The sequence below is a fragment of the Hymenobacter negativus genome (assembly GCF_016056375.1).
Lineage (GTDB): Bacteria > Bacteroidota > Bacteroidia > Cytophagales > Hymenobacteraceae > Hymenobacter > Hymenobacter negativus_A.
Window position 1 is genome coordinate 1 of the sequence record NZ_JAEDAE010000009.1, and the last position, 57,671, is coordinate 57,671.

Annotated in this window: 42 protein-coding genes, 1 tRNA gene and 1 other RNA gene (1 of these 44 running past the window's edge); 24 read left to right on the forward strand and 20 right to left on the reverse strand. The window is 62.2% G+C overall.

The features are described from left to right. The first annotated feature begins 166 nt into the window (after positions 1 to 166). Together I7X13_RS17035 and rnpB are read left to right on the forward strand one after the other, a co-directional pair. Positions 167 to 2,029 (forward strand): M1 family metallopeptidase, encoded by a 1,863-nt coding sequence (locus I7X13_RS17035; RefSeq protein ID WP_198076396.1) that lies wholly within the window; start codon positions 167 to 169, stop codon positions 2,027 to 2,029. A gap of 381 nt (positions 2,030 to 2,410) precedes the next feature. Further along, an RNA gene (gene rnpB, locus I7X13_RS17040) (RNase P RNA component class A) lies at positions 2,411 to 2,823 on the forward strand. A gap of 176 nt (positions 2,824 to 2,999) precedes the next feature. Here the strand turns inward: rnpB and I7X13_RS17045 are convergent. After that, complete coding sequence (locus I7X13_RS17045) at positions 3,000 to 3,437, reverse strand: c-type cytochrome (protein WP_317191584.1); 438 nt, start codon at positions 3,435 to 3,437, stop codon at positions 3,000 to 3,002. Positions 3,438 to 3,445: 8 nt separating this feature from the next. Continuing rightward, a complete protein-coding gene (locus I7X13_RS17050; RefSeq protein WP_198076398.1) occupies positions 3,446 to 4,729 on the reverse strand; it encodes a PQQ-dependent sugar dehydrogenase in 1,284 nt (427 codons plus the stop codon). A 226-nt stretch (positions 4,730 to 4,955) separates the two neighbouring features. Here I7X13_RS17050 and I7X13_RS17055 point away from each other — a divergent pair, with 226 nt between their 5' ends. Next, a complete protein-coding gene (locus tag I7X13_RS17055) occupies positions 4,956 to 6,119 on the forward strand; it encodes a sigma-54-dependent transcriptional regulator (RefSeq protein WP_198068812.1) in 1,164 nt (387 codons plus the stop codon). Between the two features lie 568 nt (positions 6,120 to 6,687). Here I7X13_RS17055 and I7X13_RS17060 read toward each other — a convergent pair. After that, positions 6,688 to 7,686 carry an acyl transferase gene (locus I7X13_RS17060; RefSeq protein ID WP_198076399.1) on the reverse strand — a complete coding sequence of 333 codons (999 nt, stop codon included), beginning with the start codon at positions 7,684 to 7,686 and terminating at the stop codon, positions 6,688 to 6,690. Positions 7,687 to 7,804: 118 nt separating this feature from the next. Here I7X13_RS17060 and I7X13_RS17065 point away from each other — a divergent pair, with 118 nt between their 5' ends. Then, entirely contained in the window at positions 7,805 to 8,392 is a 588-nt protein-coding gene (locus tag I7X13_RS17065) for a hypothetical protein (protein ID WP_198068814.1), read from the forward strand. Positions 8,393 to 8,427: 35 nt separating this feature from the next. Here the strand turns inward: I7X13_RS17065 and I7X13_RS17070 are convergent, their stop codons facing one another. Continuing rightward, complete coding sequence (locus I7X13_RS17070) at positions 8,428 to 10,848, reverse strand: alpha-ketoacid dehydrogenase subunit alpha/beta (RefSeq protein ID WP_198076525.1); 2,421 nt, start codon at positions 10,846 to 10,848, stop codon at positions 8,428 to 8,430. A 244-nt stretch (positions 10,849 to 11,092) separates the two neighbouring features. Here I7X13_RS17070 and I7X13_RS17075 point away from each other — a divergent pair, with 244 nt between their 5' ends. The 8 genes from I7X13_RS17075 (at position 11,093) to I7X13_RS17110 (ending at position 20,854) form a co-directional block, all read left to right on the forward strand. Then, on the forward strand, positions 11,093 to 11,863 hold the full coding sequence (locus tag I7X13_RS17075) for a DUF1573 domain-containing protein (protein ID WP_198068816.1): 771 nt from the start codon (positions 11,093 to 11,095) through the stop codon (positions 11,861 to 11,863). Positions 11,864 to 12,084: 221 nt separating this feature from the next. Then, complete coding sequence (locus I7X13_RS17080; RefSeq protein ID WP_198076400.1) at positions 12,085 to 13,074, forward strand: sulfatase-like hydrolase/transferase; 990 nt, start codon at positions 12,085 to 12,087, stop codon at positions 13,072 to 13,074. A gap of 113 nt (positions 13,075 to 13,187) precedes the next feature. Next, entirely contained in the window at positions 13,188 to 14,279 is a 1,092-nt protein-coding gene (locus tag I7X13_RS17085) for a hypothetical protein (protein WP_213019099.1), read from the forward strand. Between the two features lie 89 nt (positions 14,280 to 14,368). Then, positions 14,369 to 14,890, forward strand: a complete 522-nt coding sequence (locus I7X13_RS17090) for a VOC family protein (RefSeq protein ID WP_198076402.1) — start codon at positions 14,369 to 14,371, stop codon at positions 14,888 to 14,890. 99 nt (positions 14,891 to 14,989) lie between these two features. Then, the gene (gene ald / locus I7X13_RS17095; protein WP_198076403.1) at positions 14,990 to 16,117 is read left to right on the forward strand and encodes an alanine dehydrogenase; all 1,128 of its coding nucleotides are present in this window, start codon (positions 14,990 to 14,992) and stop codon (positions 16,115 to 16,117) included. Between the two features lie 244 nt (positions 16,118 to 16,361). Further along, positions 16,362 to 18,272 carry an LTA synthase family protein gene (locus I7X13_RS17100; RefSeq protein WP_198076404.1) on the forward strand — a complete coding sequence of 637 codons (1,911 nt, stop codon included), beginning with the start codon at positions 16,362 to 16,364 and terminating at the stop codon, positions 18,270 to 18,272. Positions 18,273 to 18,390: 118 nt separating this feature from the next. After that, entirely contained in the window at positions 18,391 to 18,693 is a 303-nt protein-coding gene (locus I7X13_RS17105; protein WP_198068822.1) for a hypothetical protein, read from the forward strand. Between the two features lie 253 nt (positions 18,694 to 18,946). Next, entirely contained in the window at positions 18,947 to 20,854 is a 1,908-nt protein-coding gene (locus tag I7X13_RS17110) for a T9SS type B sorting domain-containing protein (protein ID WP_198076405.1), read from the forward strand. Between the two features lie 70 nt (positions 20,855 to 20,924). Here I7X13_RS17110 and I7X13_RS17115 read toward each other — a convergent pair whose 3' ends face one another. After that, a complete protein-coding gene (locus tag I7X13_RS17115; protein WP_198069035.1) occupies positions 20,925 to 21,386 on the reverse strand; it encodes a type I restriction enzyme HsdR N-terminal domain-containing protein in 462 nt (153 codons plus the stop codon). Positions 21,387 to 21,506: 120 nt separating this feature from the next. On the opposite strand from I7X13_RS17115, the gene I7X13_RS17120 reads away from it, so the two are divergent. Further along, on the forward strand, positions 21,507 to 22,277 hold the full coding sequence (locus tag I7X13_RS17120; RefSeq protein WP_198076406.1) for an AMP nucleosidase: 771 nt from the start codon (positions 21,507 to 21,509) through the stop codon (positions 22,275 to 22,277). 215 nt (positions 22,278 to 22,492) lie between these two features. Beyond that, entirely contained in the window at positions 22,493 to 24,160 is a 1,668-nt protein-coding gene (locus I7X13_RS17125; RefSeq protein WP_198076407.1) for an amidohydrolase, read from the forward strand. A 237-nt stretch (positions 24,161 to 24,397) separates the two neighbouring features. Here I7X13_RS17125 and I7X13_RS17130 read toward each other — a convergent pair whose 3' ends face one another. Next, entirely contained in the window at positions 24,398 to 24,907 is a 510-nt protein-coding gene (locus I7X13_RS17130; protein WP_198068826.1) for a DinB family protein, read from the reverse strand. 97 nt (positions 24,908 to 25,004) lie between these two features. Beyond that, a complete protein-coding gene (locus I7X13_RS17135; RefSeq protein WP_198068827.1) occupies positions 25,005 to 26,450 on the reverse strand; it encodes an MFS transporter in 1,446 nt (481 codons plus the stop codon). 227 nt (positions 26,451 to 26,677) lie between these two features. Here I7X13_RS17135 and I7X13_RS21785 point away from each other — a divergent pair, with 227 nt between their 5' ends. After that, positions 26,678 to 27,490 carry a DUF5602 domain-containing protein gene (locus I7X13_RS21785; RefSeq protein ID WP_198076408.1) on the forward strand — a complete coding sequence of 271 codons (813 nt, stop codon included), beginning with the start codon at positions 26,678 to 26,680 and terminating at the stop codon, positions 27,488 to 27,490. Positions 27,491 to 27,778: 288 nt separating this feature from the next. After that, positions 27,779 to 31,318 carry a DUF7948 domain-containing protein gene (locus tag I7X13_RS17145; RefSeq protein WP_198076409.1) on the forward strand — a complete coding sequence of 1,180 codons (3,540 nt, stop codon included), beginning with the start codon at positions 27,779 to 27,781 and terminating at the stop codon, positions 31,316 to 31,318. 64 nt (positions 31,319 to 31,382) lie between these two features. Here the strand turns inward: I7X13_RS17145 and I7X13_RS17150 are convergent. Further along, positions 31,383 to 31,470: transfer RNA gene (locus tag I7X13_RS17150), tRNA-Ser, on the reverse strand. Between the two features lie 127 nt (positions 31,471 to 31,597). Continuing rightward, positions 31,598 to 32,683, reverse strand: coding sequence for an asparaginase (locus I7X13_RS17155; protein ID WP_198068830.1), 1,086 nt, complete (start codon positions 32,681 to 32,683; stop codon positions 31,598 to 31,600). Between the two features lie 131 nt (positions 32,684 to 32,814). Between I7X13_RS17155 and I7X13_RS17160 the strand changes: the two genes are divergently transcribed. Then, positions 32,815 to 34,320, forward strand: coding sequence for a malate:quinone oxidoreductase (locus tag I7X13_RS17160; protein ID WP_198068831.1), 1,506 nt, complete (start codon positions 32,815 to 32,817; stop codon positions 34,318 to 34,320). A 77-nt stretch (positions 34,321 to 34,397) separates the two neighbouring features. Here I7X13_RS17160 and I7X13_RS17165 read toward each other — a convergent pair whose 3' ends face one another. After that, on the reverse strand, positions 34,398 to 35,138 hold the full coding sequence (locus I7X13_RS17165; protein WP_198076410.1) for an SDR family oxidoreductase: 741 nt from the start codon (positions 35,136 to 35,138) through the stop codon (positions 34,398 to 34,400). Between the two features lie 134 nt (positions 35,139 to 35,272). Between I7X13_RS17165 and I7X13_RS17170 the strand changes: the two genes are divergently transcribed. Then, positions 35,273 to 35,815, forward strand: coding sequence for a GNAT family N-acetyltransferase (locus I7X13_RS17170; protein WP_198068833.1), 543 nt, complete (start codon positions 35,273 to 35,275; stop codon positions 35,813 to 35,815). 99 nt (positions 35,816 to 35,914) lie between these two features. Here the strand turns inward: I7X13_RS17170 and I7X13_RS17175 are convergent, their stop codons facing one another. Beyond that, on the reverse strand, positions 35,915 to 36,784 hold the full coding sequence (locus I7X13_RS17175; protein WP_198076411.1) for an SDR family oxidoreductase: 870 nt from the start codon (positions 36,782 to 36,784) through the stop codon (positions 35,915 to 35,917). A gap of 133 nt (positions 36,785 to 36,917) precedes the next feature. On the opposite strand from I7X13_RS17175, the gene pncA reads away from it, so the two are divergent. After that, entirely contained in the window at positions 36,918 to 37,544 is a 627-nt protein-coding gene (gene pncA, locus I7X13_RS17180) for a bifunctional nicotinamidase/pyrazinamidase (protein ID WP_198076412.1), read from the forward strand. Positions 37,545 to 37,557: 13 nt separating this feature from the next. Here the strand turns inward: pncA and I7X13_RS17185 are convergent, their stop codons facing one another. From I7X13_RS17185 to I7X13_RS17195, 3 genes are all read right to left on the reverse strand, one after another. Then, positions 37,558 to 40,449 carry an endo-beta-N-acetylglucosaminidase gene (locus I7X13_RS17185; protein WP_198076413.1) on the reverse strand — a complete coding sequence of 964 codons (2,892 nt, stop codon included), beginning with the start codon at positions 40,447 to 40,449 and terminating at the stop codon, positions 37,558 to 37,560. A gap of 205 nt (positions 40,450 to 40,654) precedes the next feature. Continuing rightward, the gene (locus tag I7X13_RS17190; protein WP_213019100.1) at positions 40,655 to 41,488 is read right to left on the reverse strand and encodes a phosphatase PAP2 family protein; all 834 of its coding nucleotides are present in this window, start codon (positions 41,486 to 41,488) and stop codon (positions 40,655 to 40,657) included. Between the two features lie 116 nt (positions 41,489 to 41,604). Next, positions 41,605 to 42,804, reverse strand: coding sequence for a DUF1624 domain-containing protein (locus I7X13_RS17195; protein WP_198076415.1), 1,200 nt, complete (start codon positions 42,802 to 42,804; stop codon positions 41,605 to 41,607). Positions 42,805 to 42,930: 126 nt separating this feature from the next. On the opposite strand from I7X13_RS17195, the gene I7X13_RS17200 reads away from it, so the two are divergent. The 3 genes from I7X13_RS17200 to I7X13_RS17210 all read left to right on the forward strand — a co-directional run bounded on the left by I7X13_RS17200 (position 42,931) and on the right by I7X13_RS17210 (position 46,267). Continuing rightward, positions 42,931 to 44,214: a zinc dependent phospholipase C family protein gene (locus I7X13_RS17200; protein WP_198076416.1), complete on the forward strand. Its 1,284-nt coding sequence runs from the start codon at positions 42,931 to 42,933 to the stop codon at positions 44,212 to 44,214. 19 nt (positions 44,215 to 44,233) lie between these two features. After that, positions 44,234 to 45,076: an ion transporter gene (locus tag I7X13_RS17205; protein WP_198076417.1), complete on the forward strand. Its 843-nt coding sequence runs from the start codon at positions 44,234 to 44,236 to the stop codon at positions 45,074 to 45,076. Positions 45,077 to 45,181: 105 nt separating this feature from the next. After that, a complete protein-coding gene (locus I7X13_RS17210) occupies positions 45,182 to 46,267 on the forward strand; it encodes a mechanosensitive ion channel family protein (RefSeq protein ID WP_198076418.1) in 1,086 nt (361 codons plus the stop codon). Between the two features lie 181 nt (positions 46,268 to 46,448). On the opposite strand, the gene I7X13_RS17215 is transcribed toward I7X13_RS17210, so the two are convergent. Together I7X13_RS17215 and I7X13_RS17220 are read right to left on the reverse strand one after the other, a co-directional pair. Further along, positions 46,449 to 48,731, reverse strand: a complete 2,283-nt coding sequence (locus tag I7X13_RS17215; RefSeq protein WP_198076419.1) for a GH92 family glycosyl hydrolase — start codon at positions 48,729 to 48,731, stop codon at positions 46,449 to 46,451. A 189-nt stretch (positions 48,732 to 48,920) separates the two neighbouring features. Continuing rightward, entirely contained in the window at positions 48,921 to 51,563 is a 2,643-nt protein-coding gene (locus I7X13_RS17220; RefSeq protein ID WP_198076420.1) for an MGH1-like glycoside hydrolase domain-containing protein, read from the reverse strand. Positions 51,564 to 51,736: 173 nt separating this feature from the next. Here I7X13_RS17220 and I7X13_RS17225 point away from each other — a divergent pair, with 173 nt between their 5' ends. Continuing rightward, entirely contained in the window at positions 51,737 to 52,732 is a 996-nt protein-coding gene (locus tag I7X13_RS17225) for a glycoside hydrolase family 43 protein (protein WP_198076421.1), read from the forward strand. Between the two features lie 171 nt (positions 52,733 to 52,903). Here the strand turns inward: I7X13_RS17225 and I7X13_RS17230 are convergent, their stop codons facing one another. Genes I7X13_RS17230 through hutU form a run of 3 tightly spaced genes read right to left on the reverse strand, consistent with a single transcriptional unit; the run spans position 52,904 to position 55,694 of the window. Beyond that, the gene (locus I7X13_RS17230) at positions 52,904 to 53,824 is read right to left on the reverse strand and encodes an NADPH-dependent F420 reductase (protein ID WP_317191585.1); all 921 of its coding nucleotides are present in this window, start codon (positions 53,822 to 53,824) and stop codon (positions 52,904 to 52,906) included. After that, entirely contained in the window at positions 53,743 to 53,922 is a 180-nt protein-coding gene (locus tag I7X13_RS17235; protein ID WP_198068845.1) for a hypothetical protein, read from the reverse strand. The genes I7X13_RS17230 and I7X13_RS17235 overlap by 82 nt, the downstream gene beginning before the upstream one ends. Next, on the reverse strand, positions 53,919 to 55,694 hold the full coding sequence (hutU, locus tag I7X13_RS17240; protein ID WP_198076423.1) for a urocanate hydratase: 1,776 nt from the start codon (positions 55,692 to 55,694) through the stop codon (positions 53,919 to 53,921). The genes I7X13_RS17235 and hutU overlap by 4 nt, the downstream gene beginning before the upstream one ends. Before the next feature lie 127 nt (positions 55,695 to 55,821). Here hutU and I7X13_RS17245 point away from each other — a divergent pair, with 127 nt between their 5' ends. Next, complete coding sequence (locus tag I7X13_RS17245) at positions 55,822 to 56,094, forward strand: hypothetical protein (RefSeq protein WP_198076424.1); 273 nt, start codon at positions 55,822 to 55,824, stop codon at positions 56,092 to 56,094. A 13-nt stretch (positions 56,095 to 56,107) separates the two neighbouring features. On the opposite strand, the gene I7X13_RS17250 is transcribed toward I7X13_RS17245, so the two are convergent. Then, positions 56,108 to 57,671: the 3' portion of a sensor histidine kinase gene (locus I7X13_RS17250; protein ID WP_233454831.1), read on the reverse strand. Its footprint extends 362 nt past the window's final position; 1,564 of the gene's 1,926 nt are visible here — the last part of the coding sequence; its start codon lies off the right edge, out of view — the gene reads right to left on this strand; it ends in the stop codon at positions 56,108 to 56,110.

The following is a 57,671-nucleotide window of genomic DNA, read 5'->3' on the forward strand; positions in this document are numbered from 1 at the left end:
CCCACCGGCCTGGTGCGCGTGGTGAATGGGCATTAGCCGCGCGATGTAGGGGCGGGGCTTGCCCCTGCCCCTACATCGCGCGACTTGCCCGCGGGTCTTTCACCCCGCCCAACGTTCTTTTGTGCTTTGGCGGCACTGTGGCTGCTTCCTCTGCTTCTCCCCTTCCATGCGTTTCCTCCCCTTCGCCCTCCTGCTGCTGGCCGGCCCGGCCCTGGCCCAGCGCCCGCTGCCCCTGCCGCGCAACCTGCAAGCCCCCTACACCAAAGGCACCCGCGCCGAGAGCGGCCAGCCCGGCCCCCGCTACTGGCAAAACACCGCCGACTACGACCTGGCCGTGAATTTCAACCCGGGCACCCGCCTCGTGTCCGGCACGGTCGACATCAAGTACATCAACAACAGCCCCGATTCGCTCCGGCAAATCTGGTTCAAGCTCTACCCCAACCTCTACCAGAAGGGCGCGCCCCGCAGCCGCGCCATCGCCCCGGAGGACGTGAGCGACGGCGTCAAAATTTTTAACCTCACCATCAACGGCGAGAATTTTGACGTGAGCAAGCTCACCCCCGACGCCACCAATATGCCCGTGACCTTGCGCCGCGCCCTCAAGGCCCACCAGGTAGCCACGGTGCGCGCCACCTATGCCTACACCCTGAACAAAGGCTCGCACCAGCGCACCGGCGAGATTGAGCCGGGGGCCGATTTCGTGGCCTACTTCTTCCCGCGCATCGCCGTGTACGACGACCTCGACGGATGGAACCGCGTGCCCTACACCGGCGACCAGGAGTTCTACAACGACTTCTGCAACTTCAAAGCCGCCATCACGGTGCCCAAAAACTTCGTGGTCTGGGCCACCGGCGACCTCACCAACCCCGCCGAAGTGCTGGCCCCCAAATACGCCCAGCGCCTGCGCGACGCCGAGCAGCAAGACGCCGTGGTGAGCATCATCGGCGAGGACGACGCCAAGCGGCACGACATCACCGCCCAGGCCGACCAGAACACCTGGCGTTTCGAGGCGAAGAACGTGACCGACTTCGTATTCGCCACCGCTGACCATTACGTGTGGCAGAGCACCAGCCTGGTGGTGGACCCCGCCACCAAGCGCCGCACCCGCGTCGATGCCGCCTACAACCCCAAGCACGAGGACTACAAGGAAGTCATCAACTTTAGCCGCAAAACGGTGGAGGCTATGAGCTACACCTTCCCCCGCTGGCCCTTCCCCTACGCCCACGAAACCGTGTTCGACGGCCTCGACCAGATGGAGTACCCGATGATGGTGAACGACAACCCCACCGCCACCCGTGAGGACGCCATCACCCTCACCGACCACGAAATCTTCCACACGATGTTCCCCTTCTACATGGGCATCAACGAAACCAAGTACGGCTGGATGGACGAGGGCTGGGCCACCATCGGCGAGTGGCTGATTTCGGGCATCATCGACCCCAAGCTCGACGACGACTACGGCGTGGCCCGCTACGCCCAAAACGCCGCCACCGAGAACGACCTGCCCATCACCACGCTCAGCACCCAGCAGACGGGCATGCCCTTCTTCCTCAACTCCTACCCCAAGCCCGGTATGGGCTACCTCTACGTGAAAGATATGCTCGGCGACAAGCTCTTCACGCAGGCGCTGCACACCTACATCACCACCTGGAACGGCAAGCACCCCCAGCCCTACGACTTCTTCAACAGCATGAACGCCGGCGCGGGCCGCAACCTCAACTGGTTCTGGCAGCGCTGGTTCTTCGATGACGGCTACCCGGACCTGGCCATCAACAAGGTTACCAAAAGCACCGCTGGCTACGACGTTCTCGTGCAAGCCAAAGGCAGCAAGCCCGTCCCCGTCGACCTAACCGTCACCTTCGCCGACAACACCACCCAGAAAATCCACCGCAGCATCGCCGTCTGGGAAACCGGGGCCAACTCCGTCACCGTGCCCGTCCCCACCAAGCAAGCCGTGAAGCGCATGACGCTGGGCAGCACGTTGGTGCCCGACAGCTACCCGAAGGATAATGTGTGGGAAGGGAAGTAATGGCACCTCTAGACAAACTAGCGCCTCCTCTGCGGCGCATCCTTGAAATGGAATTGGCAGCTGGTAATGAGATTGTGGAAGTAGTAGCTGACCCGGGCTGGCCTTCTGATTGTGAGTTATTCATTGGACTGAAACGAAAGTTTAGTAGAATGCACGAGAAGCCTTCAGATGTCACTTTTAATCAGATTGATGATTACCACTATTGGTTTGCCGACTACAATTACAATGGGAGCCAGCAACTTCTAACTTGCCAATTTGCCCCGCCTATTTCAGGCTTTGAGCTATTCCTAACGAGGCTTGGGAAAATTTTTGCGCGGTAGAGATGCTTCGACTTCGCTCAGCATGACGTTCTGCTTCGTTCGTGCCCTACCTTTGCCTGCAGTGATGGGTCGCCTCACCGCGGCGCTTTCGGGCGACGAGGAAAGTCCGGGCAACGCAGAGCACCTTGCTTCCTAACGGGAAGGACTGGCGCGCATAACGCAACCCAGGACAGCGAGTGCCACAGAAAATTACCGCCTACGTGCCAGCCTCCAAGCCGGTGCCGGTAAGGGTGAAAAGGTGCGGTAAGAGCGCACCAGCGGGCGGGCAACCGTCCCGGCTGGGTAAACCTCAGGGGTTGAAAGACCAAATAAGCTGGTACGCCGGCGCGGCCTTCGGGCGGCACCGGCACCGGGCGGCTCGTCCGGCGCCAGCGGGTAGGTTGATGGAGCCTTTCCGCGAGGACTGGCCTAGATAAATGGTGAGGCAGGGGCTTCGGCCCCGGACAAAACCCGGCTTACAGACCCATTACCAATCATCAAAAAGGCCACTCCCGCACGGGAGTGGCCTTTTTTGTTGTAGCGAAATGTCGCTCTCCGGGCCGACCGCCCTAGGCGGTCCGACCGGTTGTTATGTGAACGAAATCGATGAACGAATCCGTTGGTTCTTCCACCAGTCAGACCGCCTAGAGCGGCCGGACCAACAGGAGACGTTACTTCTTAGCAGCCCGCACGGCTTTCACTTCGGCCGGGGTCACGGCGGTGGCCTTATTGCCGAAGCTATTGCGCACGTAGGTGAGCACGTCGGCCAGCTGCTGGTCGGTGAGGTAGGCCTGCGAGGGCATCACGCCGTGGTAGTCCTCGCCGTTGATTTCCTCTCCCTTGAGACCGTTGAGAAGCACAGTTATCAGGCGGGTTTTGTCGCCCAGCACGTAATCGGTTTTGGCCAGGGGCGGGTTCATGCCCTCCACGCCAAGGCCGTCGGCCTGGTGGCAGGTGAGGCAGTATTGGGTGTAAATGGCCTTGCCCTTGAGCACCCCGGCTGCGGCGGCGGGCTTTTTGGCTGAAGGTTTAGGAGCCGGCTTTTTCTGGGCGAAGGCCGGGGCGCTGGTCAGGGCCAGCACAGCCAGCAGAGCAAAATACCTCTTCACAAGCATGCTTATTTCTTGGTGTACATGATGCGGTAAATCGTCCCGGCTTTGTCGTCGCTCACGTAGAGCGAGCCATCCGGGCCCTGGGCCAGGCCGCAGGGTTTGTGGTCGGCGCGGCCACTGGCCACCTTTTCAGGAGAGCCGGCAAAGTTGTCGGCAAACACTTCCCAAGGGCCACTGGGCTTGCCGTTTTTGAAGGGCTGAAACACTACGTAATAGCCTTTCTGGGGCTCCGGGGCGCGGTTCCAGGAGCCGTGGAAGGCGATGAACGCACCGTTGCGGTACTTCTCGGGGAACATGGTGCCGGTGTAGAACAGCAGGCCGTCGGGAGCAGTGTGGGCGGGGTAGGCGGCGGCGGGCTCCAGGTACTTGGGGTCGGCCAGCTTCTTGCCGTCGCCACCGTACTCGGGGGCCAGAATTTTCTGGTGCGTCAGCCCGTTGTAGTACAGGAAGGGCCAACCGGCATTGGCCCCCTTCGTGATTTCGTAAAGGCACTCCGCCGGCAGCTCAGCCGACTGCTTGGTGGTGTACATATCGGGAAAGATGTCGTGGAGCTGGTCGCGGCCGTGCTGCATCACGAAGAGCTGATTGTTCTGCGTGTTCCAATCCAGGCCCACCACGTTGCGAAGGCCGGTGGCGTAGCGCGTGCCCGAGCCGTAAGTCTGTCCCGCCTTGTCGGCCCGGAACTGCCAGATGCCGCCCGCCGAATCCAGAATCGGGCAGTTCTGCCGGCCCATCGAGCCTTTTTCCCTATCCTTCACCTGGCAGGAATTCGAATACGCCCCAATGTTCACGTAGAGGTTGCCCGCGTTGTCAAGCACAATGGATTTGCTCTCGTGTTCGCCCCGGTTCAGTAGGCCCGACACGATTTTCTCAGGCTGCGTGGGGTTGGTCACCTCCCCTATCGCATCCAGCTTATAGCGGTACACGTCCTCATCCGAAGAGGCGTACAAATACCCGCCCTTGGCGTAAATGCCCGTGCCTCCGTAGCTGCCGAAGCCGCCTGCCACGGTGGCTTTGCCAGTGGCATTGGGCTTCAGTTCGAGGATGCCTTTGCCGTCTTTGGGCCGGTTCAATTTCACGTAGATGTTGCCCTGGGGCGTCACGGCCAGGTGCCGGGCGCGGCCGCCGGTTTCGGCCACTACCAGCGCGCCAAATCCGGCGGGCAGCTTCAGGCCGGCGTTGTTGGGGTCGGCGGTCACGGCATCGGGCCGGCTGGTGAGGGAGTAGAGGCCGAGGCTGCTGGCCAAAGCCGTCGTGAGCAGCAGCGGGCGGGTGAGGGTGTTTTTCATGCGAAGAGTATGGGTTTGGAAGAACGTGTAGAGACGCATATTTGCGTCTCGTCGTTTAATGGTCAGTGCCTAGAATGTCCAGGATTACCGACAACAAACGAACTGTGCGGACGACGAGACGCAAATATGCGTCTCTACCTCGCTCACTATCCGTCCTTAAACTCCTAGCGCCGCTTTTCGTTACCTTCGCGCCGCTCTCTTTGCATCCATTTCCGTTTCCTTATCCATGCCCCGCATCCTCATCATCGACGACGAAAAAGCCATCCGCAACACGCTGAAGGAGATTCTGGAATTTGAAAACTACAAAGTTGACCAGGCCGAAGACGGCCCCGCCGGCCTCGACCTGCTCATCCAGCAGAAATACGACGTGGTGCTCTGCGACATCCGCATGCCCAAAATGGACGGCCTCGAAGTCCTGACCCGCGCCCAGGCCATGGGCACCGACGCCGCCTTCATCATGGTATCGGCCCACGGCAGCATCGACACCGCCGTGGAAGCCACCAAAAAAGGCGCCTACGACTTCCTGCCCAAGCCGCCTGACCTCAACCGCCTCCTCGTCACCGTCCGCAACGCCCTCGACCGCACCAAGCTCGTCACCGAAACCAAGACGCTCAAAAAGAAGCTCTCCGTCACCAAAGGCTCTGAGATGGTGGGCTCCTCGGCCGCCCTCGGTGCCGTGCGCAAGGCCATTGAAAAGGTAGCTCCCACCGATGCCCGCGTGCTCATCACCGGCCCCAACGGCGCCGGCAAGGAGATGGTGGCCCGCCAGCTACACGAGCTCAGCAACCGCGCCAGCGGCCCGATGGTGGAAGTAAACTGCGCCGCCATTCCCTCCGAGCTGATTGAAAGCGAGCTGTTCGGCCACGAAAAAGGCTCCTTCACCTCGGCCGTGAAGCAGCGCATCGGCAAGTTTGAGCAGGCCGATGGCGGCACGCTCTTCCTCGACGAAATTGGCGACATGAGCCTCTCGGCCCAGGCCAAAGTGCTGCGCGCTTTACAAGAGAATAAAATTACCCGCGTAGGCGGCGAAAAGGAAATCTCGGTTAACGTGCGTGTCCTCGCCGCCACCAACAAAGACCTGCTCCAGGAAATCGCCGACAAAAACTTCCGCGAAGACCTTTACCACCGCCTCTCGGTCATCCTCATCCAGGTCCCCGCCCTCAACGACCGTCGCGAAGACATCCCGGAGCTAATTCAGAAGTTCCTCAACGACATCGCCGCCGACTACGGCAACAAGCCCAAGAAAATTGACGCCGCCGCGCTGGAATATTTGAAGGGCCTCGACTGGCGCGGCAATATCCGCGAGCTACGTAACGTGGTGGAGCGCCTTGTAATTATGAGCGACGACACGATTTCGGAAGGCGACGCGAAGGCGTTTGCAGGTAAATAAACGCTGATAATAAACCGTATTGATTGGCCGTGTTGCATTAGAGCAGCGCGGCCAATTTCTTTTCTAACCTGCTAATCATCCATTGATTCGTGGCTTATTTATCTACTAAGTCTATTCTCTCCCTTCGTTATCAATGGATTGCTTTTGCAATAGTCATTGCGTTAGGTATAGCTTTCGACAATTACCTAAAGTGGGATATCTTTCATAATTCACACGCCTTTGCCATTCATAAAGGCCGCACTATTTACGGTATATTTCAATTCATTATTTTTGGATTTTTCGCATTAACAACTTTCGGACGTAAACAGATTCTATGGATAATTACTATTGCAATAATCACCACCAAATTAATTCTCTTTTTAACCTTTCTGGTTCGGGACTACCATTACTTCTACCAAGCTTATAATTTATTTTACTATCAAATATTTAGTATTGCAGGTTATCACTACGACCTGTGGAAAGTCCGATGGATTGGAAGGTTGTTATTTGACAATAACCCTATCAGCTACGCATTTATTATTAGTCTGTATGTCTACTGGATTAACTGCTGCCGAAAGATATTAGGCCTCTACACCATCTGATTGCACCCGCGCACGTCCGAATTATCCATCCGGCCCAGCACTTCAAACGAGCCGTCCGGGTGCATGCGGGCTAAGTCCTTCGTTTCGATAAAAGCACAGGAATCAATGTTGGCTAAATCAATCACATTGATGGCCCCATCCTTTCTATCACCAATCGAAAACGGGTCCGAAGGGTCGCGTAGCAGCACGCGCAGCGGCGCGGGGCAGTGGAAGCGGCCGTCGCCCAGCGAATAGGCTTGGCTCAACAATTCCGTCATGCCGTACTCGGAATGAATACCGGCCGGGCCAAACGCCCGCTGCAATTCGGCGTGCAGTTCTTCGCGAATCATTTCGCGGCGGCGGCCCTTCATGCCCCCGGTCTCGAGCACCGTGAGGTCCTGCAGCTCCGGCGCGGGGCCGGCTTCCAGGACGAAATCCAGCAGCGCATAGCTCACACCGATGAGCATGACGCGGCGGCCGGGTACTTGCTTCGCATCGGCCAGCGCGGCGCGCAGGGCGGCGTGGTCGTGCAGGAAAAAGGCCGGCTGCGCCTGGCCCGATTGCTGGGCGAAATAATCCACCATCGCCACCAGCGAGGAATTGCCCTGCTCCAGATACGACGGCAGCAGCGCCAAAAACGTCCAGCCCGTGAGCGGGCCATAGTATTGCTCGAAAATGCGGGCCGCGTTTTCGCGGTACAGCGCGGGCTCGCGCACGAGGTGGCGGCTGCGCTGCTGCAGCGTGGTGCCGCTGCTCAGGAATACTTCCTGCGGTGCCCATTCCGTAGGCTCTGTGCGGACTTCGTGGGTTTTAAAAAACTCGATGGGCAGGAATGGAATATCGGTCAGCCGGGCCACAGCAGCGGGGTTGCGCCCTAGCTGCGCGAGGTAGGCCGCATAGGGCGGGCAGTGGGCCGCCTGGTGCCGGAACAGCGCCAGCGCGGCCGCCTCGAATGTAGCGGCCGAAACCTTGGGCAACCGGGCCAAAAAATCAGAACGAAAACTCATGAGCAAACAAGGACATTAGCCGTTACCACCGAACCAACCATCTTGGCTATTCGTTGGGAAGAACGTACTTTGGGGCCGCTTCGGCCGTTGTGCTTCTGACTTCTCACTTCCTGTATTTATGAACCTGTTTCGTACCCTGCGCGGAGTTACTCTTCTTGGCTTGGCCGGGACGAGCCTTAGCGGCTGCCTCAGCGCCCCCAGCTATTCGAATACGCCCGAAATCGAGTTTAGAGACGTTAAGGTAACACGTATTGCGGCCGCCAATGGCAACGTGGGCCGCGACACGCTGGAATTCGTGCTCGGCTTCCGCGACGGCGACGGCGACCTGGGCCTTGGGCCGGAAGACCTCGCCGTGGCACCCTTCAACACCAAAATCGGCGGCCATAACAACAGGGGCTACAGCTATAACTACTTCATACAGCCCTACAAAAGGAACCCCGTTACCAAGGCTTTTGATTTTTTTGTAACGCCAGCCCAGCCCCCGTTTCCCGCCGGCGTACAGGGCGAATACGACAGCCAATACCCCCGCCTAAACGGCGCCGACGGCCGTGCCGCGCCCCTGAAAGGCGAGCTGCGCTACAAGCTGCCCATTTCCCTCGACGGCACGGTATTCAATCCCGGTGATGTATTCCGGTTTGAAATCAGCATCCTGGACCGCGGCCTGCACGAGAGCAACCAAATCACCACCAGCGAGGTGACGCTTTAGGCCGACCCGGCGGGCCGGCCTATTACGCTAACACCTTAGTAGATAGCCGGAAACTGCTCCGGCGCGTCCTCGCTCATCATCTCGTAGATGGTGTCGAACACGTCCTCGGCGTTAGGCTTGCTGAAGTAGTCGCCGTCGGAGCTGTAGGCCGGGCGGTGGGCCTGTGCGGCCAGGCAGCGCGGCTGCGCGTCGAGGAAGCGGTAGGCCTGCTGCTCGTCCAGCACCTGCTGCATCATGAAGGCCGTTCCGCCGCCGGGCACGTCCTCGTCGGTGAACAGCACGCGATTGGTTTTCTGCACGCTGTCGGCGATGAGGTGGTCGGTATCGAAAGGCAGCAGGGTTTGCACGTCGATAACTTCCACGGAGATGCCCACGTCGGCCAGTTGCTTAGCAGCATCCATCACAATGCGGCACATCGAGCCGTAGGTAACGACTGTCACGTCGGTGCCTTTTTGCAGCACCTCGGGGCGACCCAGCGGAAGGGTGAATTCGCCCACGTTGCTGGGCGTTTTCTCTTTCAGGCGGTAGCCGTTCAGGCACTCAATTACGATGGCGGGCTCGTCGCTGCGCAGCAGCGTGTTGTAGAAGCCGGCGGCCTGCACCATGTTGCGCGGCACGCACAAATGAATGCCCCGGATGCTGCCCAGAATCATCTGCATGGGCGAGCCCGAGTGCCACACGCCTTCCAGCCGGTGCCCGCGGGTCCGCACGATGAGCGGGGCCTTCTGCCCGCCCTTGGTGCGGTACTGCAGGCAAGCTAGGTCGTCGCTCAGAATCTGGATGGCATACAGCAGGTAATCAAGATATTGAATTTCGGTGATGGGCCGCAGGCCACGCAAGGCCGCGCCAATGCCCTGCCCCACAATGGTGCACTCGCGGATGCCGGTATCGGTCACGCGCAGCTCGCCAAACTTGTCCTGCAAACCGGCAAAGGCCTGGTTCACATCGCCAATCTTGCCCACGTCCTCGCCGATGGCGAAGATTTTGGGGTCGCGCTGGAAGTTGGCATCAAAGCAGGCCTGCAGCACCTCGCGGCCGTCCACTACGGCCGCATCAGCGGCGTAGGTAGCGGCCACTTCTTCGATATTGCCCACGGCCAACTCACTCTGGCTGAACAGGCTGGAGTTGTAGCGGTCGGCATTCTCGGCCAGCAGCTGCTCCAAGTGGCGCTGCACTGAGCGGCGGCCGAAGCTGCGCTTTTCGTTGCGCACCTGGCGCAGGGCGCGGCGCAGCGTCCGCACGATATCGGCCCGGATGGGCGTGGGGTTCGATTTCAGTTGCTCCACCAGCTCGTGCATGGAGTTTTCGGTGCCGGTATCGGCCACCAGCTTATCGAGCAGAGCTACGGCCTCGTCGCGCTCGGCTTTGATGGGGTCGAAGAAGGCGGCCCAGGCAGCCGTGCGGGCCGTTTTGATAACGGCAGCGGCGGTTTTTTCGATTTCGTCGAGCTCCAGCTCGGTGGCGTGGCCCTCGGCCAGCAGCCACTCGCGCAGCTTGTGTAGGCAGTCGTGGTCCTCCTCCCAAGTCAGGCGGTCCTTGCTCTTATATCGCTCGTGCGAGCCGCTGGTGCTGTGGCCCTGCGGCTGCGTAAGCTCCGTGACGTGGATGAGAACGGGCACGTGCTGCTCGCGGCACACGGCGGCGGCGCGCTGGTAGGTGTCCACCAGGCCGGCATAGTCCCAACCGCGCACTACGTAAATTTCAAAGCCCGACTGGCCTTCGCCGTCGCGCTGCAAGCCCATCATGATGTCGCTGATGCTCTGCTTGGTTGTCTGGTATTCAGCTGGAACGGAGATGCCGTAATGGTCGTCCCACACGCTCACCAGCATGGGTACTTGCAACACCCCGGCCGCGTTCAGCGCCTCAAAAAACATACCCTCCGATGTACTGGCGTTGCCGATGGTACCGAAAGCCACCTCGTTGCCGTTCACAGAAAGCGTGTCGAACTGGTGCAGCTCGGGGTTTTGGCGGAACAGCTTAGAGGCGTAGGCCAGGCCCAGCAGGCGCGGCATCTGGCCGGCGGTGGGCGAAATATCGGCCGAGGAATTTTTGGTTTGGGCGAGGTTGGTCAGGTTGCCGTCCTCGTCGAGCATGCGGGTGGCAAAGTGGCCGTTCATGGCGCGGCCGGCGGTGGCGGGCTCGGCTTCCACGTCGGGGTTGGCGTAGAGTTGGGCGAAGTATTGCTCCCAGGTCAACTGGCCGATGGCCGCCATAAACGTCTGGTCGCGGTAGTAGCCGGCGCGGAAATCGCCGTTCTGGAAGGCACGGGCCATGGCCAGCTGCGGCACTTCCTTGCCATCGCCGAAGATGCCAAACTTGGCCTTGCCCATGAATACTTCTTTGCGGCCGGCCAGCGAGGCGTGGCGGCTTTCCCAGGCCAGGCGGTAATCGGTGAGAAAGTCGGCCTTGGTGAGGGGCGCGGCTAGCGCGGGCACGGCGGTTTCGGCTGCGGACATATAATAAGGGTCAGGATACGTGGGAATTTTGGAGCGGAAGAGGCGGGCGGCCGGGGCCGTGGTGCAAAAATACGGAATCGGGGCCGGGTGGGTGGCGTGGCAGGGTTTGGCCGTATATTTGGGGTGCAATGGTAATACGTATTCCGTGCTGATTGTCAGCCCGGCACTGTTTCCACCGGCTTTCTTTTTCTCATTCAAAACCGCCCGCCCCGGCTTTTGATTACCGGCTCAGGGTTTAGAAATCATGAAGAAACTTCTTACTATTTGCCTGCTGGCATTGGCCGGCGCGGCCCACGCCCAGGGCGTGATGCAGTTTTCGACCGACAACCACGACTTCGGCAACGTGCCCGAAGGCACGATGGCTACCTACGAGTTCAAGTTCAAAAACACCGGCAATCAGCCCGTTGTTATTGCTAACGTGCAGGCCAGCTGCGGCTGCACTACCCCGGACTGGACCAAAACCCCGGTGCTGCCCGGCAAGATGGGCGTTATCAAAGCCATGTATAGCAGCGCTGGCCGCCCCGGCGTGTTCAACAAAACGGTGACCGTGACCAGCAACGCTACCGAGGCCAGCAAGGTCCTCAGCATCAAAGGCACGGTGCTCACCAAAGACCAGATTAAGCCCACCCTGACGCCGGCCCAGCTGGCCGCCTCGCCCCACCTCGTGCTGGACCGCAGCGCCCACGATTTCGGCAAGATGGAGGCCGGACAGCAGCCCATTGCCCGCTTCACGGTGAAGAATACCGGCAAAACTGAGTTGGTGCTTGGGGCGCTTTCGTCGGGGTGCTACTGCGTGGGCTACAAGAACAACCCCGCCCCCATCGCGCCCGGCCAGAGCGAAGTAGTGGAGCTTCTCTACAGCCAGCGCCAGCTCGGGCAGGTGAGCGACGCCGTGACCATCAGCTCCAACGACGTGAGCGGCGACGCCAAAATCACGCTCAAGGCCAACATCGTGCGCGACCTCAGTGGCAACAGCATGGTGAAGGAAAGCGGCACGGCCGTTCCGTTTAAATAATTACGGGTTTCTGCCCAGCCTATAAACGGGCTCCGGCGACTGGCCAGCACTGCATTGTGCTGGCCGGCTGCCGGAGCCCGTTGCTGTTTCAGGGCCAACTGGTCAAAATGCTGCAGCGTTGATAGTTGAGAGCATTTTGTGTTTCTACCTAATCTGGGATGAATGAATTATATTTAAATATATTATAATGTATATTTATATGTTTTATAAAACGAAGCACCATGCCTTTCTTTGCACCAGTTGGGCGGCAAAGCCGCTTCCTCACCGCCACCGGCTGGCTGCGGTATGTGCTGGGCGGGCTGCTATTGCTGCTCTTTGCGGTGGGCGGGGCACCGGTCCCGAGTAAGAAGGGTCTGCGCACCAAAAACGTCATTATTGTGGTTATTGATGGCCCCCGGTACTCCGAGACGTGGGGCAATATTCCGGGCAACATTCCCAACATGTCGACCACGCTCAAGGCCAAGGGCGTGTTCTTTCCCACGTTTTATAACAACGGGTACACCTACACCAACTCCGGGCACACGGCCCTGACTACGGGCATCAACCAGCCCATTGACAATTACGATAAGGAGTTTCCGCAGCAGCCTTCCATCTTCCAGCTGTGGCGCAAAGCCACCGGCAAGCCCGCCACCGCCGCCTGGCTGATTACCAGCAAAGACAAGCTCTACATTCTGGCCAACACCCTTAACCCCGAGTGGAAGGACCAGTATCCGCCTTCCGTCGACTGCGGCATCAGCGGCCCGGGCACCGGCTACCGGGCCGATTCGCTGACGCTGATAGCCGTCAAGCGCATTCTGACGCAGTACCAGCCCAACCTGGTGCTCATCAACTTTATGGAGCCCGATGGCTACGCCCACGCCGGCAACTGGCCCAATTATATCCGGGGAATTAACCGCGACGACCGGTATGTGCAGCAGCTCTACGATTTCCTGCAGAAAAGCAAAGCCTACCGCAACAACACGGCCCTGTTCGTGACCAACGACCACGGCCGCCACCTCGACACCGTGCCCCCGGGCTGGACGGAGCACGGCGATGGGTGCGAGGGCTGCCGCCACATCAGCCTGCTGGCTCTGGGGCCGGATTTCAGAAAAGGCCGCACCGTGAAGGATACCTGTACGCTGGTCGACGTGCCGTCTACCGTGGCCTACATGCTGGGCATTCCCTTCGCCCAGGGCCAGGGCAAGTCAATTGATGCGCTGTTTAAGCGCTGATACTCATATGAATTCAACCTGCTTTTCCAGGCTGAGCCGTCATTAGCCCGGGCTGCTTGCTTCGCCGGGCCGGTTGTCTTTAATGGGCCGCGTTGCGCGGGCCCGCTGCCGTGATGATTTCGCTGCTGTTGGTTCTGGTGTGCTACGGCCTACTGCTTGGGCAGCCGGTGCTGGCACCGGCTGGTTGGCCGGCGCCGGCGCAAGCAAAGGCCTATGCCCCCGATAACTCCTTCTTCGCCAGCGCGGAAATCGTCGAGCTCACGCTTTCACTGCCGCTCGAGCAGGTTCTGAAAGACCGCGGCGCTAGTCCGGGCCTTCATCCGGCCAGTATCTCCTATCGCACCGCCAATGGCAGCACGCAAACGCTGGCCGTGCAGGTGCAGGTGCGCGGCAACCGGCGCAAAGACCCCGCCGTGTGCGGCTTCCCGCCGCTGCTGGTCAGGTTTCCGCCGCCCAATGGGCATAGCTCCCTCTTCGGGGCGGTAGCCGAACTGAAGCTGACCACTCACTGCCTGTCCGACGACTACACCCTGCGGGAATACCTGGTATATAAGCTCTATAACGCACTGACGGACTTTAGCTACCGGGCCCGACTTTGCCGCATTACCTACCGCGACAGCAACGGACGGGAGGATACTTCGGTCCACTACGGCTTCTTTCTGGAGAATACCGAGGCGCTGGCGCGGCGCAACCAAGCCACGGTGGTCCCCAAACCCTTATTCATCGGCATGGAAAACCTGGACCAGCCGGCCACGGCCACGATGGTCCTGTTCCAGTTCATGGTTGGCAACACGGACTGGTCGGTGCCCTACCGGCACAACATCCGCCTGCTGTCCCGCAGCCTGGCCACTCCGCCCGTGCCAGTAGCCTTCGATTTCGACTACAGCGGGCTGGTGAGCGCCCCCTACGCCGTGCCGCCTGAGCAGCTCGGCATCGCCTCGGTGCGGCAGCGCGTGTTTCGGGGCTACGATTTTCCGCCGGAAATATTGGCTGCCGTCCGGGGCCTTTTCAATACCCGCCGCGCCGCGCTCTACAACGTGTACCTGGCCTGCCCATATCTCAGCCACGAGGAGCAGGAATTTGCTACCCGATACCTAAACGGGTTTTATAAAATTCTCAACGATTCCAAGGACTTCGAGCGCCAGATAGTGCGGGTGGGGCGGCAAAACGAAAAAAGATACACCCATATCCGGGGCTTCGACTGACTGAAAGCTCTGCCAATTTGGCGGGGCTTTTTTTGGAGCGATTTTAGATCGATGTTGGTACATTAATTCGATCAATTCATAGCTTCCCTATGGCAGACTCAACCAGCAGTGCCGCTCCCGCAGCCAGCGCCCCCTACGTAGTTCCGGCACAGACGCGTATCGGCCACATCCATTTGCAGGTCACCGACATCGACAAGGCCCTGGGCTTTTACCGCGACATTCTGGGCTTCCAGGTGGTGCAGCGGTTTGGCAATCAGGTGGCGTTTATTTCGGCCGGCGGCTATCACCACCACATTGGGCTCAACACCTGGAACAGCCTGGGCGGGCCGCCCGCCCGCAAGCAGGGTGCGGGGCTCTACCACACGGCCATTCTTTATGCCACGCGGGCTGAGCTAGCCGGCGCGCTGAAGCAATTGGTTAAGGCCAACTACCCCATCACCGGCTCGGCCGACCACGGCGTATCGGAAGCCATTTACCTCGACGACCCCGACGGCAATGGCGTGGAACTGTACTGGGACCGGCCCCGCGAGCAGTGGCCCATGACGACCAACGGCGAAGTGCAGATGTACACCCGCGCCCTGGACCTGAACGCGCTGCTGGCGGAGGCGTGAGTTGAACCAAATTTTGGCGCGTCGGGTACTAGGCCCGCGCCCTATCTTTGCGGCTCGAAAGCTCACTTCTCCCCCACCCCATCACTTCCCCCTTCGCTCATGATTATTGGCGTTCCCAAGGAGATTAAAAACAATGAAAACCGCGTGGGCCTCACGCCCGCCGGCGTAGCCGAGCTGCGCAAACACGGCCACAACGTGCTGGTGCAACACACCGCCGGCGAAGGCTCGGGCTTCTCGGACGAGGAGTACCAGACGGCCGGCGCGACCATCCTGCCCACCATTGCCGACGTGTACGGGCAGGCCGAGATGATTATCAAAGTGAAGGAGCCGATTGCTGAGGAGTATCCGCTCATCAAGGAGAACCAGCTGCTCTTCACGTATTTCCACTTCGCCAGCGGCGAGGAGCTGACCCACGCCATGATTGAGCGCAAGGCCATCTGCCTGGCTTACGAGACCGTGGAGCTCAGCAACCGCGCCCTGCCCCTACTCATTCCGATGAGCGAAGTGGCCGGCCGCATGGCTCCGCAGGAAGGCGCCAAGTACCTGGAAAAACCTCTGAAAGGCCGTGGCATCCTGCTCGGCGGTGTGCCCGGCGTGAAGCCCGCCAACGTGCTGGTGCTGGGCGGCGGCATTGTGGGCACGCAGGCTGCGAAAGTAGCCGCCGGCCTCGGTGCGCAAGTGACCATCATGGACATCAGCCTGAACCGTCTGCGTGAGCTCGACGACATCATGCCCAAGAACGTCATCACGCAGTATTCCAACGAGTACAACATCCGCGAAGCCATCAAGACGGCCGACCTGATTGTGGGCGCGGTGCTGATTCCCGGCGCTAAGGCTCCGCACCTCATCACCCGCGACATGCTGAAGACCATGCGTCCCGGCACCGTGGTAGTGGACGTGGCCGTGGACCAGGGCGGCTGCATCGAAACCTGCCACCCCACCACCCACGAAAACCCGACCTTCATCATCGACGACGTGGTGCACTACTGCGTGGCCAACATGCCCGGCGCGGTGCCCTACACCAGCACCCTGGCCCTGACCAACGCCACCCTGCCCTACGCCGTGAAACTCGCCAACCAGGGCTGGCAGGAAGCCTGCCGCCGCGACGAGGCCCTGCGCCTTGGCTTGAACGTGGTGCACGGCGAAGTGGTGTACAAAGGCGTAGCCGAAGCCTGGGGCCTGCCCCTGGTGAACGTGGAAACCGTGCTGGAACTAGCCGCCGTATAGATTATAATTAGTCTTAGCTGTCATTGCGAGTGGAGCGCAGCGCAACGCGGCAATCCGTCCTCTCAAAGCACTAAGCCCTAAGATGTGAAAAGCCCCGACGCCTGCAACGGCGTCGGGGCTTTTCACATCTGTTTTGAATTGACACAATTTATCGGGGCCTTGTCACAATAGCTGACTTGTCGCTTCGAGAGGACGGATTGCCGCGTTGCGCTGCGCTCCACTCGCAATGACATACGCTGAATAAATGATTCCCTCTCCCGCCATTCGCCTGCTGCTGCGCCGCTTTGCGCTGCTGATGGCCGTTTATACGCTGCTTCGCCTGGGTTTTTACTGCCTCAATCTGGTCACGTTTCGGGGCATTGCGCCGGGGGCAGTGGTGCAAGCATTTATGCACGGGTTGCGGTTTGATGTGGCCGCGCTGCTCTGGATGAACCTGCCACTGGTGCTACTGTCGCTACTCGTGCCGGTGGATGCGCGGCGAGGGCAGCAGTGGCTGCGCGGATTGTTTGTGCTGCTCAATGTGCCAGGCTTTCTGCTCAATATTATTGATTGGGAGTATTTTAAATTCATTGGGCGGCGGCTGAGCAACGAGTGGAGCACCATTGGCCACGACATTGCCCAGCAGGCCGGCCAGATTGGCTTGCACTACTGGTACCTAGCCATTCCGCTGGCCGGGCTGGTGTATGTGCTGTGGCGGCTGTGCCCCATGCCCACGCCGGCCGAGCTGGCTGCGCCGGCCGGCCGCTGGCGCTGGGCGCAGCGCACCGTAGAATTTATGCTGGTGGTGGGACTGGTGGTGCTGGGCTTGCGCGGCGGCTGGCAGCTCAAGCCCCTGCGCACCGGCATTGCCTTCGAGCAGCAGCCTGCCGTGCTCGGGCACCTGGCCCTGAACAGCACGTTCACGGTGCTGAAATCTTTTGATGAAGTGCAGATTGACCGGGTAGGATATTTCCCTACGGCCACGGCGTTGCGGCCGGCCCTGAACGCCGCCCCGCTGCCCGCCCGGCCCGCCGCATCTACCGTCCCCGACAACGTGGTGGTGCTGCTGATGGAAAGCTTCGGCTCGGAATACAACGGCGTGGAAAACGGTGGGCGGGGCAGCTTCACGCCGTTTTTTGATTCCTTAGCCGTGGCCCCCGGGGCGCGGCTGATGCGCGAGAACTACGCCAACGGCCGCCGCTCCATCGAGGCGTTACCGGCTGTGCTTGCGGGCCTGCCTTCGCTGATGGATGAGCCGTTTATCACCTCCAGCTTCCAGACAGCGGAGCTGCACGGGCTGGGCGAAATCCTGGGCCGCCACGGCTATAGCACGGCCATGTACCACGCCGGCTCCAACGGCACCATGGGCTTCGATATGTTCAGCGGCATTGCCGGGATGCAGCACTATTATGGCCTGAACGAGTACCCCGGCGCCGCCGCCAGCCCCGATTACGACGGCCACTGGGGCATTTTCGATGAGCCCTACCTGCAATACTTCAACCGCCAACTCACGGCCACCAAGCAGCCCTTCCTGGCCGCGCTGTTCACGCTCAGCTCGCACGAGCCGTTCTCGCTGCCGACGAAATACAAGGGCAAATTCCCGGTGGGCACGCAGCCCATTCACCCCACCATTGCCTACGCGGACCTGGCGCTACGCCGCTTTTTTGCGGCGGCCCGCCGGGAGCCTTGGTACGCGCACACGGTATTTGTGCTCACCGCCGACCATACTTCGCAGTCGGACCGCGCCGGCTACCAAAACCCGCTGGGTGCGCACAAAACGCCGCTGCTGTTTTTCCGCCCCGGCCAGCCGCTGCCGGCCGCCAACCCGCACCGCATCACGGAGCAAATCGACGTGCCCGCCTCGGTGCTTGATGTGCTGGGCCTGGCGCAGGAGCAGCCGGCGCTGCTGCCCTTTGGCTCATCGGTGTTTGATGCGGCCAGCCCCGGCCGCGCCATTTTCCGCGACGGCGACTCCTACTACCTCGTGCATTCCGACTTCGTGGCCGAGCTGACCAATAAGAACGAAGTGCGCCTCTACCCCTATCAGACTCATTTCATACCCAATGAACCCGTGGCCAAACCCAACCCGGCATTGGTGAAGAAGTACGGCGACGAATTGCGCGCCTGCGTGCAGTTTTACGTGAACGGGCTGTTGGACAATCGCCTATATAAGTAATTGGTAATTAACAGGTCTCGACCAAGCTCAACCCTTGCGCATTTTTCTGCGTTAAAGCCAGACCAATTGCTGCGATTCAACCATCGCGGGCATTTTGTTTCACTAACCTTTCGGTCCTATGAAAAAGCAACCCCTCATCCTTGCCTTGTTCCTTGCCGTTTGCGGTTTCTCGGCCAATGCCCAGAGTAGCACCAGCACGACCACCACGCGCCAGACCACGGTAACGCCCGCCCCGGCCACTTACCCAGCGGCTACGCCCGCTCCCGCTACGTCGACCACCACGGAATCGACCACTACGACCACCGATGCAGCTCCGGCCACCATGCCTGCCACGACTACGGTAATTGAAAAACCCGTGCGCGTGATACCGGCCGATGCCCGCGTGAAGGACAAGGGCAAAAAAACCAAAATCAAGCGCTAGGCTCGGTTCTCACCGCCCCTTGCCACTCAAAAGCCCGGCCGCAGCAGTTGCGGCCGGGCTTTATGCTTTGTTGCTCATCACCTCGCAACGGCGGCGGCGGATACGTCCCACCTCCCTCATGCCAGGCATTACAGCCAGGCCAACCCCGCGCACTGAAGCCGCTGATGCAAGCTTTATTTGCAAGCCCGTTTGGCAAATGGCGGCACCTTTCCTGTTAGCCCCACGCTCTCATTTTGAATTCTTGCATTCACCCATGCGTCCGAATTTTCTTCTCTTCATCAACCGCCTTATTCTAGCGGGGCTATTTTGTTTAGGCGTCCGGCCAGCCCTTGCTCAGGGCGAAAACAACAACTGGTATTGTGGAGACAAATTAGGCATAGGCTTCGTACCCCAGCCGACGTGGCTTCGGACCAGCAGCATAGAAAGCCAGGAGCCTAACTCCACCATTTCGGATGCCGCCGGCAATCTGCTTTTTTACACCAACGGGATTACAATCTGGAACCGAAACCACGGCGTGATGACCAATGCCTGTGCTACTTGCGACGGATATCCTGCCGGGCTGCTTGGGCACACCTCAGCGCAGCGCGGCGCACTCATTGTATCCCGGCCCGGCACCCCAGGACATTACTATGTGTTCGCTACCGATGCCCGAGAGCACGGCTTAGCCAATGGCGTGACCTACAGCGAAGTCGATATGAGCCTGAGCGGGGGACTGGGCGGGGTAACCGCCGTGCGCAACGTGCAGCTGCCAACGGGCGCCGTCATGTGCGAGGGAGTAGCCGGGATGCAGCACGCCAACCGCCGCGACGTTTGGGTAGTCGTGCAAGGAGTGAATAACGGCCTTGCCTATAGCTTTTTGGTTACGCCGGCCGGGGTCAGCCACGTGCCCGTCACCAATCCCATCCCGTGGAATTCAGGGCTCGGGTTCCTCAAATTCTCGCCGGACGGCCATCGCATTGCCCGTTCATCGGGAGATGCCCGGCTGGAGCTTTATGATTTTGATGCCAGTACCGGCCGTATCACCAATCCCCAGGTAGTGCAGACCACGGACCCCGAAAGGCCGGGGGAATACAGCGTGTCGGGACTTGAATTCTCTCCCGACAACTCCAAGCTTTACCTGGCATGTAGCATCCCGCAGATTTTAAAAATCCAAGGCAAGCTTGTTCAATTGGATTTACAAGCGGGTTCTTTGGCCGCTATCCGGAGCTCTGCCCAAACCATCAGGCCCCGCACGGGGGACATTGACAACGTTCTCAATGCGGTAGAGATGGGGCCCGATGGCCGAATCTATGTCGGCCGGAGCAGCTCCACTTATCTGGGGTGTGTGGTGCGCCCTAATCAGCGCGGCGCCGCCTGCGTGTTTCAGGCCGATGCTTTGCCCATTGGCTTTCGATTGGCTTCGGAGTATGGGCTGCAAAATTTCGTGCGGCCCCAGCCACCCGAAGTAGCGTTCAACGCGGAGCCCGCGTGCCTGGGTGCCCCCATGCGGTTCACCGTCGCCACCATTCCTACCAACCCTTCTACCATACCGCCCACCTACACTTGGCACTTTGGTGGTTTGCCCGGCACAATCGGTACCGATTCTGCTTCCGGGCCCACGGTCTTCCACGCATTTGCCCAGACCGGCACCTACCTTGTCCAGCTCACCATTGTAGTGGGTGGCCAGGCCTACACCAGCGCCCGCTACGTCACCGTCGACCCCCGCCCCCGCGTCACCCTCAGTCGGGAAGCAACCGTATTGCGCCAGGGCAGTTCGCTGCAATTGCGTACCAAAGAAGAGTCCCTGCGCAATACTTATCGGTGGTCTGATGGCTCCACGGGCAGGTTCTTAACCGTGGCTGCCCCCGGTAAGTATTGGGTAGAAGTGAGCAATGAGTACGGATGCACCGCTGCCGATACCATTCTCATAAAGTCGGGCTCGCTTCCGAACATCATCACGCCCAATGGCGACGGCCGGAACGAGACACTCGTTATGCAGGGCTGGCGCGCGGCCGACTGGCAGGTAGATATCTACAACCGTTGGGGGCGCCGGGTGTACCATCAGGAATCTTATCAAAACCTATGGAATGCCTCCGACCAGCCGGCCGGGGTCTATTATTATTACTTTTCAAATCTCACCTCAGCCGAGCGCCTCACCGGCTGGGTAGAAGTAGTCCGTTGATAACGAATAGTCAAAGAGCAAAACACTTGGATACCCGGTTTGCCAGGCATTCAGGCACTTATAAATAAACTTATAAAGTGGTTGCGTCCGCAAACGTCGGTATCTCCTCCAGCCGCTCGTTGGTGCGCGTCGCAAAATTGACTCGCCAGCAGTAGTGCACCAGGCCGTTGGTGAGCAGCAGCAGCGGCGCGCCGATGGTTTGGTTGTAGGTGGTAGCCTGCCGGGCCACGGCCGCATCAATGGCCACGGAGGGCGCTTTGCACTCCACCAGCAGCAGGGGCTGGCCGCTGGGGTCGAGGGCCAGCAGGTCGGTGCGCTTCTGGCGCTGGTTGTAGCGAAGGCCGCGCTCCAGGGCCAGTAGGCCGCGCGGATAGCCCAAGTGGTTGATTAAATAATGGACGACATGCTGCCGCACCCACTCCTCGGGCGTGAGCACGACGTGCTTGCGCCGCAGCCCATCCCAGATGAGTGGTTGATTTGTGGCCGATTGCGTAAGTTTGGCCTCGAAAGGCGGCAGGTCCAGGGCTTGCATCACCTCCAAAGGTAGGGGTCTGGTATCGAGTGACTGAGCAACTGAGTGGCTAAGTGACTCCGAAACGCATACCCTTTTCTCACTCCCGAACTTAGCCATCCCGCCACTCAAAACACTTTTATGAAGACCAAAGAAGAAATTGTCAATAACTGGCTGCCGCGCTACACCGGGGTGCCGCTGAGCGACTTCGGGCAGTACATTCTGCTCACCAATTTCAGCAACTACGTATACATGTTTGCCGAGCAGTTCGACTGCGAAGTGCGCGGCCTCGACAAGCCCATGCAGACGGCCACGGCCCACGGCATCACCATCATCAACTTCGGCATGGGCTCGCCGATGGCGGCCACGGTGATGGATTTGCTCTCGGCCATCAAGCCCAAGGCGGCCCTTTTCTTGGGCAAGTGCGGGGGCCTGAAGAAGACCAAGCTCGGCGACCTGGTGCTGCCCATCGCGGCCATTCGCGGCGACGGCACTTCGGATGACTACCTGCCGAAGGAGATTCCGGCCCTGCCCTCTTTCCGGCTGCAGCGCGCGGTTTCGTCGATGATTAAGAAGCACGAGCTGGATTACTATACCGGCACGGTGTACACCACCAACCGCCGCGTGTGGGAGCACGACCAGGATTTCAAGGACTACCTGCGCCGGGTGCGCGCCCTGGCCGTGGACATGGAAACGGCCACCATTTTCGTGTGCGGCTTCATGAACGACATTCCGCACGGTGCCCTGCTGCTGGTGAGCGACAACCCGATGACACCCGAAGGCGTGAAAACCTCGGAATCGGACTCGAAAGTGACGGCCAACTACGTGAAGCAGCATCTGCAAATCGGCATCGAGTCGCTGCAGGAGCTGCAATTTTCGGGCGAGTCGGTGAAGCACATGCGCTTCGAGTAAGGACCGCAGATTCTAACGGATTTGACGGATAAGAACAGATTCGATAATCCGTCATAACAGCACGTCATGCTGAGCGCAGCCAAAGCATCTCGCGCGGGGTAGTATTTCTTTTCTTGTGATTGGATTTACTATTGCACGCGAGATGCTTTGGCTGCGCTCGGCATGACGTTCTTTTTTTCATTCTCACCAGGATTTTCCCGCTTAAGATTCTCCGCATGGCCCTATTTCCTCCTACTGCTTTCCCCAAAATCACCGCGCCACTGCTGGCCCTGGCGCTGCTCAGCAGCTGCGGCGCCAAGCGCGAGGCGGTGGATTTGCTCGTCACCAACGCTACCGTTTACACGGTTGATTCGACCTTCTCGAAAGCCGAAGCTTTCGTAGTGAAGGACGGCAAATTTGTGGCCGTGGGCCCGGCCACCGATTTGAAAGCGAAATATCAGGCGGCAAAGGAGGTAAACGCAGAGGGTAAGTTCATCTATCCCGGCTTCTACGACGCGCATTGCCATTTCTACCGCTACGCCATGGGCCTGACCGGCGCCGATTTGGTGGGTACCAAATCCTGGGCGCAGGTCATCGAGCGGCTGCAGGAAACCCGCCGTAAATACCCCAAAGCGCGTTGGTTAACCGGCTGGGGCTGGGACCAGAACGACTGGCCCAACAAGCAGTTTCCTACCAAAGACACCCTGGACCGGTTGTTTCCGGACGTGCCAGTCTACATCACCCGCGTCGATGGGCACGCGGGCCTCGCCAATCAGAAGCTGCTGGACCAGGCGGGCATCACGGCCCGCACCCCCATCAGCGGCGGCGTGATTGGGCGCAATGCGCAGGGCCGCCTCACGGGCCTGCTGGTCGACAAAGCCCAGGGCCTGCTGGGCAGCGTGTACCCCGTCACCACCGCCGCCGAAGACACGCCCTTGCTGATGCAGGCCCAGCAGAACTGCCTGGCCGTGGGCCTCACTAGCCTAGCCGAGGCGGGCCTTGAGAAGATGGATATCGACATATTGGATTCGTTGCAGCGGCTGAACCAGCTGCACCTGCGCTTCAACGCCATGGTCCGGGCCTCGCCCGAGAACGTGGCGTATTACTTAAAGAAAGGACCAGTCCAGACCGACCGGCTCACCGTCAATTCCTTCAAGGTGTTGGCCGATGGGGCACTAGGCTCGCGGGGCGCCTGCCTGCTCAGCCCCTACACGGATAAACCCAAGGAAATCGGTTTCCTGATTCAGACCGTGAAGGAATACCGAGCGTTGGCCCGGCAGTTGGCCGCGTCGAAGTTCCAGATGAACACCCACGCCATCGGCGACTCGGCCAACCGCATCATTCTCAACATTTACGGCGAAGCGCTGAAGGGCCAGAAGGACCGCCGCTGGCGTATCGAGCACGCCCAGGTCATCACCCCGGCCGACATGCCCAAGTTCGGGCAGTTCGGCATTGTGCCCTCGGTGCAGCCCACCCACGCCACGTCGGACATGTACTGGGCCGGCGAGCGTCTGGGTGCTGAGCGCCTCAAAACCGCTTATGCCTACAAAGAATTGCTGAAGCAATACGGCCAGCTGGCCCTGGGCTCCGACTTTCCGGTGGAGAACATTAACCCGCTGTTTGGCTTCCACGCGGCCGTGGCCCGGCAGGATGCCAAGAACTACCCCGCCACCGGCTTCCAGATGGAAAACGCCATTTCGCGCCCCGACGCACTGCGCGGCATGACTACCTGGGCCGCCCACGCCGCCTTCGAGGAGAAGCGCAAGGGCCAAATTAAGCCCGGCATGCTGGCCGATTTCGTGGTGCTGGACACCGATTTGCTGGCCGCGCCGAAGGAAAAGCTGCGCGGCGCACAGGTGCTGCAAACGTGGATTGGCGGGGAGAAGGTATTTAGGCGGAAGTAGGGCCCGTCTGTCATGGCGAGGTCGCAAGCCGTGGCGCCCGAAGGACAGGCGTAGCTAATCCGTCCTCTCAGGTGCGACCAACCCTGAAATGTGATGAAGCCAATTAAAAAGCCCCGGTACCGCAGTGGTGCCGGGGCTTTTTCACATTATTAGGGGTCTGGTTTTGACAGGACGGATTGCTTCGCTGCGTTCGCAATGACAAGCCTGCCCCACCTCGCAATGACAGGCGCGTGGCCCTTATTTCTCGTCGGCGCTGGGGCCGTAGAGGCCTGGCACCGGAATGTCGAGCAGGCGCAGGTACACCGTGAGCTGGCCGCGGTGGTGGATGCTGTGGTTGAGGCCCATGATGCGAATGGCTGCCCCTTTGGGCATTTCCATGATGGTGTGCTCGCCGCGGTGCAGCTTGAAGTTGTGGGTCAGTTTCTCATCGTCGCTGCTGCGCAGGGCTTCGCGCAGGGTCTGGGAATACTCGTCGAAACGGGCCAGCAGTTCCTCGGGGCTGGTGGGCGTGGGGCCGGGCTTGGGCGCGTTGGGGTCGAGGAAATCGCGCGCGTCGTGCTGCACGAAAAGGGTGTTGAAGGCCAGCAGGTTTACCACGTGGGTGGCCAGCTGCCACAGGCTCATGCTCTTGGGGTGGGGCTTGTAATCGGCCTGCGCAAAGGGCACCCGCTCAAGGACTTTGCGGGTTTGGGCCAGCTCGTGGTCGAGCTCGGCGAGGATGTTTTGCTGGATGGAAGAGGTGTACATGCGGGAAATAGGGTGAAGTGTAGCACGGACTCTCAGTCCGCGAGTCAAAGCTATTCCATTTGCTGTAACTCGCAGACTAAAAGTTCGCGCTACAGTGCTACCGCGTCATCGGCGCGCCCATTTCGGCGGCGGCCGAGGCGGGCGGCGGGCCCGGCACCGCTACCGGACCCAGCGAGTCTTCGCGCAGCTTCTTGCCGCGCAGGCTCAGCAGGAAGGCCAGACCCAGGATGAAAAACACGATGAGCGACAGGATGCTGTTGCGCATTGAGCCGGTAATCTGCCCAATCAGCCCGAAGGAAAGCGTGCCAATGACGATGCCCAGCTTCTCCACCACATCGAAAAAGCTGAAATAGGCGGCCGTGTTGGGCGTGTTTTCGGGAATAATCTTGGAATAGGTGCTGCGCGAAAGGCTTTGCACCGCCCCCATGGTGAGGCCGATAACGGCGGCCAGCGCGAAGAAGCTCCAGCCCTTTTGCACGTAGTAGCCGGCCACGCAAATCAGCATCCAGATGAACACGGCCCAGCTCAGGGCGCGGGTGTTGCCGATGCGCTCGGAGAGCTTGGCGAAAAGCCAAGCCCCCAGGATGCCCACGATTTGCAGCAGCAGAATGGTGACAATGAGCGAGGTACTGTCGAGCTTGAGCACCTTGTCGCCGAAGATGGTGGCCACGTACATTACGGTTTGCACACCCATGTTGTAAGTGAAGTAGGCCAACAGGAAGCGTTTGAGGTTAGGCAGCTGCTTGAGTTGGTCCCACACCTTGCCCAACTCGCGGAAGCCGTTGAGCAGCCAGCCGTCCTCGCTCACGGGCGCATCGGCGGGGCGGCCGGTATCGGGCGGCAGGGTGAAGAACGGAATCTGGGCAAAGCCCACCCACCAGATGCCGGTGAGCAGGAAGCTGAGCCGGGTGGCCATGCCCGTGCTCATGCCAAACAGGGCCACGCCCTCGGGCCCGCCCGCAATGTGCGGCCCCATGATGATGCCCAGGCAGATAACCAGCAGCAGCACCGACCCGATGTAACCCATCGAAAACCCGCGGGCCGAGAGCGAATCGAACTTCTCCTCGCTGCTGATGATGGGCAGGTAGGAATTGTAGAACACGATGCTCCCCGAGAAGCCCACTGTGGCCGAAATGAAGATGAACGTACTGAGCGTGAGCGTGTCCTTGGTGAAGAAGTACAGCGCCGCGCACGAAGCCGCCCCCAGGTAGCAGAAGATTTGCAGAAACAGCTTTTTGCGCCCCGAGTAGTCGGCCAGCGAGGTCAGAAACGGGCTGACCAGCGCGATGATGAGGAAGGCGGCCGAGATGGCATAGGTGAGCAGCGACGAGCCCGGCAGCGTGTAGCCCAGGAAGTTCACCACGTCGCGCCCCTGGGCATCCACGGCCTGGGCGCCCCAGTAAATCGGAAAAATCGAGCTGGTAATCACCAGCGGGTACACCGAGTTGGCCCAGTCGTAAAACGTCCAGCCGGTGGTGATGCGCTTGTTGTCTTTTTCGACCGCGCCAGCGGCGGCGGCAGGGTGCGTCGGGGTTGGGGTCATAAGGGAGCGCCGGAATGTGAGGGGTTGCGCCGGGGAAGGTAACGGGTTTTTACGGCTCAGGTTGGGCGGGGCGGGAATGCCGGCGACGGGCAGGGCTTTGCCAACGCCTGCGCAAGTTGCATTTGCCCATGGCACTGAAGAAATTTTTAGAACAAGGCAATAAATATTCAATATTTACTATATTTAAACTGTAAGAGCAACCCCGCTCTTGCGCAACTACTTCAGCTATGGCTATATCTTCCTTCCCCCCGCGGGCCGGCTGGTGCCGCGCTGCTGCACTCCTGGCCTTTGGCATGCCGCTGCTACTGGCTTGCAGCAAAGACGATGACTCGCCCACGCAGCCTGCCACCACCTACGGCAATTCCGTGACCATTGGCACCGGCGCGGCCCGCAGCTTTGTATCATCAGATGCCAACGGCATGCCCACCGAAATTGGGGTGGCCGTGAGTGAGGCCGCTTTGGGCGGCCTGCCCGCCACGCCGGCCACCGGCACCATGTACGACGTGCCCCTGCCCGCCACCAGCGCCACCACCCAGATGCCGTTCGACCACATTTCCTTCGACTGGAACCCCAACGGCCACGAGCCCCTCACCATCTACGGCTTGCCGCATTTTGATGCCCACTTCTACATGCAGCCCATGGCGGCGCAACACGCCATCACCCTCGACGACCCCAAGGGCGACATTTTCCCGGCCACCAACAAGCTGCCTGCCGGCTACATCACCCCGCCCAACGTGGCCCCCGGCCGCACCGTGCCCATGATGGGCCGCCACTGGGTAGACCCCACCAGCTCCGAATACACGCCGGGCGCAACCTTCACCCACACCTTCATATACGGCACCTACGACGGGCACGTCACCTTCGTCGAGCCCATGTTTACCAAGGCCATTCTGGTTTCCAGCGTGAGCATCGAGCGGGACATCAAGCAGCCCGTCGCGTATGAAGTTCCGGGCAAATTCTTCCCCACCAAATACACCATCCGCTACAACGCCAGCACCAAGGAATACATTATTTCGCTGAAGGACCTAGTACTGCACTGAGGCAATGTAGTGCAGTAAGGCTTTTGCGCCGCCTTGCCCGGGCTTTCTGAGCGGGGCGGGGCGGCGCGTTGGGGTCTGCTTGAAATACGGGTACAGCTGGCCAGGTCGGGAGTGGAAAAACCTTCCGGTGCGCCAATGGCAGCGCTACCGAAGTTACCAAATCACTAAGCAGGACGATAAATCCAGGAATTCACCGGAACTTCACGCCAGGAAAGTCAGGCCCTGCCCCCAGCGGGGCCTTTTGCTGTCCATTTGCCCTTCTTTATTTCCCCACCTCCACCCCTTTTCATGCGTCGTACTCTTACGCGTTGGCTCTGCTTAGGCAGTGCCTTTTTTACCTTTTCCAATGCCCTGGCCGGCACGCCGCCCGTGGCCCCCATACCGACCGATGCCCACCCGCTGCGCTTCGTGCCCAACCAGCGGCAGTGGCAGAGCCCCATCCTGTTCGCGGCCGACATTCCGGCCGGGCGCCTGTTTCTGGAGCGCGGCCGCCTGCTGGTGGCCCGCTACGACGCCCCGGCCGTGGACCGCCACCACCACGCCGCCCCCACTGCCACCCACGAGCGCATTGCCCACCACGCCTACGCCGTGAGCTTTGTAGGAGCCAATGCCCGCCCCGACGTGCGCGGCGAGCAGCCTACCGGCGAGCACATGAACTACTTCCTCGGCAACGACGAAAGCCGCTGGGCCCGCAACGTGCCCGCCTTCACCGACGTGCGCTACAAGCAGCTCTACCCCGGCACCGACCTGCGCCTGTACTCGCGCGGCCCGGTGATGGAGTACGATTTTGAGCTGGCTGCCGGGGCCGATGCCCGCCGCATCCGGCTCCGCTACGACGGGCAGGAGTCGCTGACCGTGGTGGATGGCGCGCTGCACATTGGCACCAGCGTGGGCCGCGTCACGGAGCAAAAGCCCTATGCGTACCAGGTGGTGGACGGTCGCCGCGTTGCCGTGCCCTGCCAGTACGTGCTGGGGCCGCAGCACACGGTGAGCTTCGGCCTGCCGAAGGGCTACGACCACAGCCGCCCGCTCGTCATCGACCCCGTGCTGGTGTACTCCACCTACTCCGGGGCCACGGCCGCCCTCAACTGGGGCTACACCGCCTGCCCCGACTCGCTGGGCAACCTCTACGCGGCCAGCATCAACTTCACGGCCGGCTATCCAACCACCCTGGGTGCCTACGACACGAGCTTCAACAACGGCGACAACGACATCGTCATCAGCAAATACAACCCCAGCGCGGCCACCGGCACCAGCAGCCTGTTATACGCCACCTACCTGGGCGGCAACCAGGAAGACTACCCCCACAGCCTGGTGGTGAACAGCGCCAACGAGCTGGTGATGCTGGGCACCACCAACTCGACCAACTTCCCCATGCCCGGCGCGCCCTTGCAGCGTAGCCTGGCTGGCGGCACCGATATGGTGCTGGCCAAGCTTTCGGCCAACGGCAGCCAGCTGCTGGGGGCCACTTACATGGGCGGCACCGGCAACGACGGCCGCCTACTGGCCACATCCAACCTGCTGGCCAACGCCGGCGATGATTTCCGGGGCGATGTGATTACCGACCGCCAGAACAACGTGTACTTCACGACGGTGACGCGCTCCAGCAACTTCCCCACCACTGGCGGCGCGGTCTTCGCCGGTGGGCACGATGCCGTGGTGGTGAAGCTGAACGCTGGCCTGACGGCCCTGCGGTGGAGCGCCCTGCTGGGCGGCTCCGGCGACGACGCCGGCTACAGCATTCAGCTCGACAGCGTGAACAACGTGTACGTGGCCGGCGGCACCACCAGCACCACCCTGCCCAACACCGCCGGGGGCCTGAACGCCACCTACCGGGGCGGCCCGTCGGACGGCTTCGTGAGCCGCCTCGTGCAAAACCTGACCACCTTCGGCGTGGCCGTGCAGCAAACCACTTACCTGGGCACCAGCAGCTACGACCAAGCCTTCTTCGTGCAGCTCGACCGTAAAAGCGCCGTGTACGTACTAGGCCAGACCAACGGGGCCTACCCCGTCACCACCGGCACCTACCGCAACGCCGGCAGCCGGCAGTTCATCCACAAGCTCAGCGCCGACCTGCGCACCACAGGCTACTCCACGGTGATTGGCAACGGGGCGGGCACGCCCACCACCGCCAACCCCTACCCCACCAACCTGGCCCCCACGGCCTTTCTGGTCGATAACTGCGGGCAGATTCTACTGTCGGGCTACGGCGCGAGCAGCATCGCGGGCATGCCCACCACGCCCGACGCCCTGCAGCGCACGGCCACCAACAGCACCTCCGGCGCGGCGGCCGATGCCAACCTCAACACCTACGGCTACCTCTACGTGATGCAGCTCTCGGCCAATGCCCGGCGGCTGGTCTACGGCACGTATTTCGGCACGGGCACTACGCACGTGGATGGCGGCACGTCGCGCTTCGATAAGAAGGGCATTATTTACCAGGCCGTGTGCGTGCGCTTCCAGCAAGGCAGCAGCGGGGCCATTGCCCCGGCCATCATCACCACGCCCAACGCCTACGCCCGCACCCAGACGCGCACCAGCAACCAGACCACCAGCGCGGCCTTCAAAATGGACATTGCCCGCTTGGATGCCAGCTTCGTGCCGGCGGCTAACGGCGTGGTGAATACCCGCGTGGGCTGCGCGCCGCTCACGGTGCTCTTCACCCGCGCCACGCCTTCCAACAACGGCACCACCTGGAGCTTTGGCAACGGCCAGACTTCGACGCAGGCCAACAATGTAAGCGTGACCTACGCCGCGCCCGGCCGCTACCCGGTCACGCTCACCGCCTACGACTCGACCAGCTGCCAGGCTGCTGTGGTGGGCCGCGATACCGTGACGGTATTTGGACTGCCCCGCGCCGCCCTCGGCCCCGACCAGACGGTGTGCCCCGGCGGCAGCGCCACGCTCACCGTGGCCGGCGCTATGCCCGCGCAAATCGCCACCTACACCTGGAGCCCGGCCACCGGCCTCAACACCACCAGCGGCCCCAATGTGGTGGCCTCGCCCGCTGCCACCACGCAGTACATCGTGACGGCCACCACGCCCGGTGGCTGCATCAGCCGCGACACCGTGGTAGTGAACGTGCGCAGCCTTTCCGTAGCCATTCCGGCCGTGGCGGCCCTCTGCCCCGGCACCACCGCCACGCTAAGCACCGCCGATGCCGGCACCGGCGCTACCTACACCTGGAGCCCTGCCGCCGGCCTCAGCGCCACCACCGGCCGCACCGTGACGGCTAACCCCACTGCTACGACGACTTACACCGTGCGCTTAACCACGGCTACCGGCTGCACCGGCAGCGCCACCGTGGTGGTCACCCGCCTGGGCGTGCCTGTCATCCGGCTCCATACCGCGCCCCTGCTGCCCATCGCCGGCAATCTGGTTACCTTCAACGACACCTTGCCGGCTACCTCCTTGCTCACCAACCGCCGCTGGGACTTTGGCGATGGGCAAACGGGCACCGGCCTCGCGCCCACGCACACCTACGCCGCGCCCGGCACCTACACCGTGCGCCTGAGCGCCGATGTGGCCGCCACCGGCTGCCCGGTCACATCCACGCTCACGCTGGTGGTAGCGCCTGCCCGTGCCTTCGAGTACCCCAACGTCATCACCCCCAACGGCGACAGCAAGAACGACGACTTCCGCCCCTACGTGAGCACCGAGCCGGTGACGCTGCAAATCTTCACCCGCTGGGGCCGCAAGGTGTTTGAGCAGGCCAACTACACCCAGGGCTGGGGCAGCGCCCCCGACGTGGCCGCCGGCATCTACTACTACCAGCTGCGCACTGCCGCCGGCCAAACCTGGAAAGGCTGGCTCGAAGTGGTGAAATAGCTTAGATACGAGACAAACAAAAAGCCCGTTTCCAGCTTGGAAACGGGCTTTTTGTTTGCTTGTGCTGAGAGGATGGGATTCGAACCCACGATGAGCTTGAGACCCATACACACTTTCCAGGCGTGCTCCTTCGACCACTCGGACACCTCTCAGGATGGTGGTTGATGGGGCAAAGATAGGGGGACAAGGGCAGTTATCAGTTATCAGTGAGCAGTTATCACCAGAAAATGGCCTGCTGCCAAAGCATGCTAACTGCTAACTGCTAACTGTTCACTGCTTTCAAAGCGTTATCTCGCCCCGCAAATCGATGGTCAGCAGCTCGCGGGTGCGGTCCTCGCTCAGGCCCAGGCCCAGCACGAACATGAGCTTGGTGACGGCTGCTTCGGTTGTGATATCCTCGCCGCCCACGATGCCCATTTCGGCGAAGCGGGCGCTGGTTTCGTACTTGCCCTGCACCACGCGGCCTTCCTCGCACTGGCTCACGTTGAGGAGCCACACGCCCCGCCGGCGCGCCTCGGCCAGGCAGTTGAGGAACCACGCGGCGGTGGGCGCGTTGCCCGAGCCGTAGGTTTCGAGCACGCAGCCGCGCAGGCCCGGCACACCCAGCACGGCCGATACCACCGCCTCCGTAATGCCGGGGAACAGCGGCAGCACGGCTACGCCGGTTTCGAGCTGCTGGTGCACCTTGAGGTGCGCGCCGGGCAATAGGCGAATGCTCTTATCGTCGAACTCCAGGCCGATGCCGGCGCGGGCCAGCGGGGGGTAATTCTCGCTTTTAAAGGCCGCAAATTGCTGACTTTCGACCTTCTTGGCCCGAGTGCCGCGAATGAGCACATCGTTGAAGAATACGCACACCTCGGGCACGCGCACGGTGCCGGCGCGGGGGTGCCGGGCCGCCGCGATTTCCAGCGCCGTGATGAGGTTGCGCTGGGCATCGGAGCGGTTGGCGCCCACCGGCACCTGCGCTCCGGTAAACACCACCGGCTTGCCCAGATGCTCCAGAATGTAGCTCAGCGCCGCCGCCGAATAGGCCATGGTATCGGTGCCGTGCAGCACCACAAAGCCATCGAAATCAGCATAGTGCCGGCCGATGAGCTGGGCCAGAAAGAGCCAGTCGGCGGGCGTTACGTTGCTGCTGTCGATGGGTTCGGGCAGGCTCAATAGCTCCAGCCGGAAGGGCAGGCGCGTGAGCTCGGGCATCTTGCGGTCGAGCCGGCCGAACTGCATGGGCACCAGGCCGCCGCTGCGGTTTACGGCCATGCCCACGGTGCCGCCGGTGTAGATGATGAGCAGACGCGGGGCGGTGGCGTCGGCCGCGTCGGCGCGGGTGGGCAGGGGCAGCAGGGGCAGGTCGAGGTCGGGCATGGGTGGGAAGCGGACGGCAGCCGGGTGGGGAGCCCGGCGGGGTGGCGAAGGTAGGGCACTTGTTTTTTTTCCCAACAAACAGCCCCGGCGAGCTCTCCACCGTATTGCCTGCGGCACCCTCACCAATTTCTATGAATCCAACCGACTCTTCCCCTGCCAAACCCGTTTCCGACGTCATCATCATCGGCGCGGGCATCATGAGCGCCACGCTCGGCGTGCTGCTTAAAGCGCTTGACCCCAGCCTCACCATCAGCGGCTACGAGCGGCTGGATGCCGTGGCCGCCGAAAGCTCCGACGCCTGGAACAACGCCGGCACCGGCCACTCGGCTTTCTGCGAGCTCAACTACACGCCCGAGCGGCCCGATGGCTCGATTGACATCAGCAAAGCCGATAAAATTGCCGAGCAGTTCGAGCTCAGCAAGCAGTTCTGGGCCTCGCTGGTGCAGGAAGGCCAGCTGCCCGACCCCACGGCCTTCATCCACAGCATTCCGCACATGAGCTTTGTGTGGGGCGCGGCCAACGTGGAATACCTGCGCAAGCGCCACGCCGCGCTGCTGCACTCGCCGCTGTTCCAAGGCATGGAATTCAGCACCGACCCCAAGCAGATTGCCGAGTGGATTCCGCTGGTAATGGAGGGGCGCGACCCCGCCCAGCCGGTGGCTGCTACCCGCATGGCTGTGGGCACCGACGTGAATTTCGGCGCACTCACCCGGGCACTGTCCGACCGCCTGAAGGGCTTGCCGGGCGTGGATTTGCACCTGGGCCACGAAGTGGAGGACTTCCGGCACAAGGACGACGGCATCTGGCGCATCAAGGTGAAGAACCTCGCTACCGGCCAGAGCAGTATTGCACGCGGGCGCTTCGTGTTCATCGGGGCCGGCGGGGGCTCGCTGCCGCTGCTCGAAAAGTCAGGCATTCCGGAAGCACGGGGCTTTGGCGGCTTCCCCGTGAGCGGGCAGTGGCTGAAATGCCAGAACCCGGCCGTGATTGCACGGCACGAGGCCAAGGTGTACGGCAAGCCGGCCCTTGGAGCACCGCCCATGTCGATGCCCCACCTCGACACGCGCCAGATAAACGGCCGCAAAGAGCTGTTATTCGGCCCCTACGCGGGTTTCAGCACCAAGTTTCTGAAGAAGGGCTCGTACACGGATTTATTTAAGTCGATTGAGTTGGGCAACATCCGGCCGCTGCTCTACGCCGGGGCACGCAATCTGGGCCTGACCAAGTACCTCATCGGCCAGGTGCTGCAAACGCCCCAGGAGCGCACCGCCGCCCTGCGCGAATATTACCCCGAAGCCAACCCCGACGACTGGCAGCTCGAAGTGGCCGGCCAGCGCGTGCAGGTCATCAAAAAGGATAAAAAACAAGGCGGCGTGCTCGAATTCGGCACCGAAATGGTGACGGCCGCCGATGGCTCCATCGCGGCGCTGCTGGGCGCTTCGCCGGGGGCCAGCACGGCCGTGGCCATCATGCTGGAGCTGGTGCAGAAGTGCTTCCCCGCGCGCGCCGCCTCGCCCGAGTGGCAGGCCCGGTTCCGGCAGCTGGTGCCGTCGTTCGGCCAGAAGCTGGCCGATAATCCGGCGCTGGCCGCCGCCGTGCGCGAGCACAGCCGCGAGGTGCTGCGGCTGGAGGCATAACGGTAATGATTATTGGTCAGTGGTTAATGATTAATGGTAAGCTTGCCATTATCCATTAACCACTGACCATTATCAGACTACCGGTTATTCATCACCCGAAACTGCTCGTCCAGCTCGGCACGCGAGGCCAGGCGCACCTTCTCGGAGCTGCCATAGCCCACTTCCTGCTCGCCAGCCGCTAGGCGCGCCATCACCGAATCGGCAAATTCGTCCACGTTTACGCCGAACGTGTGCAGGCCCGGCCCGCCGAGGTCGGTATTTACGGCCGGGGGAACGATTTCGAGCACCGAGATGCCCGAAGGAGCCAACTGGTGGCGCAGCGAGAGCGTGAAGGAATGCAGGGCCGCCTTGGTCGCGCTGTAAATCGGGACAAACGCCGCCGGCGCAAACGACAGCCCTGAGGTGACGTTGATGATGGTGGCACCCGGCTGCTGGCGCAGGTGGGGCACCAGCAGTGTGGCCAGGTGAATGGGCGCCTCCACGTTGATAACCAGCTCCTCGCGGCGTTGCTCCCAGTCGGTAGCGGCGTCATCGGCCAGCTGGATGCGGTTTTGGATGCCGGCGTTGTTCACCAGCACGTTGAGGGCGGGGTATTCGGCGGTGGCCCAGCGCACCAGCTCGAGCCGTTCGGCCACATCTGCGACGTTGGCCTGGCGTGTGATGAGGCCGGGGTAACGCTGCTGCGCTTCGGCCAGCTTATCGGCCCGCCGGCCCACGACAATGACGGTGCTGCCGGCCCGCAAAAAACGGACGGCCAGCGCCAGGCCAATGCCCGAGGCGCCGCCGGTAAGCAGGATGGTGTTGGTGGCTAAGTTCATGAAGCGAAATAGGGATTTGAGGAGCAGGCCACTAACAAGCCAGCCGCCCGGTTGGTTAGCACGGCAGCCCCACAGGGCCTTATCTTGCGGGCTTATTGCCGGGCTTATTAAGTCCGTCCCTCCCCTTTTGGAATATGATTAAACTGGAACCCTTCACCTCCGACGATTTCACCCAGCTCATGGAATGGGTCGACGACGAGCGGCTGATGAAAGAGTGGAGCGGCTCGATGTTTTCCTTCCCCCTCACCGAGGCCGGCTTGAGCTGGTACATCGAAGGGGCCAACGATGTACACGACCCCAACGTATTCATCTACAAAGGCGTGGATTCCAAAACCGGCGTCACCGTCGGGCACATTTCGCTCGGCGGCATCAGCGAGCGCGACCGGGCCGGGCGCATCACCCGCGTGCTGGTGGGCAACAGCACCGAGCGCCGCCGGGGCATCTGCCAGGGCATGGTGAAGGCGCTGCTGCGCATTGGGTTCGAGGACCTGAAATTGCACCGCATCAGCCTGGGCGTCTACGATTTCAACCACGCGGCAATCAACTGCTACCTCAAATGCGGCTTTCAGGAAGAAGGCCGCATGCGCGACGTGGTGCGCCACGGCGACGGCTACTGGACGCTGGTGGAAATGGGCATTCTGGAAGACGAGTGGCGGGCACTGCACCCGGCGGCTTAGCAGGTCGTTGTCATTCCGACGAAGCAGGAATCCGAGGGATGCCATTCAAGCAGTTTTTCTCAGATTTCTGCTTCGTCGGAATGACAGGCTTGCAGTGGCTTAATCCAGAAACCTCGTTCCCGTCAGCACTTCGCTCAGCGCCCAGAGCCGGGCGGCGTTTTCAGGCGTATTGAATGGATGCTTCACGGGTTCGGCCTTTTTCTCGTCAAAATAGCCGCCGCTGATGGCCGCCACCTCCGGCGCGGAGGCCAGGAAAATGCTGGTTTCAGCCCCCTTGTCCACCGAAATCATGAAGGGACGGCCCAATTGCGTGAGGAAGCCCATCAGCCCGCCCGAGCCGTTGCCGAAGCCGCTAGCTACCACGCCGGGGTGCAGCACGTTGGTAGTCACGTTGGCGATGCCGTGGGTGCGCAGGCGGCGGGCCAGCTCCTGCGTGAACATGATGTTGTAGAGCTTGGTATTGGCGTACACGCGCAAGCCGCCGTAGCTCCGCGCCGACTGAAAATCAGCCAATTCGGGCCGGGCAATGCGGTACACTTTCGAGGCCACGTTTACGATGCGGGCGGCGGGGCTGGCCCGAAGCTTATCGAACAGCAGGGCTGTGAGCAGAAACGGGCCGAGGTGGTTGGTGGCCACGCCCAGCTCGTTGCCTTCGGGCGAGAACTGGCGCTCGGACCCAAAAATCAGCCCGGCGTTATTCACCAGCACGTCGAGGCGGGGGTAGCGGGCGTTGAATTCGGCGGCGGCGCGGCGCACCTGGCCCAGGTCGGCGAGGTCGGCTAGTAGAACGTCCACCTTATCGTGGCCGGCAGCGGCTTTAATTTCCTGCTGGGTGTCGGCCGCTTTTTCGGCGTTGCGGGCCAGAATGATGACGTGGGCACCCATCTTGGCCAGCTTAGTGGCCGTGACTTTGCCGATGCCGGACGTAGCTCCGGTGACGAGGATTAGCTGGTTTTGAAGGTCGGGCATGGTATGGGCGTAGGGTTGTTTTTCGGGTAAACGTAACCCGGGGCCAAATGCTTGGTTTATTTAGGCGAAACGTCCTGCGGCGTGCCAACGAAGCCTGCCGTTCATTTGCCTTTCGTCCCCTTCTTCCCTGCCCATGAAAGCCCTCCTGCTCATTGATATTCAAAATGATTTTCTGCCCGGCGGCCGGCTGGCCGTGCCCGCGGGCGACACCATCATTCCGCTGGTGAATGAGTTACAACCGCATTTCGACCTGGTGGTGGCTACCCAGGACTGGCACCCGGCCGGCCACGAGAGCTTCGCCAGCAGCCACGCCGGCCGCAGTCAGTACGAGCAGATTGACCTGCACGGCCTGCCCCAGGTGCTCTGGCCCGACCACTGCACCCAGGCCAGCGACGGCGCCGAGCTGGCCCCCGCCCTGCGCACCGAGCGCATCGAAGCCATCTTCCGCAAGGGCATGAACCCGGAAATCGACAGCTACAGCGCGTTTTTCGACAACGGCCACCGCAAAAGCACCGGCTTGGCCGGCTATCTGCGCGGCCGGGGAGTGACCGAAGTTTTCGTGGCCGGCCTGGCCGCCGATTACTGCGTGTACTACTCCGCGCTGGATGCGCTGGCAGCCGGTTTCGCCACCACCGTCGTCACCGATGCCACCCGCGCCATTTCGGCCGAGGGCTGGGCCACGGCACAGGCCGATTTGCAAGCAAAAGGGGCTCACCTCGCGGCGAGCCCCTCCCTGCTATCAATGCCAGCGGCATCCTGATTTAACGCATTTTCTAGGGTTTGAGCAGCTTCACGGTGGCGGTGCCGCTGGCGGTGCTGGCGCGCAGCAGGTAGACGCCTGCCGCGCCGGGCAGCGGCACGCTGAGGCGGCTGGTGGCACTGGCGGCCACGGTTTGCCGCCATACGATAGCGCCCAGCGCGTTGCTCACCTCCAGCGTGATGGGCTGGTTTTGGGCACCCTGGATTTCGATTTCGGCCCGGCCGCCGGGCACGGGATTGCCGAAAACCTGCACTTGCAGGCCGGTGGCAGCGGCCGAGCGCGTGGCCGTGGCCGTGGCACACTGCGCGGGCACGTCGAGCGACCAGTCGCTGGCGGCCATGTTGGTGAGGGTGCCGGGGTGGGCGTGGCCGGAGGCATCGGCAGCCGTCAGGTTGGGCGAGTCGTTGCACTTCCAGTAAGCAGCTAGGGCAGTGCTGGTGGCGGGCACGCCGCAGGCATTGGCGGCCACTTCGGTGGCGGTGAGGGCGCGGGTCCAGGCGCGCACTTCGTCGAGGCGGCCGTCGAGGCCGCGCGAGGCGGCGTAGTTGCGGCCCAGCGTGAAGGGCGCGTTGGCAGTCAGGCTGCCGCTGGCGGCCTGCGAGTTATCGAGCACGCCGTTGACGTAGAGCTTCATGGTGGTGCCGTCGTAGGTGCCGGCCAGGTGCGTCCACTGCCCGGCCGTGAGGCGCGCCACCGAGGCCAGCTTGCGGGTGCTGCCGCCAATCTGGGCCACAAACTGCACCTGGCTGGCGTCGATGCCGGCATCGCCGAGGCGCAGCATCAGCGTGTTCACGCCGCCGTCTTCCATGCCCATCAGGCTGGAAATGTAGGGCGACGTGGCTTTGAAGGAGTTAGGCTTTACCCAGCATTCGAGGCTGAAAGCCGCGCCGCTCATGTTGATGATGCCAGCGTCGACGTACTTGCTCAGGCCGTCGAAGCTGAGGGAGGTGTTGCTGCCTGCGGCCGGGGCTGTGAGCACGGTGATGTAGGCCGGGCGGGTAAGCACGTTCTGGCCGGTTGCGTTGCTGGCCGTGAGCGTCACGGCGTAGGTGCCGGCGGTGGCGTAGGTGGCGGTGGCGTGCACGGCGGTGCTGCTGGCGGGCGTGGCGCCGGGCAAGGCCCAGGTGTAGCTGGTGGCGTTGGTGGACGAGTTGGCAAAGGTGACGGGCTGGCCGGTGAGCACGGTAGTGGCAGTGGCCGCGAAGTTGGCCACCGGGGCCACGGCGGCGGCCGTGCCGTTGTACAGTTTCAGCTTGCCCAGGTTGAAGCGGTAGGCCGTGAGGGCCGTGGCGGAGGTGGCCTGCACGCCAATGATGGCCAGCTCGCGGTTGGCGTAGGCGGCCAGCGGCACGGTGGTGCTGGCCCACAGCGTATCGGCCAGGGCCGGCACGTTCACGTATTCGGGCGTGGTCAGGTTATCGCTGAAATACAGGGCCAAGCGGGTGCTGCTGGCGCCGGCGGCCAAGCCTTTGTAGGTTAGGTCAAGGTTGGTGGTGGCGGTGATGGGCAGCTTGGTTTGGTAGAGCTTGACGGTGGTGCTGGCCCCGGCTGCCAGGCTGCCGGCCAGTTTCACGCTGGTGCCGCCGTACCAGGCCCGGCTGAAATCGAACCCCACGCTAACGGTAGCTGCGCCGGTGCGCGCCCACTGCCACGAGGGCAGGATGGCCTGCTTGGCCATGTCGGTCCAGCCCTTCACGGCCACCGCGCCGTTGTTGGCGAAAATTTTGCCCTGGCCCACGCAGAAATTGGTTTCGAAGGGCAAACTGGTGATGGCGCAGCGCACCGGCTGGTAGTAGCCGAAGCCCTGCCAGCCCGTGGCATCGGCGGTGGTGATGTCTAGGTCATCGCCGGAGAAGAGGCGCACTTCGGTGTTGTAGAAGTTCTGGTAGTCGGCCGGGTTGCTGTTGAAGTTGTTCAGGCCGCCATTGAAGGTGAGGTTGGGCGCGAACACAGCCAGCGAGGTGCGCGGGGTGGCGGGGCTGCCGCCGGTATAGTAGTTGCTCAGCCAGGTGGTGCTGTTGAAGAGCTGCTGCGGGTTGCGGCCGGGCCAGATGTCGGCTCCGCTGTACACATCGAACGGGCTGCGGCCGATGCTGGCGGCCGTGGTTACGGCCGTGTTGATGGCCGTGGGGCCCGACCAGAAATAGTTGGTAAAAATGGCGTCGCTCACGCGGTCGGCACCGCTTTGCAGCAGCGGGGCGTTGCTGGTGTTCAGCGTGTTCTGATAAGACACCACGCCGCTAGGCAGCATCGAATCATACCAATGGATTTCCATGCCGGCAGGCCGGATGGCTTGCAGTTGCTTGAGCAGGTTAATCAGCTCGGCGGCCTGCGCGGCGCTCAGGCGGGATTCTTCGTTGAAAAACCAGCCGTCGAAGCCGTAGTAGTTGGCCACGTCTACCAGCTTTTGGGCGCCGATGTAGTTGCCGGCCGCGTCCTTCTGGGTGAGGGCCACGAAGCCCGCCGCGTCGGTGAAAATGGTGCCGATAATCTTCACGCCGTTGCGGTGGGCGGCCTCGACCCAGGGCCGGCACGGGATGCCGATGGGGCTGGCAAACCACGTCAGTACGTCGATGTATTGCCAGTGGGTGAAGTTGTAGAGGTTGAACTGGGGCTGCTCGTTGAGGTAGCCCACGAAGTTGTTCATGCCGTCGGGGCACCAGTTCACTTTGGAGCTAAAGCTCTGATTGGGGTTGAGCTGGGGGGCCAGCGAATTTTGGCGAGTGGCCAGGGGCACGGTGCTCACGTTGGCCGGCACGGCGGTGGAGCCGGTGCTGGTCCAGGCCATGAGCTGAGCCGGAGTGAGGGTGGTGTACTGAGCGGCCGGCTCTATCTGGGCCTGCGCGGCGAGGGTGGCCGCCAGTAGCACCAGCAGCAGGCAGAATCGGGAGTAGCAGTGTTTCATGGGGTGGTAATGAGGGTAATGGGGGTGGATGGAGACGCCGGGGCTAAGCAACCCCACGGCAAGGTAAAGCCCAACCACTCACGCCCCTACCCTGCTCCGGAAGAAATTATTTCCCCGCCGTCACCGCATTAGCCCACGAAAAAGCCCGCCGGGAATAATCCGGCGGGCTTTGCTGGTTTCGAAATAGCCTGAGTGCGGCCGTTAATCACAGCTTTTTGCTCAGCAGCATGCCCGAATAGGCGTAGCCGTTGGCATTCAGGCCCTGCATGGGCATGAAGGACATGCCGTGGCGGCCAGCCACTTTGTGCAGCTGCGGCACTAGGATGCCCATGGTGGTGCCCACGGTGTAGCCCACGATGTTATCGGTGAGAAAATGCTTGCCGGCCTCGATGCGAAAGTAGGCCACGGCCGCCGGCACCACGGCCGCCGCGCCCCACACGAAGGGCTCGCCCGCGTAGCCGGGGTTAAAATCGTGCAGGACTTTGGCGGCGAAGAAGGTGGCCGTGGCGGTATGGCCCGTGTGGCCGGCAAAGAACGAATTGGTGGCGATGGCCCCCGAGCGGCCGCCCCCGCCCTCGGGGCCGTAGAGGTAGGGCCGGTAGCGGTAGATGTTGCCTACCGAAGTGGTAAACAGCGCATCAGTGGCCAGCATGGTTTCGACGTAGAGGCCCAGAACCTGTCCGTAGTGGCTGCGCACGTCGTCGTTGAGGGCCAGCAGGCCGGGGGCGATAACCAGCGTGGGGTAGCAGATTAAGTCGCTGGCGGTTTGGGCGCGGTCGCTGTACCAGCCGGCCGAGAAGCGGTCGATTTTAGGCACGTCGTTTTTGTTGAGAGCGGCCAGCTCGGCATCGCTCAGGCCACTTTTTTGCTGCACGCGGTACAGCCCGAAAGCACTGACCGCCCCCAGCCCCAGAATGACGGGGCCATCGACGGCAAAGCGGGTGTGATAGGGCGAGCCGGCCTGGTTTTGGGCTGAAACAGTGGGCGCTGCAGCCGTCAGCAAAGTGCCAGCTAAGGCGAGAGAGGCAAAAAACTTCATCTAAAGACAATCTGGTGATGAAGCCCGAAACGGAGAATCACCGCGCAGGGTTGGTCACGGCTGCGCTTTCGGACGCAGCCGTTCCTAAGCCGCAGGCCGCCTTCGCCCAACCCAGTTTACAGGTAAGACAGCCACCAGTGCGCGTGCCGCTGCTTGTAGCCCTGGTACCAGCGGCAAGGCCAATACAGCAGCAAAACCACTGCCGCCCACACCACATACGCCCGCAGCAGGCTGGGCTGGTAGCCCGCAGGCCAGTCCTTGGGCTGGGCAAAGGAAAAATTAAAGGGCTTGCCGAATTGCAGCCACGACCACAGCAGCGCGCCGCCGCTGATGAGGCAGAAATGCATCAGGTAGTAGCCCATGGGCACTTTGCCGTAGGTGCCCAGCCACCGCGAGAGGCGGCCGGGCAGGTCCTCGGTTACCGAGAGCAGCAGCAGCGCCGTGCCCAGCGTGAGGCTGAGAAATAGCAGCGACGGCGGGTATTTGGTGATGTTGAGAAACGAGAGCACGGTGTAGAGTGGTCCCCGCTCCTGCACGGCCCAGGGCTGCGGGTCGCCGTACACGTTGGCGAAGCGGAGCCCCGCGAACAGCAGCAGCACGCCCGCGCCGGCCAGCCGCAGCCGCCGCTTGCGCACCGGCAGCGGCAACTGAAACCACGGCCCGATGCAATAGCCTGCCGCCAGCACCGCCACCCAGGGCAGGATGGTGTAGGCCACCAGCACGGGCAGCTTCGGAGTGAGTTGGTAGAGGAAGGGGCTGTCGTAAACCAGCGCCGGCAGCAGCGTGGCAGCCGTCACGGGCTGAATAGTGGGCAGGGCGTTGTGGCCCATAATGACGGCCAGGGCCAGCGTGGCTGTCAGCCAGCGCGGCAGCCAGATGAAGCCGGCCAGCACCACCATGCCCCAGCCAATGGACCAAATTACCTGCAGCAGAATCAAATCGTAGGCGCCCCATTGCAGCAGAAAGTTGATAACTACAATTTCCATGAAAATCAGCCACAGGCCCCGCGTGAGCAGAAACCAGCTCACCCGCCCCCGGTCGGCCTGCTTCTGCTGGTACAGAAATACGCTGGTGCCGGCCAGAAACACGAAGGTGGGCGCGCAGAAGTGCGTAATCCAGCGCGTGAAAAACAGCGCGGCCGAGGCGTGGGCTACGTCTTCGGGCCGCACGGCGGTGGGCGTCCAGAACTCGCGGATGTGGTCCAGCGCCATGATGACCATGGCCAGGCCGCGCACCACATCGATGGCCTGCACGCGGGGCGTGGCGGCCCGGCTGGCAACGGGCGAGGGTGGCAGGGCAGTAGTAGTCAGTTCCATAGGCGGGGTGGTTGGCGGATGAGTCCGGCAAGTTAGGGGATTTTGGGGAGGCTGGTAATGAGCGGCCAGCAACGGGCGGGCGGGTTTCCACGTTGCCACAGTTCCGCTTGTTTCGCGCCTGCTTTCATGCTCTTTCGTCTGCTGCTTTTTCTGCTACTGGCGGCCCCGGCTGCACCGTCTGCCGCCTACTCCGTGCTCACCCACCAAGCCATCGTCGACACGACCTGGGCCGACTGCATCGCCCCGCTGCTGCAGCGCCACTACCCCGGCGGCACCCCCGCCGAGATGAACCAGGCCAAAAGCTACGCCTATGGCGGGGCCATTTTGCAGGACATGGGCTACTACCCGCTGGGTTCTACGCTTTTCACCAACCTGACGCACTACGTGCGGGCCGGCGACTTCGTGCGCAACCTGCTGCGCCAGGCCCGCAACCGCAACGAGTACGCTTTCGCGCTGGGCGCGCTGGCCCACTACGCCGCCGACAACGTGGGCCACCCCGAGGGCACCAACCAGATTATCCCGACGGTGTACCCCGATTTGAAGGCGAAATTTGGCGCCATCGTCACCTACGAGCAGGCCACCGTGCGGCACACTGAGCTAGAATTCTCCTTCGATGTGGTGCAGGTGGCGGCCGGCCGCTTTCGCAGCCAGGCCTACCACAAGGCCATCGGCTTTCGGGTGAGCAAGCCGGTGATGGAGCGCGCCTTCCGCCAAACCTATGGGCTCGAAATGAAGCAGATTTTTCTGAATGTGGACGCCAGCGTGGCCACCTTCCGCTTTGCCGTGAACCACCTGCTACCGGCGGCGGCGCGGGCTGCCTGGCAGCACAAGCACGATGAAATACGGGACCTGAGCCCCCGCGCCCGGCGGGCCGACTCGCTCTACCACAACAACCGCCGCCAGTACCGCCGCGAGTTCGGGCACGACAACGAGCGGCCGGGCTTCGGAGCGCGCCTGATGGCCAGCGTGCTAAGCGTGCTGCCCAAAGTTGGCCCCCTGAAGCCCTACGCTTTCACCCTGCCCGATGTGCCGGGAGCCCTGCAGTTTCACCGCAGCTACCGCGCCTCGCTGGCCCGGTTTTGTGCCCTCACCCACGAGCAGCCCGCCGACACCACCCGTACCCTGCCCCTGCCCGATACCAACCTCGACACCGGCCAGCCCACCCGCCCCGCCGCCTACGCCCTAGCCGACCAGACCTACGGCGAGCTGCTGCGCAAGCTGCAAAAACGCAAATTCAAGCACCTCACTCCCGCCCTGCGCGAGGCGTTGCTCAGCTACTTCGCCAGTGGCGTGCCCACCCCCGCCCAGGAGCAGGAGCACGACGACGTTAAAAAAGAGAAAAAAGCCCAGAAGAAACTCCACGAAACGCAGGCCGCCCTGGCGGCTTTGCAGGCCCGACCCACGCCCTAGCTCCACCACATCGGCCCCCATGGACATTCGCCCCCGCGACGACGCGCCACCTTGGCAGCGGGTTGCTTACCGCGTTATTTTTGAGTCGGATACTCGCGCCGGGCGGGCGTTCGACATCGTGCTGCTCATAGCCATTGTGCTCAGCGTGCTGGCCGTGATGCTGGAAAGCGTGGGCCGTATCGCGGCCGAATACGGCCATTTTCTGCGGGTGGTGGAATGGGTGTTTACGGGACTGTTTCTCGTCGAGTACCTGGTGCGGCTGCTGGTGGTGCGCCGGCCGCTGGCCTACGCGCTGAGCCTGCTCGGCATTGTCGATTTTCTGGCCATTGTGCCCGCGCTGGCGGCGCTGGTGCTGGCGGGCAGCCACTACCTGCTGGCCATTCGCACGCTGCGGCTGTTGCGGGTGTTCCGCATTTTCAAGCTGGGCCGCTTCGTGGGCGAAGGCGAGTTTATCGTGCAGGCGCTCAAGGCCAGCCGCTTTAAAATTCTGGTGTTTCTCACGGCTGTACTCACGCTGGTTGTCGTGGTGGGCACGCTGATGTACGTGGTGGAAGGCGGCCAGCACGGCTTCACCAGCATTCCGAAAAGCATTTACTGGGCCGTGGTGACGGTGACGACGGTGGGCTACGGCGACATTTCGCCCGTCACGGTGCTGGGCCAGTCGCTGGCCTCGGTGCTCATGGTGATGGGCTACGCCATCATTGCCGTGCCCACCGGCATTGTGTCGGCCCAGATGGCCATTCCCTCAACGCTGTCCACCCCGCCCGCGGTGGCTTACAAACAAGCCGTTTGCCCCGCCTGCCAGGCCGATGGGCACCACCCCGATGCCAAATTCTGCTGGCGTTGCGGGCACACGGTGTAGCTTGGGCCGGGGTATCGCAAGCGCCGGCCGGCTAACCTTTCCGGGCTGGGCGGGGTACACTCTGCTCACCCCGCGGCCGCCCGGCCGGCCGCGCAACTGGCACTTATGAACGAAACGCTGGCCCACCTGCTTTCGCATTTTCCCGATATTTTCACGGGCCTGGCCGTGCTGCTGGGCGGGCTGGCCGCCGGGCTGGTGGTCCGGTTTGTTATCTTCGCCGGACTGCGGGCGTATGACCGGCGCGAAGATTCGGCTCTGGCCCGCTCGGTGATGCGGCACCTACGCATGGCCAGCGCGTGGTTTCTGCCGGTGCTGGCCATTTCGCTGCTGCTGCCGCTGGTGCCGCTACCGCCCAAGCCATTCGAGGTGCTGCGCCGCTTCGTGGAGTTCGTGCTCATTCTCACCTTTGCCTGGGGGCTGATTAAGACGCTGGACGTGTTTCAGGACCTGGTGCAGCTCCGCTACCAGCTGGGCTCGCCCGATAATTTGCGGGTACGCAAGCTGTTCACGCAGCTCCAGTTTCTGAAGAAGCTGGCGGCCTCGCTGGTGGCGTTTGTAGCGGTGGGCCTGGTGCTGATGAGCTTCGAGACGGTGCGCCGGCTGGGCACGGGCCTGCTCACCTCGGCTGGTATTGCCAGCGTGATTGTGGGCTTTGCGGCGCAGCGTTCCATCAGCAACCTGCTGGCGGGTTTTCAGATTGCCTTCACCCAGCCCATTCGCATCGACGACGTGCTGGTGGTGGAGGGCGAGTGGGGCCGCGTGGAGGAAATCACCTTCACCTACGTCGTGCTCAGCATCTGGGACGAGCGTCGGTTGGTACTGCCGCTCAACTACTTCATCGAGAAGCCCTTCCAGAACTGGACGCGCACCAGCGCCCGCCTCACCGGCGCAGTCTTCCTCCAAACCGACTACACCGTGCCCATCGACGCGCTGCGTGCCGAGCTGCGCCGCCTGCTCGAAGCCACGCCGCTCTGGGACGAGCGGGTGTGCGTGCTGCAAGTCACCGACTCGAAAGAGCGCACCCTGGAGTTGCGCGCCTTGGTGAGCGCCGCCAACGCCAGCGCCCTCTGGGACCTGCGCTGCCTGGTGCGCGAGGGGCTGGTGGCGTATTTGCAACGGGAATTTCCCGCCAGCCTGCCCCGCACACGGGCCGAGGTAGACGGTCCGCCGGTGATGGGCGCGGCTTTATAACAAAGCTGCGGAGCAGCCGCGTAGCGGCGAAAGGTTTGTAGAAAATGTGCCAAATGGTGTGGTAAAATCGCGTAGCGGTGACAGAAACGGCCGAAACCTGTCGCCGCTATGCGGCTCAACGGCCCCAATCATTCGGTTTCTACAAACCCTGCGCCGCTACGCGGCTACTCCACAATCTGGGTTATTTAGCGGCGGGCTTGGAGGCAGAAAAAGGTGCGTCATCGGCGGCGGTACCGCGCGTGGTGGCGGGCGCGGGCACCATGTCAAAATCTAGCGTGGCACCTTGCTGCAAGGCGGCGTGGCCGAGCCAGTTGTGGCCGTAGGGCTGGCCGTTCATTTTCAGCTGGCCGATGTAGCGGTTGGCGGCGCTGTTGGCGGGGGCGTTCAGCACCACTTCGTGGCCGTTTTCGAGGTGCAGGGTGGCTTTGGGAAAGAGCGGTGCGCCGAGCACGTACTGGTCCGAAGCCGGGCACACGGGGTAGAAGCCTAGGGCCGAAAACACGTACCAAGCCGAGGTTTGGCCGTTGTCTTCGTCGCCGCAGTAGCCGTCGGGCGTGGGGCGGTAGAGGCGGTTCATGATTTCGCGGGCCCAGTACTGGGCTTTCCAGGGCTGGGCGGCGTAGTTGTAGAGGTAGATAATGTGCTGGGCCGGCTGGTTGCCGTGAGCGTACTGGCCCATGTTGGCAATCTGCATCTCCCGGATTTCGTGGATGACCTCGCCGTAATACGCCTCGTCGAAGATGGGCGGCAGGGTGAACACCGAGTCCAGCGTGGCCAGAAAGGGCTTAGGGCCGCCCATCAGGTTCATCAGGCCCTGCACGTCGTGAAACACCGACCAGGTATAGTGCCAGCTATTGCCCTCGGTGAAGGCATCGCCCCACTTGAAGGGGTTGAACGGGGTTTGGAAGGTGCCGTTCTGGTTGCGGCCGCGCATCAGGCCGCTCTGCTTGTCGAAGAGCTTGCGGTAGTTCTGACTGCGCTGGGTGTAGAGGGCAATTTCCTTTTTGGGCCGTTTCAGGGCCGTGGCCAGCTGCGCGATGGCAAAGTCGTCGTAGGCGTATTCGAGGGTGCGGGCGGCGCTTTCGTTGATTTTCACATCGTAGGGCACGTAGCCGAGCTTGTTGTAGTAGCTCACGCCGGCGCGACCCACGGCTTCGAGCGGGCCGGCGTTGTTAGCCCCGTGCGTCAGGGCCTGGTAGAGGGTGTTGATGTCGTAGCCGCGCCCACCTTTGAGGTAAGCCTCAGCCACTACTGAGGCAGAGTTGTTGCCCACCATGATGTTGCGGTAGCCAGGGCTGCCCCATTCCGGCAGCCAGCCGCCCTCGCGGTAGGCATTGGCCAGCCCAGCCTGAATTTCGGCATTCACCGACGGATACATCAGGTTCAGCAGCGGAAACAATGCCCGGAAGGTGTCCCAAAACCCGGTATCGGTGTAGAGGAAACCGGGCTGCACCTGGCCATTATACGGGCTGTAGTGCACGGCCTGGCCGGCCGCGTCCAGCTCATAAAACTTGCGCGGAAACAGCAGCGAGCGGTAGAGGCAGGAGTAAAACGTGCGCTGCTGCTCATCGGTCCCACCCTGGATTTCGACCCGGCCCAGGGCCTTGTTCCAGGCGTCGCGGGCCTTTTGCTTCACGGTTTCGAAGTCGTCGGTCCCGATTTCCAACAGGTTGCGCTCAGCCTGCTCGGGGCTGATGAACGAGGAGGCCACACGGGCCTGCACCTGCTCGCCCCGGCCGGTGCGGAAGCTAACCACCGCGCCCGCGTGGGCGGCCGTAAGCTCGGTGCCGGTGCTGGTCAGGGCATTATCGTTGACCAAATGGGTGGCCGTGAACGGGCGGTCGAACTCGACGATGAAGTAGTTTTTGAAGTTGGCGGGTACGCCGCCCCGGTTTCGGGTGGTGTAGCCGATGATGCGGTTCTGGGCCGGCAGCAGCTTCACAAAAGAGCCTTTGTCGAGGGCATCGAGCAGGACGTAGGCGCTATCGGTTTTGGGGAAGGTGAAGCGGAACCGAACGGCGCGCTCGGTGGGCGCCAGCTCGGTGGTGATGTTGTAATCAGCGAGGTACACGCTGTAGTAGTAGGGCCGGGCGGTTTCGGCCTTGTGCGAAAACCAGCTGGCCCGCTCGTCCTCCCCCACCCTGATTTTGCCGGTGCCGGGCATGAGCACAAACTGCCCGTAATCGTTCATCCAGGGCGAGGGCTGGTGCGTCTGCTTGAAGCCCCGGATTTTATCGGCCCCGTACTGATAGGCCCAGCCGTTGCCCATTTTGCCGGTTTGGGGCATCCAGCAGTTCATACCCCAGGGCCGCGAAATGGCGGGATAGGTGTTGCCGTTCGAGAGGTCGGGCTTGGAATCGGTGCCCATGAGCGGGTTCACCAAATCGGCGGGCGCGAGGGATTGGGCGGTGGCCGTATTGGCCCCGATTAGAACGATGAGGAAAGCCAGTAACCGAAGGCGCATAGCGAAACAGGCAAGAAGAGCGGGAATAAAGATTGTGCGAATCAGGCAAACCTGCAAAACGGTCATGCCGAGCGCAGCGAAGCATCTTTACCGCAATAGTAAATGAATTGCGTTGAGCGGTAAAGATGCTTCGCTGCGCTCGGCATGACAGCCGTTTTGTAGTTCGATGTGCGTTGTCCACCGGCCCGGCTATTTCGCCTCGGCTTTGTGCAGCAGGCGCACTACCAGGCCGGTCCAGCCGGTTTGGTGGCTGGCGCCGAGGCCGTGGCCGTCGTCGCCGTGGAAGTATTCGTGGAAGAGCAGGTGGTCGCGGAAATGCTCGTCGGTCTGGTGGATTTCGGTGGTGCCGAGGGCGGGGCGGCGGCCGTTTTCATCTTTCAGAAATAGGCGGGCGAGGCGGGCCGAGAGCGCATCGGCCACCTGGGCCAGGGTGTGCAGCTGGCCCGAGCCGGTGGGGTACTCCACGGTGAAGGCGTCGCCGTAGTAGGTGTGGTAGCGCTGCAGCGACTCAATAATCAGGTAATTAACCGGGAACCAGACCGGGCCGCGCCAGTTAGAATTGCCCCCGAACATATCCGACTCCGCCTCGCCGGCCACGTAGGCCACGGAGAAGCTGTCTTTTTCGCCCATGTGGTACCAGTAGGGATTGTCGAGGTGGTAGCGCGAGAGCGAGCGAATGCCGAATTCGGAGAGGAATTCGGTTTCGTCGAGCATGCGGGTGAGGACGCTGCGCAGGCGCTTGCGGCGCATGAGGCCCATGAGGTGGCGGGTGGCCTGGCCGGGCTCCTGCCAGCGGCTCACCAGCTCGGCCAGGCGCGGGCGGCGCTGGATGAGGGCCAGGGCGCGGGCGTAGAATTCGGGCACGGTGGCCAGCAATTCCTCGTCAATCACCTCCACCGCAAACAGCGGAATCAGGCCCACCATGGAGCGGATGCGCAGGCGGGTGCGCGAGTCGTCGGGGGCGTGGAGGACGTCGTAGTAGAAATGGTCTTCCTCGTCCCAGAGGTTGAAATGGCCGCCGCCGCCGCGCGTCATGGCCTCGGCAATGTGGAGAAAGTGTTCGAAGAATTTGGTGGCCATTTCCTGGTACACGGGCGTGGTGCGGGCCAGCTCCAGGGCCATGCGCATGAGGTTGAGGGAGAACATGGCCATCCAGGAGGTGCCGTCGCTCTGCTCGATTTTACCGCCGGTGGGCAGCGGGGCCGAGCGGTCGAACACGCCGATGTTGTCCATGCCCAGGAAGCCGCCTTCGAAGATGTTGCGTTCGTCGCGGTCCTTACGGTTCACCCACCAGGTGAAGGTCATGACCAGCTTGTGGAAGACGGCGGCGAGGAATTCGGTGTCGCCCTGGCCATCGTGGAGCTTGCGGTCCATCTGGTACACGCGCCAGGTAGCCCAGGCGTGCACGGGGGCGTTTACGTCGCTGAAATGCCACTCGTAGGCGGGCATCTGGCCGTTGGGGTGCAGGTAGCCGTCCTGGCAGAGCAGGCGGAGCTGGTGCTTGGCAAAGTCGCTGTCGACCATAGCCAGCGGCAGGCAGTGGAAGGCCAGGTCCCAGGCCGCGTACCAGGGGTATTCCCACTTGTCAGGCATCGAAACGATGTCAGCGTTGTGGAGATGGCGCCAGGTGGCGTTGCGGCCAGTGAGGCGCTGGGCGGGCGGCGTGGGGCGGGCGGGGTCGCCGTCGAGCCACTGGCTCACGTCGTAGTAATAAAACTGCTTGCTCCAGAGCATGCCGGCGAAGGCCTGGCGCTGCACGTTGCGGGCATCGGCGTTGGTGAGCCCCTCCTGGATGCAGTCATAGAACTCGTCGGCCTCCTGCCGGCGCAGGGCAAAGAGCTGGTCGAAATCGGCGAAGGGGGCGGCGTGCTCGGGCTGGCTGAGGCGCAGGCGCACGGTTTGGGGCTGGCCGGGCTGCACGGTGAACTGGTAGCGGGCAGCGGCTTTGGTGCCGCGCTGGGCGGGGTTCACGGCCGTGGTCTGGCCTTGCACGATGTACTCGTTGATGCCGTCTTTGAAGTAGCGGCCGGCCTTGTTTTTCTTTTTGCGCTTGCGGCCGAAGAGCGTGGGGCTGGTTTCGTTTTCGCAGAAGAGCAGCTCGGCGGGCTGGTCGCAGTAGAGCTGGAAGCGGCCGAGGTCGCGGTGCTCGGCGGCCAGGGCATCGGGGGCGGCGCGGCGGATTTCGGGGCGGTGGTCGTCGTAGCCCAATGTCCAGGTGTTGCGAAACCAGAGCTGGGGCAGCACCGTGAGCGGCGCGGCCTCGGGGCCGCGGTTGTGAATGGTGAGCTGGACAAGAATATCCTGCGGGCCGGCTTTGGCGTACTCAATAAAGACGTCGAAGTAGCGATTTTCGGCGAAAATGCCGGTGTCCAGGAGCTCAAATTCGGGCTCCAGGCGGGTGCGGGCAGCGTTTTGGGTGCGCAGCTCGTCGTAGGGGAAAGCAGCCTGGGGGTACTTGTACAGCATCCGCATGTAGGAGTGCGTGGGGGTGCTGTCGAGGTAGTAGTACTGCTCCTTCACGTCTTCGCCGTGGTTGCCCTGGCCGTTGGTGAGGCCGAAGAGGCGCTCCTTGAGCTGGTTGTCGTGCCCGTTCCAGAGGCCGAGGGCGAAGCACAAGAGCTGCTGCTCGTCGGAGATTCCGCCGAGGCCTTCTTCGCCCCAGCGGTAGGCGTAGGCACGGGCGTGGTCGTGGGTGATGTAGTTCCAGGCATCGCCGTGGGGCGAGTAGTCTTCGCGCACGGTGCCCCACTGGCGCTCGGTGAGGTAGGGGCCGAAGTGCTTCCAGGGGGCGGTGCGGGTGCGGGCTTCGAGGAGGCGGATTTGTTCTTGCATAGCGGGGTCAGAGGCAGGCCTAAGCACGCGCTTACGCAAGGCGCGGGGCCGATGGTTGGTGCGGGGCGGACTTTGCTTCCAGCGAGCCCGCCAATGATTGCTGCACCGTGCCGGGGCTGTTTGGGCTACCACTCAGGCAGTACGGCGGCAATTTTACGCGTATTTATGCAGTCATGAAATACCTGCTGTTTGCCGCCTTTCTGGCCGCTGCCCTCCTGCCGCCCCCGGCCTTTTCGCAAAACCCCAGCCCGAAGCAAGGCAGCCCGACACGGTCGGGCAACCCACTTTTCCCCGGCTGGTACGCCGACCCCGAAGCCACCATTTTCGGCAAGCAGTACTGGATTTACCCCACCTACTCGGCCCCGTACAATGAGCAAGTGTTTATGGACGCCTTTTCCTCGTCCGACCTAGTGCATTGGACCAAGCACCCGCGCATCATCGACACGGCCAACGTCAAATGGGCTAGGCGGGCCATGTGGGCGCCTTCCATTGTGCAGAAAGACCAGCGCTATTACCTATTTTTCGGGGCCAACGACGTGCACGAGGGCGAGGTAGGCGGCATCGGGGTGGCGGTGGCCGACCGGCCGGAGGGGCCATTTCGCGACTATCTGGGCAAACCGCTCATCGGCAGCATTCACAACGGCGCGCAGCCCATCGACCAGTTTGCGTTCCGCGACGCCGACGGGCAGTACTACCTGATTTACGGCGGCTGGTCGCACTGCAACATCACGCGCCTCAAGCCCGATTTTACCGGCTTACTGCCTTTCGCGGACGGTAGCACGTTCAAGGAAATCACGCCGGAGCACTACGTGGAGGGCCCTTTCATGTTCCGGCGGGGCGGCAAGTACTACTTCATGTGGTCGGAAGGTGGCTGGGGCCTGCCCGACTACTCGGTGGCTTATGCCGTGGCCGATTCGCCGCTGGGGCCGTTTCAGCGGGTGGGCAAAATCCTGCAGCAGGACCTGGCCGTGGCCACCGGCGCGGGGCACCACTCCGTCATTCAGGTGCCGGGCAAAGACGAGTGGTACATCGTGTACCACCGCCGGCCGCTGGGCGATACCAACCGCAACCACCGCGTAACCTGCATCGACAAGCTCGTATTCGATGCGCAGGGCCGCATTCAGCCGGTAAAGATTACCACGGAAGGCGTGGCGCCGCAGAAGCTGTAGCAGCAGAGTGAGGCCCTTGCTGCTACCGTGAAACCAATAGTTTTAGCTTAGCTGAAGGTCTACCCCGTGCCTTGGGCTACCTGACCCAACTGCCTAAACTAAGGCACAAAAAACGCCAGGCCATGTGGGCCTGACGTTTCTCGCTTGGTAGTTGTTGGGGTTGCTGGCTAATTACTTCAGCTTAATACCCTGGTCAGCCATGGCCTGCTCGGCTTTGGCCTGGTTGGCCATGTACTCGGCGTGCTGGGCTTCGGTGCGCTTCGAGCCGAGGCTGGCGAAATGCTCACGGAGCTTGTCGGCGGGCATATCGGCCCCGTAGGACGGGGTGCCGGGCTGCTGGCGCCACGACTCGTGCAGGGTGCCGTCGTCCACGGCGTCGAAGCCCAGTTCTTCGACCAGGGCCATTACTTTTTGCTTGGCGGCGGCATCGTCGGAGGCCACGGGCAGGGCGATGCGGCCGGGGGTGCCGGCGGGCACGCCTTTGTTCTGGAGGTGGTCGGCGTAGATGTTGTTGAACACCTTCACCACCGGGCGGCCCAGGTGCTGCTGCACCCACTCGCTCTCGGTGAGGTCGCCGGTTTCGAGTTCCGCGATTTTGCCGTCGCGCAACAGCGGGTAGTAGTTGCTGGTGTCGACGATGGGCACCTCGGCCGGCACGCCGGCAAACAGGTCCTTGGGCAGGTCGGGAATGTTTTTCAGGGGGATGGTGACCACGATGAGTTCGGCACCCTTGGCCGCTTCATCGGCTGTGACGGGGGTGGCGCCGGTTTTCTGGGCCACGTCGCCCAAGGTTTCGGGGCCGCGCGAGTTGGCGATTTTAACCGAGTGGCCGAGGCTGGTGAGCCGCACGGCAAGGGCGCTGCCGATGTGGCCGGCGCCGATGATTCCAATGTTCATCTTGTGAAAGTTTAAGCGGTGTGTGCCGCCACGAACTGCGGCGGCAGGTAGCTTAACAGCGGAAGAAGCAAATTGCTTTTTTTGGCGGGCAACATCAGCATTCAACTGGTCCCTTAAATCCGCTGTTTTCTCGCAAAAAGATAAATACCCAGAATAATCAGCGGAAACATCGATAGAAACGCCACGGTGTTCCAAGGTGGCGGAATAGGTTCAGCAAAACCTATTCCGCCCAGTAGCCAGCCGCAAATCACCAGAATGCTTCCACCTATTCTTTCCCAATTCTTGTTGCTCATGATAAAGATGGAATCTTCGCGCCACGCTCGCGGGCCACGTCCTGGGCCAACTCGTAGCCGGCATCGGCGTGGCGGAAGATGCCCATGCCGGGGTCGGTGGTGAGGACGCGGCGCAGGCGTTCGGCTTTTTCGGGGGTGCCGGTGGCTACTATCACCATGCCGGAGTGGGTGGAGTTGCCGATGCCCACGCCGCCGCCGTTGTGCAGGCTCACCCAGTCGGCGCCGCTGGCGCAGTTGGCCAGGGCGTTGAGCAGGGGCCAGTCGGCCACGGCGTCGGAGCCGTCCTTCATGCCTTCGGTTTCGCGGTTGGGCGAGGCCACCGAGCCGCAGTCGAGGTGGTCGCGGCCGATGACGATGGGGGCCGAGACTTCGCCCCGCGCCACGAGGTCGTTGATGACGAGGCCGAACTTCTCGCGCTCGCCGTAGCCCAGCCAGCAAACCCGCGCCGGCAGGCCGATGAAGGGAACCTTGGCCTGAGCCTTCTCAATCCAGCGAGCCAGCAGCTTGTTCTCGGGAAAGGTTTCGAGCAGGGCGCGGTCGATGCGCAAGATGTCCTGCGGGTCGCCGGAGAGGGCGGCCCAGCGGAAGGGGCCTTTGCCCTCGCAAAACAGCGGCCGGATGTAGCCGGGCACAAAGCCGGGGTACAGGAACTGGCCGTTTTCGTCGCGCACGTTGAGGCCGCCTTTTTCGGCCTGGCCGCGCAGGTTGTTGCCGTAATCCACGGCGATGGTGCCGCGCCGCTGCATCTCCAGAATGGCCTCGACGTGCTTCACGATGGACGTCAGCGCCTGGTGCTTGAACTCTTCGGGATTGGCCGTTTTCAGGGCCAGCACCTCCCCTATTTCACCTTCGGGAATGTAGTCCATCAGGTCGTGGGCCGAGGTTTGGTCGGTTACGATTTCGGGCAGGAAGCCCAATTCCAGCAGGCGCGGCAGGATGGTGGCCGCGTTGCCGGTAAGGCCCACCGACCAGCCTTTGCCATCGGCTTTGGCACGCTCGCACAGCTCCAGGGCGTGAGTGAGGTCGTTGGCCTGCTCGTCCACGTAGCCTTCGCGCACCTTCTGCTTCACCCGCTCGTCAATGGGTTCGATGACGAGGCAGACGCCGTCGTTCATGGTTACGGCCAGGGGCTGCGCGCCGCTCATGCCGCCCAGGCCGGCCGTGAGGGTGATAGTGCCGCGCAGGCTGCCGCCGAAATGTTTATCCGCCATCGCGGCAAACGTCTCGTAGGTACCCTGCAAAATGCCCTGGGTGGCAATATAAATCCAGGAGCCGGCCGTCATCTGGCCGTACATCATCAGGCCCATTTTGTCGAGCTCGTCGAAGTATTCCTGGGTGCTCCAGGCGGGCACGATGTTGCTATTGGCGATGAGCACGCGCGGGGCGTGGGGCCAGGTTTTGAGCACGCCCACAGCCTTGCCGCTTTGCACCAGCATGGTTTCGTCGGCTTCCAGCTCCTTCAGCGTCTTCACAATGGTCTGGTACTCCTTCCAGTTGCGGGCGGCGCGGCCGGCACCGCCGTACACAATCAGCTCATCATAAACCAGCGAAACGGCGGGGTCGAGGTTGTTTTCCAGCATGCGCAGGGCGGCTTCGGCTTCCCAGGTTTTGCAGCGGAGGGTAGTGCCGTGCTTGGCCTTCACGGTTTCCTCGGGCTTGAACTCGTAGAACATCGGACGCTTACCGTCGTGCTTTTGCGGGGCCGCGCCGGTGGCGGTGGAAAGAGAGTTGGCTTCGAGGTTGAGTTCGGGCGTTTGGGTAGTGAGGGTCATTGGGTGGGATTTTGGGTGGTGCGGCGAAGATAGGGAAATGTAGCGTGGACTCTGTGAGTCCGCGTATAACCTGCATTGCCTGTCCCAAACACGCGGACTCACTGAGTTCACGCTACAATTCCTTCCCATGAGCACCGACTATAAACCCATCGACTGCAACTTCTATGATGAATTAGAAGCCGCCGCCACCCAGCGCCGCCGCGTAGACCTGCAGTATTTCAACGACCTGCGCCAGCTCTGCCTCGGCTCCGGCGTAATCGACACGCTTTTTATCCGCGACAAAGTCGAATTCATGCGCCTGAAATCGGGCGAGGAAATCCGGCTCGACCACCTCATCCGCATCGATGATAAGCAAGCGCCGGGCTATGCGGACTACCCCGATTTCAGCTGCGGCTGCTGATTCTAATTGAAAATCAAGCCGCCACGGCGGGCAGCGTCAGGGTTAATTCCGTGAACTGGCCTTCCTCGCTTTCCAGGGTGAAAGTGCCGCCGTAGCCTTTCGTGATGATGTCGTAGCTCAGCGACAAACCCAGGCCGGTGCCTTCGCCGGCGGGCTTGGTGGTGAAGAACGGCTGAAACACCTTCTGCTTCAGGCTCGTGGGCACGCCGATGCCGTTGTCCCGAACGTGGATTTCAACCTGCTGCCCCGTGCGCTTCGTGCTCACGCTCACCTCGGGCTGGTAGCCGGTGGGATGGCCTTCCTGTTTTTTCTGCACCGCGTAGAAGGCGTTGCTGAGCACGTTCAACAGCACCCGGCTCACCTCCTGCGGCACGGCCAGCACGCGCCCCAGGCGGGGGTCCAGGTTGGTCGTGAGGCGGGCCTCAAAGGTCTGGTCTTTGGCGCGGGCACCGTGGTAGGCCAGCTGGGTGTATTCCTCGGTCAGGGCGTTCAGGTCGACGGATTCTTTCTGGCCGGTGCTGGTGCGGGCGTGCTCCAGCATGCCCCGCACGATGGCCGACGCCCGGCTGCCGTGCTCGCTGATTTTTTTGAGGTTCTGCTGCACGTCGGCCAGCAATTCCTGCTCCAGCTCGGGGTCGCGGGGCTGCTGGTGCTGGCACTCGCGCAGCTCGGCCACCAGCTCGTTGCTGACTTCGGAGAAGTTGTTGACGAAGTTGAGCGGGTTCTGAATCTCGTGGGCGATGCCGGCCGTGAGCTCGCCCAGGCTGGCCATTTTTTCGGACTGAATGAGTTGGTTCTGGGTGGCTTTCAGCTCCGTCAGGGTGTGTTGCAGGGTTTCCTTTTGCTCGCGCAGCTGGTGGTTGGCCAGTTGCCGGGCACGGTTGGTGCGGATGAGCACAAACGCTACCCCGGCCAGCAGCGCAACGCAGGCCACCAGCGCCACCACAAACTGCTGCTGCCGCCGGGCCACCTGCTCCCGCACCCGCCGCTGCCGGTTGAGCTGCTGAATCTGGGCTTCTTTTTTCAGCAGGTTTTGCTTGTACTCCAGCGCGGCCAGGCGGCGGGTGGTGCCCTCCATGGTCAGGCTGTCCTTGTAGGCGCTGTATTGCAGGAAGTAGCGGTAGGCCCGGGCGTAGTCGCCCTCCTTGGCGTAGGCTTGGCTGAGGGCCTGGCTGCTGTCGCGGCGCTTGCGGCGGGCGGCCAGCTGGCGCACCACCTGCGGCGGGGTGGGCTCGCGGACGAGCAGGGTATCGAGCCAGTGGTCCATCCGGCGCAGTTCCACCCGAATATCATGGCCGTGCATAGGCTCCTGCATGGCCAGCGCCGCGCTTTTGGGCAACGGCCCCAGCCGGCTCCGCACGCGCTGCTTTTCCAGACGGGCAATTGCCGCCGCATTGAGCGGATTGAACTCCGTGTCCTTCAGCACCCGAATAACTTTCGGCGCCGGCACGCTGCGGCCCATGGCATCGCCTAAGGCCTCCAGCAGCGGCCCATACGCCCCGGCCGCCGAGGGCGCAAGGTGGCCGAAGCGCCGCTGGAGCCGGCTGACCTGGTTCAGGGCCCAGCCGGCTTCTTTC

Bases quoted from the DNA above. Each gene is read 5' to 3' on its own strand.
- I7X13_RS17035 (WP_198076396.1), top strand. From the start codon at position 167: ATGCGTTTCCTCCCCTTCGCCCTCCTGCTGCTGGCCGGCCCGGCCCTG.
- I7X13_RS17050 (WP_198076398.1), bottom strand. From the start codon at position 4,729: ATGAAAAACACCCTCACCCGCCCGCTGCTGCTCACGACGGCTTTGGCC.
- I7X13_RS17055 (WP_198068812.1), top strand. From the start codon at position 4,956: ATGCCCCGCATCCTCATCATCGACGACGAAAAAGCCATCCGCAACACG.
- I7X13_RS17060 (WP_198076399.1), bottom strand. From the start codon at position 7,686: ATGAGTTTTCGTTCTGATTTTTTGGCCCGGTTGCCCAAGGTTTCGGCC.
- I7X13_RS17065 (WP_198068814.1), top strand. From the start codon at position 7,805: ATGAACCTGTTTCGTACCCTGCGCGGAGTTACTCTTCTTGGCTTGGCC.
- I7X13_RS17070 (WP_198076525.1), bottom strand. From the start codon at position 10,848: ATGTCCGCAGCCGAAACCGCCGTGCCCGCGCTAGCCGCGCCCCTCACC.
- I7X13_RS17075 (WP_198068816.1), top strand. From the start codon at position 11,093: ATGAAGAAACTTCTTACTATTTGCCTGCTGGCATTGGCCGGCGCGGCC.
- I7X13_RS17080 (WP_198076400.1), top strand. From the start codon at position 12,085: ATGCCTTTCTTTGCACCAGTTGGGCGGCAAAGCCGCTTCCTCACCGCC.
- I7X13_RS17085 (WP_213019099.1), top strand. From the start codon at position 13,188: ATGATTTCGCTGCTGTTGGTTCTGGTGTGCTACGGCCTACTGCTTGGG.
- I7X13_RS17090 (WP_198076402.1), top strand. From the start codon at position 14,369: ATGGCAGACTCAACCAGCAGTGCCGCTCCCGCAGCCAGCGCCCCCTAC.
- ald (WP_198076403.1), top strand. From the start codon at position 14,990: ATGATTATTGGCGTTCCCAAGGAGATTAAAAACAATGAAAACCGCGTG.
- I7X13_RS17100 (WP_198076404.1), top strand. From the start codon at position 16,362: ATGATTCCCTCTCCCGCCATTCGCCTGCTGCTGCGCCGCTTTGCGCTG.
- I7X13_RS17105 (WP_198068822.1), top strand. From the start codon at position 18,391: ATGAAAAAGCAACCCCTCATCCTTGCCTTGTTCCTTGCCGTTTGCGGT.
- I7X13_RS17110 (WP_198076405.1), top strand. From the start codon at position 18,947: ATGCGTCCGAATTTTCTTCTCTTCATCAACCGCCTTATTCTAGCGGGG.
- I7X13_RS17115 (WP_198069035.1), bottom strand. From the start codon at position 21,386: ATGCAAGCCCTGGACCTGCCGCCTTTCGAGGCCAAACTTACGCAATCG.
- I7X13_RS17120 (WP_198076406.1), top strand. From the start codon at position 21,507: ATGAAGACCAAAGAAGAAATTGTCAATAACTGGCTGCCGCGCTACACC.
- I7X13_RS17125 (WP_198076407.1), top strand. From the start codon at position 22,493: ATGGCCCTATTTCCTCCTACTGCTTTCCCCAAAATCACCGCGCCACTG.
- I7X13_RS17130 (WP_198068826.1), bottom strand. From the start codon at position 24,907: ATGTACACCTCTTCCATCCAGCAAAACATCCTCGCCGAGCTCGACCAC.
- I7X13_RS17135 (WP_198068827.1), bottom strand. From the start codon at position 26,450: ATGACCCCAACCCCGACGCACCCTGCCGCCGCCGCTGGCGCGGTCGAA.
- I7X13_RS21785 (WP_198076408.1), top strand. From the start codon at position 26,678: ATGGCTATATCTTCCTTCCCCCCGCGGGCCGGCTGGTGCCGCGCTGCT.
- I7X13_RS17145 (WP_198076409.1), top strand. From the start codon at position 27,779: ATGCGTCGTACTCTTACGCGTTGGCTCTGCTTAGGCAGTGCCTTTTTT.
- I7X13_RS17155 (WP_198068830.1), bottom strand. From the start codon at position 32,683: ATGCCCGACCTCGACCTGCCCCTGCTGCCCCTGCCCACCCGCGCCGAC.
- I7X13_RS17160 (WP_198068831.1), top strand. From the start codon at position 32,815: ATGAATCCAACCGACTCTTCCCCTGCCAAACCCGTTTCCGACGTCATC.
- I7X13_RS17165 (WP_198076410.1), bottom strand. From the start codon at position 35,138: ATGAACTTAGCCACCAACACCATCCTGCTTACCGGCGGCGCCTCGGGC.
- I7X13_RS17170 (WP_198068833.1), top strand. From the start codon at position 35,273: ATGATTAAACTGGAACCCTTCACCTCCGACGATTTCACCCAGCTCATG.
- I7X13_RS17175 (WP_198076411.1), bottom strand. From the start codon at position 36,784: ATGCCCGACCTTCAAAACCAGCTAATCCTCGTCACCGGAGCTACGTCC.
- pncA (WP_198076412.1), top strand. From the start codon at position 36,918: ATGAAAGCCCTCCTGCTCATTGATATTCAAAATGATTTTCTGCCCGGC.
- I7X13_RS17185 (WP_198076413.1), bottom strand. From the start codon at position 40,449: ATGAAACACTGCTACTCCCGATTCTGCCTGCTGCTGGTGCTACTGGCG.
- I7X13_RS17190 (WP_213019100.1), bottom strand. From the start codon at position 41,488: ATGAAGTTTTTTGCCTCTCTCGCCTTAGCTGGCACTTTGCTGACGGCT.
- I7X13_RS17195 (WP_198076415.1), bottom strand. From the start codon at position 42,804: ATGGAACTGACTACTACTGCCCTGCCACCCTCGCCCGTTGCCAGCCGG.
- I7X13_RS17200 (WP_198076416.1), top strand. From the start codon at position 42,931: ATGCTCTTTCGTCTGCTGCTTTTTCTGCTACTGGCGGCCCCGGCTGCA.
- I7X13_RS17205 (WP_198076417.1), top strand. From the start codon at position 44,234: ATGGACATTCGCCCCCGCGACGACGCGCCACCTTGGCAGCGGGTTGCT.
- I7X13_RS17210 (WP_198076418.1), top strand. From the start codon at position 45,182: ATGAACGAAACGCTGGCCCACCTGCTTTCGCATTTTCCCGATATTTTC.
- I7X13_RS17215 (WP_198076419.1), bottom strand. From the start codon at position 48,731: ATGCGCCTTCGGTTACTGGCTTTCCTCATCGTTCTAATCGGGGCCAAT.
- I7X13_RS17220 (WP_198076420.1), bottom strand. From the start codon at position 51,563: ATGCAAGAACAAATCCGCCTCCTCGAAGCCCGCACCCGCACCGCCCCC.
- I7X13_RS17225 (WP_198076421.1), top strand. From the start codon at position 51,737: ATGAAATACCTGCTGTTTGCCGCCTTTCTGGCCGCTGCCCTCCTGCCG.
- I7X13_RS17235 (WP_198068845.1), bottom strand. From the start codon at position 53,922: ATGAGCAACAAGAATTGGGAAAGAATAGGTGGAAGCATTCTGGTGATT.
- hutU (WP_198076423.1), bottom strand. From the start codon at position 55,694: ATGACCCTCACTACCCAAACGCCCGAACTCAACCTCGAAGCCAACTCT.
- I7X13_RS17245 (WP_198076424.1), top strand. From the start codon at position 55,822: ATGAGCACCGACTATAAACCCATCGACTGCAACTTCTATGATGAATTA.